The 42110-nt window shown below is 47.1% G+C and carries 36 protein-coding genes and 1 riboswitch; of the genes, 25 read left to right on the forward strand and 11 right to left on the reverse strand.

Annotation, left to right across the window (positions count from 1 at the left end; genetic code table 11):
* Positions 1-63: 63 nt before the first annotated feature.
* From ABNS04_RS06455 to ABNS04_RS06475, 5 genes are read right to left on the reverse strand one after another with little or no spacing between them, the layout of a single operon-like run.
* Complete coding sequence (locus tag ABNS04_RS06455) at positions 64-216, reverse strand: DUF2897 family protein (protein ID WP_272978436.1); 153 nt, start codon at positions 214-216, stop codon at positions 64-66.
* The gene (locus ABNS04_RS06460) at positions 216-908 is read right to left on the reverse strand and encodes a M15 family metallopeptidase (RefSeq protein ID WP_006955479.1); all 693 of its coding nucleotides are present in this window, start codon (positions 906-908) and stop codon (positions 216-218) included. Before ABNS04_RS06460 ends, ABNS04_RS06455 begins: the two co-directional genes overlap by 1 nt.
* 2 nt (positions 909-910) lie before the next feature.
* A complete protein-coding gene (dapE, locus tag ABNS04_RS06465) occupies positions 911-2044 on the reverse strand; it encodes a succinyl-diaminopimelate desuccinylase (protein WP_272978435.1) in 1134 nt (377 codons plus the stop codon).
* The gene (locus ABNS04_RS06470) at positions 2044-2388 is read right to left on the reverse strand and encodes a Spx/MgsR family RNA polymerase-binding regulatory protein (protein ID WP_272978434.1); all 345 of its coding nucleotides are present in this window, start codon (positions 2386-2388) and stop codon (positions 2044-2046) included. Before ABNS04_RS06470 ends, dapE begins: the two co-directional genes overlap by 1 nt.
* Positions 2388-2855: a PTS glucose transporter subunit IIA gene (locus ABNS04_RS06475; protein WP_006955476.1), complete on the reverse strand. Its 468-nt coding sequence runs from the start codon at positions 2853-2855 to the stop codon at positions 2388-2390. The genes ABNS04_RS06470 and ABNS04_RS06475 overlap by 1 nt, the downstream gene beginning before the upstream one ends.
* Positions 2856-3068: 213 nt before the next feature.
* On the opposite strand from ABNS04_RS06475, the gene yfbV reads away from it, so the two are divergent.
* The gene (gene yfbV / locus ABNS04_RS06480) at positions 3069-3500 is read left to right on the forward strand and encodes a terminus macrodomain insulation protein YfbV (protein WP_040487869.1); all 432 of its coding nucleotides are present in this window, start codon (positions 3069-3071) and stop codon (positions 3498-3500) included.
* Here the strand turns inward: yfbV and ABNS04_RS06485 are convergent.
* Positions 3497-4132, reverse strand: a complete 636-nt coding sequence (locus ABNS04_RS06485; protein ID WP_006955474.1) for an energy-coupling factor ABC transporter permease — start codon at positions 4130-4132, stop codon at positions 3497-3499. The genes yfbV and ABNS04_RS06485 overlap by 4 nt on opposite strands.
* Positions 4133-4156: 24 nt before the next feature.
* Positions 4157-4966: an exodeoxyribonuclease III gene (gene xthA / locus ABNS04_RS06490; protein WP_006955473.1), complete on the reverse strand. Its 810-nt coding sequence runs from the start codon at positions 4964-4966 to the stop codon at positions 4157-4159.
* Positions 4967-5114: 148 nt separating this feature from the next.
* On the opposite strand from xthA, the gene ABNS04_RS06495 reads away from it, so the two are divergent.
* From ABNS04_RS06495 to ABNS04_RS06525, 7 genes are all read left to right on the forward strand, one after another.
* Positions 5115-5438, forward strand: coding sequence for a DUF3392 family protein (locus tag ABNS04_RS06495; protein ID WP_006955472.1), 324 nt, complete (start codon positions 5115-5117; stop codon positions 5436-5438).
* Between the two features lie 12 nt (positions 5439-5450).
* Positions 5451-6518 (forward strand): alpha/beta hydrolase, encoded by a 1068-nt coding sequence (locus ABNS04_RS06500; protein WP_272978433.1) that lies wholly within the window; start codon positions 5451-5453, stop codon positions 6516-6518.
* Between the two features lie 85 nt (positions 6519-6603).
* The gene (locus tag ABNS04_RS06505) at positions 6604-8571 is read left to right on the forward strand and encodes a PAS domain-containing sensor histidine kinase (protein ID WP_272978432.1); all 1968 of its coding nucleotides are present in this window, start codon (positions 6604-6606) and stop codon (positions 8569-8571) included.
* Positions 8571-9401, forward strand: a complete 831-nt coding sequence (locus ABNS04_RS06510; RefSeq protein ID WP_272978431.1) for a MoxR family ATPase — start codon at positions 8571-8573, stop codon at positions 9399-9401. The genes ABNS04_RS06505 and ABNS04_RS06510 overlap by 1 nt, the downstream gene beginning before the upstream one ends.
* On the forward strand, positions 9391-10560 hold the full coding sequence (locus ABNS04_RS06515; protein ID WP_272978430.1) for a VWA domain-containing protein: 1170 nt from the start codon (positions 9391-9393) through the stop codon (positions 10558-10560). Before ABNS04_RS06510 ends, ABNS04_RS06515 begins: the two co-directional genes overlap by 11 nt.
* Complete coding sequence (locus ABNS04_RS06520; protein WP_272977685.1) at positions 10557-11927, forward strand: phospholipase D family protein; 1371 nt, start codon at positions 10557-10559, stop codon at positions 11925-11927. Before ABNS04_RS06515 ends, ABNS04_RS06520 begins: the two co-directional genes overlap by 4 nt.
* A gap of 1 nt (position 11928) precedes the next feature.
* A complete protein-coding gene (locus ABNS04_RS06525) occupies positions 11929-12096 on the forward strand; it encodes a DUF2256 domain-containing protein (RefSeq protein ID WP_006955466.1) in 168 nt (55 codons plus the stop codon).
* Here the strand turns inward: ABNS04_RS06525 and ABNS04_RS06530 are convergent.
* Complete coding sequence (locus ABNS04_RS06530) at positions 12093-13901, reverse strand: DUF885 domain-containing protein (protein WP_006955465.1); 1809 nt, start codon at positions 13899-13901, stop codon at positions 12093-12095. The two genes, ABNS04_RS06525 and ABNS04_RS06530, sit on opposite strands and share 4 nt — an antisense overlap.
* A gap of 2 nt (positions 13902-13903) precedes the next feature.
* Positions 13904-16903: a diguanylate cyclase gene (locus ABNS04_RS06535; RefSeq protein WP_348671246.1), complete on the reverse strand. Its 3000-nt coding sequence runs from the start codon at positions 16901-16903 to the stop codon at positions 13904-13906.
* A gap of 57 nt (positions 16904-16960) precedes the next feature.
* On the opposite strand from ABNS04_RS06535, the gene ABNS04_RS06540 reads away from it, so the two are divergent.
* The 11 genes from ABNS04_RS06540 (at position 16961) to ABNS04_RS06590 (ending at position 29512) form a co-directional block, all read left to right on the forward strand.
* The gene (locus ABNS04_RS06540) at positions 16961-18013 is read left to right on the forward strand and encodes an NAD(P)-dependent alcohol dehydrogenase (RefSeq protein WP_006955463.1); all 1053 of its coding nucleotides are present in this window, start codon (positions 16961-16963) and stop codon (positions 18011-18013) included.
* A gap of 83 nt (positions 18014-18096) precedes the next feature.
* Positions 18097-19188 carry a GGDEF domain-containing protein gene (locus tag ABNS04_RS06545; protein WP_006955462.1) on the forward strand — a complete coding sequence of 364 codons (1092 nt, stop codon included), beginning with the start codon at positions 18097-18099 and terminating at the stop codon, positions 19186-19188.
* A riboswitch (Lysine riboswitch) is annotated at positions 19182-19351 on the forward strand. Its footprint overlaps the gene before it by 7 nt.
* A 66-nt stretch (positions 19352-19417) precedes the next feature.
* Positions 19418-20800, forward strand: a complete 1383-nt coding sequence (gene lysC, locus ABNS04_RS06550; RefSeq protein ID WP_272977687.1) for a lysine-sensitive aspartokinase 3 — start codon at positions 19418-19420, stop codon at positions 20798-20800.
* 96 nt (positions 20801-20896) lie between these two features.
* A complete protein-coding gene (locus tag ABNS04_RS06555) occupies positions 20897-21697 on the forward strand; it encodes an undecaprenyl-diphosphate phosphatase (RefSeq protein WP_272977688.1) in 801 nt (266 codons plus the stop codon).
* Between the two features lie 32 nt (positions 21698-21729).
* Positions 21730-22575, forward strand: coding sequence for an ion transporter (locus ABNS04_RS06560; protein WP_006955457.1), 846 nt, complete (start codon positions 21730-21732; stop codon positions 22573-22575).
* On the forward strand, positions 22550-23251 hold the full coding sequence (locus tag ABNS04_RS06565) for a SprT family zinc-dependent metalloprotease (RefSeq protein ID WP_272977689.1): 702 nt from the start codon (positions 22550-22552) through the stop codon (positions 23249-23251). The genes ABNS04_RS06560 and ABNS04_RS06565 overlap by 26 nt, the downstream gene beginning before the upstream one ends.
* Positions 23220-24392 (forward strand): alpha-hydroxy acid oxidase, encoded by a 1173-nt coding sequence (locus ABNS04_RS06570; RefSeq protein ID WP_272977690.1) that lies wholly within the window; start codon positions 23220-23222, stop codon positions 24390-24392. The genes ABNS04_RS06565 and ABNS04_RS06570 overlap by 32 nt, the downstream gene beginning before the upstream one ends.
* Before the next feature lie 15 nt (positions 24393-24407).
* A complete protein-coding gene (locus ABNS04_RS06575) occupies positions 24408-26144 on the forward strand; it encodes a thiamine pyrophosphate-binding protein (RefSeq protein ID WP_272977691.1) in 1737 nt (578 codons plus the stop codon).
* 78 nt (positions 26145-26222) lie between these two features.
* A complete protein-coding gene (gene gloA, locus ABNS04_RS06580) occupies positions 26223-26663 on the forward strand; it encodes a lactoylglutathione lyase (RefSeq protein ID WP_040487867.1) in 441 nt (146 codons plus the stop codon).
* Positions 26664-26736: 73 nt separating this feature from the next.
* Entirely contained in the window at positions 26737-28962 is a 2226-nt protein-coding gene (locus ABNS04_RS06585; protein ID WP_272977692.1) for an NADP-dependent isocitrate dehydrogenase, read from the forward strand.
* Between the two features lie 70 nt (positions 28963-29032).
* On the forward strand, positions 29033-29512 hold the full coding sequence (locus ABNS04_RS06590) for a hotdog fold domain-containing protein (RefSeq protein ID WP_272977693.1): 480 nt from the start codon (positions 29033-29035) through the stop codon (positions 29510-29512).
* Positions 29513-29565: 53 nt separating this feature from the next.
* On the opposite strand, the gene ABNS04_RS06595 is transcribed toward ABNS04_RS06590, so the two are convergent.
* Both ABNS04_RS06595 and ABNS04_RS06600 read right to left on the reverse strand, forming a co-directional pair.
* Complete coding sequence (locus ABNS04_RS06595; protein WP_006955446.1) at positions 29566-31128, reverse strand: peptide MFS transporter; 1563 nt, start codon at positions 31126-31128, stop codon at positions 29566-29568.
* 117 nt (positions 31129-31245) lie between these two features.
* Complete coding sequence (locus ABNS04_RS06600) at positions 31246-32016, reverse strand: TerC family protein (RefSeq protein ID WP_006955445.1); 771 nt, start codon at positions 32014-32016, stop codon at positions 31246-31248.
* 158 nt (positions 32017-32174) lie between these two features.
* Between ABNS04_RS06600 and ABNS04_RS06605 the strand changes: the two genes are divergently transcribed.
* The 6 genes from ABNS04_RS06605 to ABNS04_RS06630 form a co-directional block, all read left to right on the forward strand.
* Complete coding sequence (locus ABNS04_RS06605) at positions 32175-32858, forward strand: GntR family transcriptional regulator (RefSeq protein ID WP_006955444.1); 684 nt, start codon at positions 32175-32177, stop codon at positions 32856-32858.
* 2 nt (positions 32859-32860) lie between these two features.
* Entirely contained in the window at positions 32861-33742 is an 882-nt protein-coding gene (gene prpB, locus ABNS04_RS06610; RefSeq protein WP_006955443.1) for a methylisocitrate lyase, read from the forward strand.
* Positions 33743-33835: 93 nt separating this feature from the next.
* Positions 33836-34960 (forward strand): 2-methylcitrate synthase, encoded by a 1125-nt coding sequence (prpC, locus tag ABNS04_RS06615; RefSeq protein WP_006955442.1) that lies wholly within the window; start codon positions 33836-33838, stop codon positions 34958-34960.
* 12 nt (positions 34961-34972) lie between these two features.
* Positions 34973-37570 (forward strand): Fe/S-dependent 2-methylisocitrate dehydratase AcnD, encoded by a 2598-nt coding sequence (gene acnD, locus ABNS04_RS06620; RefSeq protein WP_272978405.1) that lies wholly within the window; start codon positions 34973-34975, stop codon positions 37568-37570.
* A 1-nt stretch (position 37571) separates the two neighbouring features.
* Positions 37572-38753 (forward strand): 2-methylaconitate cis-trans isomerase PrpF, encoded by a 1182-nt coding sequence (gene prpF / locus ABNS04_RS06625; RefSeq protein WP_272978406.1) that lies wholly within the window; start codon positions 37572-37574, stop codon positions 38751-38753.
* Between the two features lie 152 nt (positions 38754-38905).
* A partial coding sequence (locus tag ABNS04_RS06630) for an ATP-binding protein (protein WP_272978407.1) occupies positions 38906-42110 on the forward strand: 3205 nt, incomplete at its 3' end.

Genomic DNA, 42110 nt, shown 5'->3' on the forward strand with positions numbered 1-42110 from the left:
TATAAGGAGGTCGGTCAGCGTTTAGGCGTGCAATTCTCCTAGTCTAGACTGCCGACCTACTTTTTATTGTTTAGATGAGTCGTCCTCAGAGCTTTCTTTGGGCGGCTTATTTTTAGTAGGCCATTTTAACTTGCTACTGTATTTAAGTACCATCAAATTACTCACAACGACGCCCAATACCAACAAAATAATTAACCAAACCCAATGCTCTTGCATTACTCTTCTCCTGTGTTACCACGACAGATATTGTCAAAGTAACGTTCTTTAATGACATGTAAGTGCGCTAGTACGGTCTCTTTACCCGCGATATCAGTGTTGCTTAGCGCGTTTTTGAGCTCGTCGAGCGTCAACGATTGTTGAATATGATCGGCGACTGGCTGATAGCTCAAATGCCAAGGTTCGTGAGACACCCCGCCTTGGTAGACGCGATAAGGAAAGAAAAAGCCGAATTCGTGAGCATGCTGTTGCAGCCAGCACAACAATGGATAACAGGGCGCATTGATGTGTTCGTACTCCTCGGGCACCAGTTGAAGCGTTTGGTTAGAGTTAAAACGAGAGGGGTCCCATACGTCAATATCGGTCCCCCAATGATGGCGGCTGGCGCCTGGCAACGCTGACCAGTGAAGAATCGCGTGTAGCTTTTCTTCATCGCTCAGCTGGGTCGTATCAAGCGGATGCCCTTGTTCGTCATTGACCGAACGTTCACCAGACCATTTTCGGTTCCAAATCAACAACTGCCTGTCAAAACTACGAAAACCCGACGCAATAGCAAGGGTAATACCATCACGCGACGCCGCCTCTTTCATTTCCTCAAAAGCTCGTGCTGCCAGAGGGTGAAGCATGTGGCCGTCGATTAATGTCAGTAAATGATCCTGGGCCTTACCCAAACGCTGCGCTGAAGTTATCATCGTTAAACACTCATTTCTTCCAGTATGGCTTGGTAAACGTCTGTGAGCGTATCAAGATCAGTTATCTTCACACATTCGTCGACTTTGTGAATAGTGGCATTTACCGGTCCAAGTTCGATTAACTCAGCGCCTGTTGGCGCAATAAAACGTCCATCCGATGTTCCTCCAGCGGTCGAGAGCTTTGTTGGATAGCCGCAAACTCGCTCGATTGCGCACTGAACTTTATTGATGAGAAGACCCTGTGCAGTTAAAAAGGCGGGACCGTTGAGTTTCCAGTTAAGCTGATAATTAAGGTTGTGGGCGTCTAAGATAGCCTCTACGCGCTGTTGCAACTGAGTTGATGTTGACTCTGTCGAAAACCGAAAGTTAAATTCGATATCTAAGCGCCCTGGGATCACATTGCCAGCCCCCGTACCTGCATGAATATTAGACACTTGAAAGGTGGTCGGTGGAAAAAATTCATTACCGTCATCCCAGCGTGTTTGGGTCAGTTCAGCAAGCGCATTAGCTGCACTATGAACGGGGTTCTCGGCGAGATGAGGGTAGGCGACATGCCCTTGTACTCCAATCACACTAAGCGAGCCAGAAAGGCTTCCACGACGACCATTTTTGACGACGTCGCCGAGCTGTTCTGTGCTAGAGGGCTCTCCCACGATACACCAAGTGATTTTTTCGTTACGAGACTCCAAGGTCTCCATCACGCGTTTGGTTCCATTGATAAACGGACCTTCTTCGTCGCTGGTGATCAAAAAAGCGATATCGAAAGGAGGTTCGTCGACCTGTTTGAGATAGCGTTCAACCGCAACGATCATCGCTGCGAGGCTCCCTTTCATATCGGCAGCCCCTCGACCATAAAGATAGCCTTCATGCTCGGTGGGTTGAAAAGGAGGGAACGACCAATCACTGGGGTCGCCAGGAGGAACGACATCCGTGTGACCGGCAAAACACAATACTGGCTTGCCTTGCCCCAGACGCGCCCAAAGATTAGTCGTATCCTCAAATATCATCGACTCCAATTCGAAGCCAAGCGATTTCAGCCGATCGCCGAGTACTTGCTGACAGCCTTCATCAGCAGGCGTGATCGATGGCCTCTCTAATAGCGTTTTAGCCAGTTGCAATGTTTCACTATTTGACATCAGCCTAACCATGCCTCCCACTGTTGGGCATTAAAGCCAACGCGTGCCTCTCCTTTGGCTTGAACTAGCGGCCGTTTAAACAATGTTGGTTGCTCGACTATAAGCTGGCACACCAACGCCTGATTACTCAGATCACGTTGTGATTCGTCCAACTGTCGCCAACTGGTACTGCGCTTATTTACCAGTTGGTCAGCGGGTATATCGGCGAGCCATTGCTCGACCTCAGCTGTGGATAGCGGAATTTCGCGCACATCACGGAATTCGTACTTAAGTTGATGTTGTTCTAGCCATTTTATGGATTTTTTTACGGTGTCACAGTTTTTGATGCCATGCACTTTGATCATTATATGTCCTTTTGAATAACTAATTCAGATTCTAAAGCGGTGACGGCGCCGCTTTCTCTCAATGTCAGTTTATCGAACGAGTAATTAGGTTGCAGTATAACGGCCATTAGATTGTAAGCATTCGCTTGTCGTCTTATTAACGCTTGATTCAGCGACAATAGCGGCGTGCCGCGAGTTACCTCATCACCGCTACCGACATGGCGGTGTAGCGCTGTCAATTTATTGGCTGGCTCATGTGCGCCGAGACACAGTAGGATGCGACCCAACGCGTCAGTGTTGAGGTGAATAAAGTTGCCTGCCGGTGATATATAGCTGATGACGGCATCGGCAGGCGCGAACACTTGGTTGCCAGAGACATCAATACATGTGGTGTGGCCAAGCCACTGTGACTGAATCAGCGGGCTAGGGTGATGACTTGACGTGAGCAAGCGACCCGAGCATGGCGCTAATAAAGAAGGGGCTGGCATGACATCTCCTACGAACTATCTTAACCATAGCTTATCTGAATTAGCCATAAAGGTGCAAAACAAACATGTAGTTGATTATAATACGTCCAGTAAGCAAAAGCGTATATAGTTCGCGAGGTGTGCGCTAATGAGTACACCCTATCAACAAAGTTATCCACAGAAAACGTTGATAACTTGAATAACTGAAGCTCAGTCAATGAGAAGGAATACGATTTGAAACTCAGTATATTCCGACTATTTAAAGACGGACATGTGTACGCGAGAAGGTGGCCTCGTCATGCGGTCGTTGCAGCATTCCGAGAGACCCGATTAGTACCTTTGTTGCGGATGATGGAGCGTTGGGTACCCGCGATTGCTGTCGTCAATGCCATGTTACATTGGCAATTTTTACATGCCTATTGGCAGCAGGGCTTACTCACGTCGTTGGTGATTCTAAGTATGCCGTTGCAATTAATTGCTTGGTTTGGCTGGCGCGCGAATCAACCCCTTCCGAGGAGGTTACGAGGTTGGTATTGGGAACTACGAGATAAGCTGAAACAAAGCCGTGCGGTTTTAAAAAAGCCTACTGACGGAGGGCCGACCTATATGGACTTAGCCTATGTGTTGGAGCAAGCGCTATCTGTACTGCCTCCTGATCAACATTAGTTCGGGTCAATATATTGCTTATCGTTAAATGTGACTAACCAATTCGGTCGATAAACAACCATTAATGTCACCGCCATGCCATTCAAAAGTGCCTCGGGAAACATCACCAGAGGTGTAATCATTAAATAGTTTTCCCATATTTGTTTGGGCGTCAAACGGTCACTCATTAAGGCCCAAGCCGCATGTGCTAATTGGGTCATAGCGATGGCGACGGCCGCGGCAAGAAATGCATTCAAAAATATATAAACGAAGGGATGTCGCGGGAGTCTGTGATATATAACGGCATAAGCCACATAAGTTACCGCAGCCGGTATTACAATGTGGCTAATGTAGAGCGCGCCAATCGCATTCAATGGATAGCTATTGGCAAAACTATTGACAGCTATAATAGCGACCCCTGCCAGCAATGCATAGCGGAACCCAAGCATGAGGGTGAGTGTGGTAATCAATAAGAAATGAATACTCAGGCCTTGTTCGAGCTTGGCTGAAAATAGCCAAATAAAGCTGATGACGGCAGCGGAACCGAATAATAAGTGCTGTAATAGGCGGCTGCTTCTCAATATGCGCCAACTGTCATTCACCCAAGTAGCGATGAGGATGCAAAGTGCAACAATATTAAGTAGCAGCGCCATTACCGCGATCCTTTTACTAATAAGTTAGATAGAGAACTGACTCCAAATTGGAGCATGATCCGAGGGTTTCTCTATGCCTCGTAGCTCATAGTCTATGCCACTTTCTTCGCAACGATCGGCGAGCGTTTGCGTGGCAAGAATTAAATCGATACGAAGACCACGATTATCGTCGAATCCACGAGAACGGTAATCAAACCAACTAAACTCGTTATCTTGCTCGGGGTTTAACGTACGATAAGTGTCGATCAGTCCCCAATCAAGTACTTCATTTAACCAGTCACGTTCTTCGGGTAAAAAGCTACATTTACCTGTTCTTAACCAGCGCTTAGCATTCGTTTCGCCGATACCGATATCACGATCTTGGTGAGAGATGTTCATATCGCCCATCACAATAACGGGTTGTTCTGGGGATAAGTCATCATTGAGGTAGTTAATGAGGTCACGATAAAACTGCGCTTTCATTGGAAACTTTGTGGGATGGTCGCGGCTTTCACCCTGTGGAAAATAACCATTTAAAACGCGTACGGTAGCACCATCATCGAGCGGGTAATCCCCCATGATCATTCTGCGTTGAGCATCCTCGGGCTCATTTGGAAAGCCTTTTTGCACGTTTGTGAGTGGTTTCTTACTCAGTAAAGCAACGCCATAATGACCTTTTTGCCCAAAAAAGTTCACGTGATAACCCATATCTTCCACGGCCTGTTGCGGGAACTGGTCATCATGAACTTTGGTTTCTTGAAGTCCGATAACATCAGGTTGATGTTTATCGATCATCGCTTGCAATTGGTGAAGTCGAGCCCTGATTCCATTGATATTAAATGAGATAAATTTCATGCGTTGTCATGTGTATTTTTGATTAATGATAAGTATGAGGATACCAAAGTTGACGCGGCGCTGCGAGTAGCAAAGAGGGGACGGGGGATGTTCGAATAAGTAAAAATCGGTATACTTCGAAGCTTAGGTAAGCTTAAGGAGAATTCGATTGCTGCAATTGATGAACCAGCTAGGCATGATGCTTCGGCAACACACCCATGAAATCGCTATGATGATATTGGCTACATTATTAGTGATTTATGGTGATGAGGTGAACCGTTTAGTTAAAAAATCAGTTTCGAACTACCCGTTCATTGTGCGAGCACTAATTTTTGTGGCTTTGTGTGCCTTTGGCTATGGCTATTTGTTAATTGGCTTCACGCCGATACTAGCGAGTTGGATTTATACCATTCCATTGCATTTGCTCGGACCCGCTGTCCTTGGCTTATTGCTGGTGTTGGGTGTATTGGCAGAACGAAAAAAACAACTATAAGGACGTGGCGCCATGACGCAATCATTTGTTTCCATTCGTGCAGGAGCGAGCGCTTTAGCTCATATTCAACAGAACGGTTTGACCGCTGATGATATTGGGCTTTTAATGGGCGCTTCCGGGGGGCCGAAGTGGTTTGTATTACAAGGTATTGATGAATGGCTATTCGGGGAATTCTTCGCCGGTAAAAAGCAGCCTCTTAATACCCTTGGCACTTCAGCCGGCGCTTGGCGTTTTGCATCGTTAGGTCAAGAGGATCCGGTCGCTGCCAGTCGTCTATTCGCTGAGCTCTACAGTCATCAAACTTACAGTGCGAGACCTGATCAACGGGAGATTACTGCCGAAGCCGAGAATCTACTGCATCGATATGTTCCAGAATCAGCCGTATCCTCGATTTTGTCACAGACGCGTGTGCATCATCACTTTATTGCCGTACGTTGTTTGCGGTCTACCGCTAAAGAGGGACGTCGACAAGCTTTGGGACTGCTGTCCTCTGCTCTTGCAAATAGCATTAACCGTAGCTGGCTGGGGCGTTATTATGAACGTGTCGTGTTTCACCATCCAGCGTCAAATTTAGCGCTCTCAAAAGGTTGGAACGACTTACCCACACAGCATGTTGCTTTAACTGAGCGCAATTTCCAGCCAGCGTTGTTGGCTACCGGCTCCATTCCGATGGTGTTGGAAGGGGTACGCGATATCCCGGGCGCTCCGCGTGGAGTCTATCGCGACGGTGGGATTACTGACTATCATTTTGATATTGATTTGTCGGGTGTCGATGGCTTGACCCTTTATCCGCATTTTCATCATGAAGCGATTCCTGGGTGGTTTGATAAACGTCTGAAATGGCGGCGCAGTACAGGACGAAATTGGCCCAATACCATTTTTATTAGTCCAACTGAGGCTTTTCTAAATAAGTTGCCCTATCAAAAAATTCCCGATCGAAATGACTTCGCGCAATTAGATGCGGCACAACGAATTCAATACTGGAGCAAGGCGATCGATGCCGGCCGTTGGATGGCGGATGAACTTCAAACCACTTTAGCCAATGGTCGTTTAGCTGACCGGGTTTCACTATGGGACTAGTTGTTTTAAGTCGTCCAAGGGTGCTGTCAGTTTATGTACGTTATGGTTAGAATGCATTGAGTTGTGATATGCGACGCGTGAGTAAATGAAAGAAACATTGAGTGTACCTAACCCCGAGCAGATCGGTAATCAAAACTTTGCAGAGTTACTTGCTGCGGGCAACAGTGTGTGCTTGTTTGTCTGGCAAGACTCGGAACTGTGGCCGGTGCGTTATGTGTCGGATAATGTTGAGTCCATCTTTGGTTACAATAAACAGCAGTTTATCGACCGTGAAGTTCATTTTAAGTTTCTTATACATGAGGATGACTTACCTCGTGTCAATGAGGAAGTTAAACGCTTAAAAAGCGGCGAAACGGGTTTTCGTATCACACACAATGATTATCGCATTAAGCATAAAAATGGACGTCATGTATGGGTATCCGATACCACGATTATAAAAATGGATACTGATGACGGCGTGCCATTATTATTTGGCTATTTAATCGACATTACGGAGCGCAAAGAGTTAGAGATAAAATTAGAAACTGAGCGTAATCGGTTACAATTGCTACTCGACGCGACTCGACTCGGCACCTGGGAATGGAATCCTCAATCTAACTTAACTTCTTTCAACGACCGATGGGCGCAGATTTTCGGCTGGTCACGAGAGGAAATAGAGCAAAGTCCATATAGTTGGTCAAGCCGACTTCACCCAGATGACTATGACCGCGTATGGCGAGCGGTTAAAGATCATCTGGATGGAATTACACCGTTTTATGAGAGCCAACATCGCATTCGCCACCGTGACGGACATTACGTTTATGTTCTTGACAGAGGTCGTGTCATTGAGCGGGATGAACACGGAAAAGCAACGCGCTACGCCGGAACGGTAACGGACGTCACTGAACAAAAGCAGGCAGAAATTAATGCGCGTCGTGCGGCCAGTGCTAAGAATGTATTTTTAGCCAATATGTCCCATGAAGTGAGAACACCGTTACATGGTATTTTGGGCTTAGTCAGTGTGCTCGAGAATACTGCTTTGGATACTCATCAACATCAATTACTCATGACCGTTAAAGAGAGCGGTGATCATTTGCTACAGATGCTCAATGATTTATTGGATCTAACACGCTCAGAAGAAGGCCAGCTGAAGCTTAATAAAGACGTGTTAGAGCTAGCGCGGATTCTGCAACACATTGAGTCGATGTATCGTGCGCCAATCGAAGAAAAGGGTGTGAAGTTTATTATTCACCACAGCAAAGCGTTGCCTGAACGCATTTTTAGTGATCGCGCCCGACTGATACAAATATTGACAAATCTGCTGAACAACGCCGTTAAGTTCACTGAACAAGGCACTATTATGCTGTCGATTGACTGGTCTGTCGATCCAGTCACGACGACTCAAGCGCAAGCGCAGGGCGAATTGCTGATTAAGGTACGTGACACAGGTGCAGGCATTCGTGACACACAACGTATTTGGCAACTCTTTGAACAAGAGCATCAAGGATTAAGTAAAAAGCAAAGCGGCAGCGGGCTTGGCTTAGCCATCGTACGAAACTTAGTACAGCTATTAGATGGTGAAATTGAAGTCGATAGCGAGCCGAATCGAGGGACATGTTTTAGTCTACGTCTACCCATGTATGCGGTTTATAGTGATGATGTTAATCACGAAGCGCTTGATAAGCCGAAACTACCTACGCTTGTGTCTCGCCGTATATTGATTGTGGATGACAATCCTATCAATCAGCTGATCGTGAGCGAGATGCTAACATCGCTCGATCAACATGTGACAAAAGTATCGAGTGGTCATGAGGCTGTTGAGATGCTAAAACAGAACACTGTCGATGTTGTGTTTATGGATCTTCATATGCCGACCATGGATGGGATTGAGACCACGTTAAAAATTCGTGACCTACCGATATATCAACCACATATTGTTGCATTGACCGCTAATGCATACCCTGAAACTCGCACTCACGCTCTGCGTTCAGGGATGGATGATTATTTGACAAAACCCTTTGTGAAAGCGGATTTAGCCAGAATTTTGAATCGACTTGATAAGGTTAAAAATTAATGAGTTTTAAAAGCACAGAGCATTACATCGTTTCTGATGACTTGTCACAGGCCGTAAACGCGGCTGTGACACTCGAGAAGCCCTTACTACTAAAAGGAGAACCGGGTACGGGCAAGACTCGTTTAGCAATCGAACTTGCGGAGTCACTTGATGCGCCATTTTTGCAGTGGAACATCAAGTCGACGACAAAAGCACAACAAGGCCTTTACGAGTACGATGCGGTCTCGCGCTTACGTGATAGTCAACTGGGTAGCGACAAAGTACATGACATTTCAAACTACATTAAGCCGGGCAAGTTGTGGCAAGCCTTTAGCGCCGAAAAACGTCCTGTATTATTGATAGATGAAATTGATAAGGCCGATATTGAGTTTCCTAACGATCTATTACAAGAACTCGATCAAATGGCTTTTCACGTCTATGAGACCGGGGAGCAGGTCGAGGCAAAACAGCGACCTATCGTTATTATCACGTCTAATAATGAAAAAACATTACCCGACGCTTTCTTACGTCGCTGCTTTTTTCATTATATCCAATTTCCGGATGAAGTAACGTTGGCTGAGATCGTGAAAGTTCATTTTCCAAACCTGCAGGCTCGATTACTTGATGAGGCACTCGCGGTATTTTTTGGTGTGCGCTCGATATCAGGTTTAAAGAAGAAACCGTCAACGTCGGAGTTACTGGATTGGTTGCGTTTATTGCTAACCGAAGATATTTCACCCGAGCAACTTGCTGAGTATCGCGAGCGGCCATCTATGTTGCCGTTAGCCGGTGCACTGTTGAAACATGAGCAAGATATCGAATTGATCGAGCGGGCGTCTCGTGCTTATTGAGTTTTACTTTACGCTTCGAAAACACGGCTTAAAAACCTCTATCACTGAGTATCTCACGTTGCTCGAAGCGTTAGAAAAAAAAGTGATTTGGGGGAGTATCGATGACTTTTATCGATTATCGAGAGTTATATTGGTCAAAGATGAACGTTTTTTTGATCGATTTGACCGCGCCTTTTCCGAGTATATCGATAAAGTCGTCGATGTGGATGTGGCCGAACGTATCCCTGAGGACTGGCTGAATAACCCGCTGATGCGAAATCTATCCGAAGAGGATAAACAGAAGCTAAACCAGTTAGGTGGCCTAGACGAGCTAATGAAGGCCTTTAAGGAGCGGTTAAAGGAGCAGCAGTCTCGGCATCAAGGTGGCAACAAATGGATAGGTACTGGAGGTACTTCGCCGTTTGGCGCCTACGGTTATCATCCAAACGGTATTCGTATTGGGCAAGAGGGGAACCGAAATCGAAGTGCAGCCAAAGTATGGGATAAACGAGAATTCCGTGATTTAGACGAGCATGCTGCATTAGAGCAACGCTCATATCAACTGGCTTTGCGGTCCTTGCGTCAGTTCGCAAGAACGGGAGCTCAGACCGAGTTGGATCTTGAAGCAACAATCCGAGCGACAAGTAAAAAAGGTGGGCTGCTGGATCTGCAATGGCAAGCTGAACGACACAATGCCGTAAATGTGTTGTTACTGTTGGATATTGGTGGCTCGATGGATGATCACATCTACGAGGTCGAGCAACTTTTTACAGCACTGAAGGGCGAGTTTCATAACCTCGAACGCTTCTATTTTCATAATTGTGTTTATGAAGGCGTCTGGCATGACAACGCGCGTCGGCGTTCAAGCTTTGTTAGCACCGAATCTCTGATTAAACGGTTCGGTGAGGATTACCGACTTATCATTGTTGGGGATGCAACCATGGGGCCCTATGAAATTGCATTCTCCGGTGGGAGTGTTGAGCACTGGAACGAGGAGCCCGGAAAGGTCTGGTTAGAGCGTCTGTTGGCTCGATTTGAGCGCGCAGTATGGCTCAACCCTCAGCCTGAAAGTCATTGGAAGTACTACCCCTCTATTCAGATGATCGATGAGATCATGTCCGGACGGATGGAAGCACTGACACTGGCGGGAATCCAGCAGGCAATCGAGCACCTGCGATGAAACAGCACAACCGGTTTGCTTTGCTTGATGATGCCCGAGAAAGTCTACGCCAACGCGTTGCGCTTATCCGCATGGCTTCGCACTCAATCAAGCTGCAATATTACATGTGGCGCGATGATGCCAGTGGCTTAACGCTGTTGAATGAGTGCAAACTGGCATCTGAGCGTGGCGTGAAGGTTTATTTGCTGTTGGATGATTTTACGAGTAAGCCAACCGAACAGTTGTTACGTGATCTCAGTCAGCATCCGAACTTTCGAGTTAAGTTGTTTAACCCCTTAGTTCATCGCAAACTGCGCTGGCTTAATTACTTTACTGACTTTCGACGCGTTAATCGACGCATGCACAATAAGGCGTTCATTGTCGATGACTGCTATGCCATCGTGGGTGGTCGCAATATTGGTGACGAGTACTTTGGAACCCATGCAGGGCAGCTATTTTCAGATTTAGATGTACTCGTCAAGGGTGATTGCGTGAGCGCTATTGCTGAGGACTGGTCGAACTATTGGCAGTGTGATCTCGCTGTGTCGATTGACAATATATCGGGTCGCAGTCGGACCGAGGCGTTTATTGCGCGTTGGCAGCAATTCAGTAAACAAGCCCATGCAGAGCAACTGAATGAGTATGTATTCGGTGGTCTCGCTGACGAGGATCTCGATTTAAGTCGATTAACCTGGCATTCGGCAGAAGCCCAATGGATTAGTGATGATCCGTACAAAGCATCAATGTCACGCAAGCCATCGCGTTTAGTAGTTCAACAAATGGTTAAGGTGTTGAGTCGTGCAAAACACCAGGTTCGTATGGTTTCGCCTTACTTTGTGCCAACGCAAAATGGTGTTCAACAGATTGAAGCGATGCTCGAGCAGGGTGTTCAGTTTCAAGTACTAACGAACTCGTTAGCAGCAACAGATGTACCCGCAGTACACGCGGGTTATCAACGGCGTCGGCGACGCCTGCTAACCGCGGGTGTAAAACTATACGAAATACGGCGCACTGAAGAATCTCCCCAAAATCGGGTGTTGCCCTATTTTCGTCGCTCAGCGACAAGTTTGCATGCTAAGACGGTGACTGTTGATGAGCGTTCGGTCTTCGTTGGTTCGTTCAATTTTGACCCACGGTCAGCACAAATTAATACCGAAGCGGGCCTCATTATCGAATCGCCAAGTCTGGCAAAACGCATCATCGAGATTTTTGATCATGAATTACCGCTGCGGGCGTATCAAGTTAGGTTAAACCGTTTTTATAAACTTTATTGGGTGGATCGCAGTCATGTTCCGGTCAAACGTATTTATCGCGAACCTGATGTCGGCTGGCGACGTCGGTTTGTTGTATGGCTTACCGCTCGACTCCCCGTTGATCATTTACTTTAACATGGCACATAAAAAATCTAATTTACCCACCAAATGCTGTGCCCATTGTCATCGACCCTTTACGTGGAGAAAGAAATGGGAGCGCGATTGGGAACAGGTTAAGTACTGCTCGAAACGCTGTGCTGGGCTGGCACGCCGCGCGGCGCGCCAGCAGTCGGATGAGGATTAAAGTTGCTGCGCTATCCATAGGCGAACTTTCTTCTCGAGTAAAAATAGAGGCAGTGCGCCATCTTCTAGCACGATGCGATGAAAACGCTTGATATCGAATTTAGGACCGAGCTTTTGTTCTGCCATGCGTCGTAACTCTGCGATTTTCAACTGACCTATTTTATAAGCGAGGGCTTGCCCCGGTAACGCCATGAAGCGCTCTGCCTCTGAAACAGCCCGTGCTTTTGCTACTGGAGCATTATCGTACATGTAGTCGAGCACTTGCTGGCGGGTCCAACCTTTATCATGAATGCCGGTGTCAGTAACTAAACGAATAGACCGCCAGAGCTCAGCCGCTAACGCACCAAATCGCTGATAAGGATCTTGGTACAATCCCAGCTCATCGCCTAACGATTCAGCATAGAGACCCCAGCCTTCGGTATATGCTGTTTGTCGACCGTACTTACGGAATAGCGGTAAGTCCTCCAATTCTTGCTGAATACTAATTTGGAAATGATGTCCCGGTGCTGCCTCGTGCAAAAATAGAGCGGTTTTTGCCCACGTGGGGCGAGAGGGAAGATCGTACGTATTTAGGTAAAATATAGCAGGGCGCGTGTTCCCCCTCGGTGCAGATTGATAACTACCGGAACTGGCTGACTGCTCGCGGAAGCGTTCAACGGGTCTCACTTCGTAGTCCGCTTGCGGGAAAATATTAAATAGTTTCGGCACACGCGCGTCCACTTTTGCGCGGAGAGCACGGTAGTCTTCCAGCATGGCTTGACGACTTGGGTAAATAAATTGTTCGTCGTTGGTCATGAAGTTAAAGAATGCTTTTAAATCACCCTGAAAGTCGATTTCAGTCATTATTTGACGCATTTCATCATGAATACGCGCGACTTCTTGCTTACCGAGTTGGTGAACCTTGTCGGCACTGATATCGATTGATGTATTGACTTTGATTTGGTGCTGATACCATGCTTTTCCGTTTGGAAGCTGACCAATTCCGAAACTCTTGGTGCGTGTGTGAGGTAAGTATTCTTGCTCTAAATAGTCTGCTAAGCGTTGATAGGCGGGAATAACTTCGTTATTCAATATGTTGGCGTATTGAGTGCGGAACGCTTCCTGTTGTTGCTCCGATAACGTATCTGGAAACTGGTCAATGGGGCGCCAGAAAATACTTTCTTTAACATCATTAACTTGCTGAGCTCGGATTTGTGTTATTGATTTTTTGATGAGTACCTGAGGTTGAACAATACCTGTTTCTACGCCTTCTTTCATATTTGCGATAGCTTGATCAAATATGACAGGGATTTGATGCATCCGCTTTGCCCAATTGGCATAGTCTTCAGCATCATTAAATGGTTGAGCCGAGTCACCTGAACCAAGCATCGCATATTGATTTGCCAGATTATAAAACTGGTTAATCGGGATCAGGTGCGAAGGAAACGCAAACCCTGCGATGGCGTTAATGCGGTCCTGACGAAATATTTGATAGCTAATTTTCTGCTTTTCAGTTAATGAGTCGATATCAATAGAATCGATTTTATCTAGGTATGTCTGCTCTAACTGGCGTTGTTTTTTACGGTGGGCTGGTGACAAAAAATTAGGCAGTTTGTCGTTATAGCCTTCGCGCCCGATATACGTCGCCGTGAGAGGATTTAAATCGAGATTTTCGGTAAAATACCCTTGATAAATTTCATTGAGCTTCTCTGACATTGAGACGCTTTTGACCGACACTTTGGTGTTAGCGTTTTGCTCATGAGTGGTGGCGTCGCCGCAACCAGCGAGCAGCCCGACCACCGTCAACGCGATAAGTGACTTTTTCATATTTAGGCTAACTCCGTTCTATTTCTACCACTTTGCTTGGCTTTATATAACGCTTTATCAGCAGCTACTAACAGCGCACTGTGATTAGGGTAATGTTCGCTCGAGGCCACGCCAATACTCACTGTCACAGCTAGCTCATCGGCAAGATGTTGATAAGATGTGTCCTCTATCCGCTGACGAATTCGTTCGGCTGCTTGTAGCGCTTCTTTAGCGGTTGTCTCGGGCATTAACAATGCAAACTCTTCGCCGCCCCAGCGCGCAATGTAGTCTATATCTCTTAACATGTTGCTTAATAGCGCCGAGAGCTCTATCAGTACTTGGTCACCGATCACATGTAAAAAACGGTCATTAATAGATTTGAAGTGATCGACGTCGATAATAGCAAGCGATAGAGGCTGTTCCGATCGCTCACAACGTTTAAATTCATACTGAAGCTGCTCATCAAATGCTCGCCGATTACCTAACTGAGTCAGTGAGTCTTGACGTGCAAGCCCTTTAAGCTCTTTGGTTTTTTCGGCAACCATCAGCTCGAGTTGAGCCCGTTGGTTGTTCAAAAAGCGAATTCGTGCTCGCACTAATATAGTTGCCGCCAATCCCAAGGCAAAGATGATAGATAGCCAAAACCATGATTGTTGCCAGGGATGTTCAGAGCGAGTGAAGGCGAAGCTGACGGGTTCACTCCAAGCACCTCCTGGATACGCAGCGCGGACCTGAAATACGTAATCATTGGCGGGTAAGGACGTATATTCAGATGTGGTCATTGAACCGCGAGCAAGCCAATTATCATCGAAACCCACAAGGCGAACTTGATATTCGATGTGGTCGGCCATGAGGTATCCTAATCCGGCGTAATTGACTACAAGGCGTTGCGTATCCGCCGGTATATGGCCTCCATAAGTCACTCGCTCGCCGTCGGCTGTCACGGATGAAATAACCGCGGGTGGGGCGACCTGTACCATCGATTTCAAATCGGAGGGTGCAATCGACGATACGCCACGCGCAGTGCTCATCCATACTCGTCCCGTACTACTGCGTATCATTGCAGGGCTGCCACTGTTAATTTGTGAACTCCCCATACCATCGACTTCGGTAAAGCGTTGATAGGTCAGTTTATCGATCGTGCCATTGAGAAAGTCATCAAATACATCATGGGCAATAAACAGGGCGCCACGGTTAGAACCTAACCAAATGTTTGCATCCCCATCAAAGGCCATGGACATATAGTTATCCAATGGTAATCCTTGATCTCGGTTAATGATGCCCCAGGTATCATTCTTTTGATGGTGATATATTAGACCTCGATCGGTAGCGAGAAAAACGTAAGGACCTTTCAGACTAATTTGAAAGGTTAACTGGGCGTCATTCAAGCCACTGAAATCAAGCTTATTAATCTTAAACGAATGATCTGATGACGCGGCTAAGTCAATGACAGAAACACCACTGACTGAGGCAACCCAAAGTTCATCGCCAATGACCCGGAGCGTGGTGATGTAATTATTTTGCAGTCCATCTCGGGTCGTTATTAATTTTGACTGCCAGCCGTTGGCTGTCTTCACTAGTTGGGTAACCCCAATCGGCGTACCGAGGAATACACCATATTGTTCTGACGTTGCGATGGCACGCACTTCTTCTGATTTAAGAACATTATCGGTAGTTAAGTGGTCGGTAACGCGTTCACCATCCCAGATGAATAAGCCATTGGTATAGGTACCAATGGCCAGTTGCCCTTGATAATCAGCAAACGAAAGAACAGATTGATTTGCCAAAGGGTGAGGGGGGTTAAAGGTTGCGAGACGTGACTCGTTGACGGTACTTATGCCGTTGCTTGTTCCAACGTATAGTTGGTTTTTATATTCATAAACCGACCTTACAAAGTCGCCAGCAAGACCGTTATGAGATTGCATCGTGGTGAACAATGAACGCCGAAACTGCATGAGACCACCGTGGGTCGATACCCAAACACTCCCTTCTTGGTCCTCAAGAATATCTAAGACGTGGTTATTGGGGAGTCCATTAGCCGTAGTAACTTGCTGCAATTCGCCATTGTACAGACGCAATACGCCATTACGGTAGGTCCCTAACCACAGAGCTCCGTCTCTTGTACGATTGATCGCGCTAATGGTGTAATTGATATTTGGCAACAACTGTTTAAATTCAAATGTATTAGGTTGTTGTTGGTAAACCCCGTTGCCGGTGCCAATCAAGAGCTGACCATCCGTATCGAGAAAAAGTTTCCGAATACGGTCAGCGGGAATTCCTTCGATGACTTTAAACCGTGTTGAACCCGCAGGCTTGACCGCCAGCCCGGCAGACGTTGCCGCCCATAAATTGCTTTTGTCATCAATACGTGCTTGATAGACGTTATTTGAGGGTAAGCCATTTTCGGTAGTAAATTGCGATACACGTTCATTATTTTCGTACGTGAGCAAGCCTTGTTCGCTACTTGAGACCCAAATCGTGCAGTGCGCGTCGATTTCTACTTCGTTGACAAATGGAGGTGCAGGCTCAAGTGGAAGCCAGCGGTTGTCATGAAAGCGGCTAAGTCCTCCGCGCGCACCCGCAACGTAGATACTATCGTCGCACGGATTGAGCGCAATTGAGAAAATACCGATGTCGGGTAATCCAGTAATGCGTATATCATCGTAGATCTCAAAGTCTTTGCCGTTGAAGCGGACCGGGCCTTGCCAAGTTCCAAACCAGAGAAAGCCTTGCTTATCTTGTGCAATGGCATTTATCGAGTTGTGGGGCAAGCCATCGCGGGTTGTCCAAGTCTGACGAGTCATATAGTGAATTGACTGATCGACCGGCAGATCGAACTGCGTCGTATTGATGGAAGGATCAGTCGGTGCGCTATGCGCGAAGCTGCCTATGCTAAGAATTGAAACAGCGGTAACGAGTGAAATGATTTTAAGCTTACTGAGCATCACGTGTTTGAGCATTTTGTCACGACTTTGAAGGTTGCTGACTTCCAAATGGTACGTGAATTGTAAATTGATTACCATTACTTACAACATTCGTAATAGCTGAATCTAAATTTATATCAACTTTGGAGATAAAGCATGACTAAATCTTATGCGGCTCAATCTGAAAACTCAGGTATGGCTCCCCATACTATTGAACGGCGTGAGCCTCGAGCAGATGACGTAGCCATCGATATTCTGTATTGCGGTGTTTGTCACACGGATATTCACTACGTACAGAATGACTGGGGTGGAACGATTTACCCAGTGGTTCCCGGTCATGAAATAATTGGTCGCGTAACGGCTGTCGGTAAGGATGTTAAAGACTATAAAGAAGGCGACATTGTTGGTGTTGGCTGTATGGTTGACTCTTGTCGTAGCTGTGAGGCATGTGATCAAGGGTTAGAGCAATATTGCTTGAGTGGCATGGTGCCGACTTACAACGGTGAGGACAAGCATGATGGCTCAATTACCTACGGCGGCTACTCAGAAAATGTTGTTGTCAGTGACCGTTTTGTTGTTCGCGTTCCCGACAGCCTCGATCCTGCCAAGAGTGCTCCTTTGTTATGCGCAGGGATAACCACCTATTCTCCACTGCGTCACTATGGTGTTAAGCAGGGTGACAAAGTCGGCGTGATTGGAATGGGTGGCTTAGGTCACATGGGTGTAAAGTTCGCTAAAGCGATGGGCGCAGAAGTGACCCTCTTCACGCGCTCGGAAAGTAAAGTCAAAGAAGCTAAAAAGCAAGGCGCTGATCACGTTGTTATTTCGACTGATCCGGAACAAATGGAAGCGGTGGCAGAAACCTTTGACTTTATGCTTGATACCGTGCCTGTTCAGCATGATTTAAATCCGTATTTGAATTGTCTGAAATTTGATGGAACGCATATTTTGGTCGGCTTGCTTGAGCCAGTAGATCCCGCATTACAGGCAGGGCAACTGGTAATGAAGCGTCGTGTACTTGCAGGATCGCTGATTGGTGGAATGCCAGAAACCCAAGAAATGTTGGACTTCTGTGGTGAACATGGCATTCACTGTGATGTAGAAATGCTTGATATCAAGAATATTAACGAAGCCTTCGAAAGAATGAAAAAAGGTGATGTTAAATATCGTTTTGTTATTGACATGGATACGTTAAAACAATCCGCTTGATTGAGTTAATCGATTCCAAAAAAGATTGACGGGTGTTTATTTTTCCGTCAATCTTTTTTTATTTGGGCGGTTAATCAATCTGAGTGAAAAAATTACTTCGTCCTACATATATCATCGATAAGCTTGATCCTAATTATCGCCGCAGCCAACTGTTACAAGCGTGCTTGATGATGGGGGTCGGCGCACTGTGTCTACTGGCGGTAATAAATTTAGCTGTATTCGGTGACCCGGTACTCGCTCTGCTTGATGCGTTGGGTGCGGTTATTGCGGCGAGCCTGCTGTACCTTGTTAAACGGAAGCGATTACTAGAGCTGGTAAGTTGGCTTTTTGTTCTCACTCTGGGATTATTGATCACTGCGTTTTTATCATTGGCGGCTGGAAGCAATAATGGCTACTTATGGACCGCTGTTTTTCCTCCTTTTGCGTTTTTTCTTTTAGGTAAGACACGGGGTTTTTGGTTAACCGTTGTCTTTTTTACTATCTTCCTGATTCAGCTCTACATCAGCATTTTCGTTAAACAAGTGCCTTACTTATCACTCGGCGGCTTTTTAAATACGCTCGAGGTATTTGTTATTAGTCTTCTTTTGTACCGTTTTTATGAAAAGACGCGAACCGAGGCCAATGAGTTATTACAAGAACAAAGTATTCGCTTAGAAAAAATGGCGAAGACGGATAAACTGACACAGTTGTATAACCGACAGTATCTCGACGTAACGCTATTCAGTTTATATAAAGAGCGTCGGACATTACCTATTTCTGTCCTATTACTCGATGTTGATCTATTTAAAAGAATTAACGATGAACACGGCCACCTATTTGGTGACGAAGTGCTCGTCAAAATGGCTCAACGTCTCACTGAGGTCGTTCGTGATGACGATGTTGTCGGCCGTTGGGGAGGTGAAGAATTTCTAATCATCGCTCCGAACACCTCAAAAAGTGATGCTTTAGGACTCGCGGAACGCGTTCGCCGTAGTCTGAATATGTCAATTACTGAATCGGTAACGACCAGTGTGAGCATCGGTGTATCGAGTGCTGACAGAGTTAAGAGCCCAGAAGAGTTAATCTCACAAGCCGATCGAGCGTTGTATCAAGCAAAGTCAAATGGTCGTAACCAGGTTTGTAGTTTCATTTCGGCAGTTGAATCTCATCAACGAACGATTAATAATAAGGCTTAGGAAGAGGCGCGATAGCTAGGTAGCATTTCTTGATAAGTTCCAACACTTAAGAAATGTGAGGGAGTTTTTCGCCGAGGTAACTGAGCGGTTGGATGCTTAGTTATCGGCTGTTGGGTTTGAACACCTGCAGTTGTCACCAAACGGGTGGAGAGCTTCTGGCTGCAGTATTGAGAATCCTCATCATGTACCAAGCTCTCTGAACATTGTTGTAAGTTGTTCAGAGGATCAAATGACTAATCCCCAACATACATTTCGAGTTGCAAAATTTGGTGGAACCAGTGTCGCTAATTATTCGGCAATATGCGCCGCGGTTGCCAACGTAAAATCACAAAACCAACCTATCTTAGTGGTCGTAAGTGCATGTGCTGGCGTTACCGACCGGCTAGTGATGCTCGCTAACGAGTCTGACAATGTGGAGTCTATATTGTCTGAGATAGTGCATCGACATACAGAGATCGCCGATGAATTATCCCGTTTAAACAGAGCCGGAGCGGTGGAGAAGCAATTAGCGCTTGATGACTTGCATGACCGACTGAGACAACATGTGGCGCGCAGACCTACTCCCCATGATGCTTCGTTTGTCGCGTGGCGCGATCAGCTTTTGAGTTTTGGTGAGTGTTGTTCAAGCCTACTATTTAGCTGGGCTTGGGAAGCGAAAACAGAACAACCGAGTGCAGTACTTGAGGCGAAAACTTGGCTCTTTACCGACAGTCGATACGGTCGAGCGAGACCGCAGCTTAAAGCCATGATAGAAAAAGCACCACAATGGCTTAAAACCTTAGAGCCTGGTCGGCTCTATGTAACCCAAGGCTTTATCGGAAAAAATGAGAGGGGTCAAACAACAACCCTGGGACGCGGCGGAAGTGACTATTCAGCAGCGTTGCTCGCGGTTGTCGTCCAAGCTCAAGAGTTACAAATTTGGACCGATGTGGCGGGCGTGTATTCGACGGATCCAAGACTATGTTCAGATGCTTTTGCAATCGCTGAAATGAGCTTTGATGAAGCGGCTGAAATGGCGACTTTTGGCGCTAAAGTTTTACATCCTGCGAGCTTATTGCCTGCTATTGAGTATCAGATACCGGTATTTGTCGGGCATGCGGCGTATCCTGCTCGTGGCGGAACTCGTTTGGTAAAGAACAGTACTCATAAACCCGATGTTAGGGCAGTCGCAGTCCGTAAACAGCAGACTTTGATGACCGTACATAGCATTGATATGTTTCATGCTTCGGGTTTTCTCGCGCAGTTGTTTTCGATTTTCGCTAAGTACGATATTAGTGTTGACCTGATCACGACTTCAGAAGTAAGTATTGCGCTCACGTTAGATGAGGGAGGTAGTCAAGCTAATCACGCGGTATCTGTGCCAGCCGCAGCCATCGCAGAGATTGAACTGTTTGCTAAAGTTGAACTTGAGTACAACTTAACGCTCATAGCACTTATAGGTAATCAAATTGGTCGTCAGTCCCAGCTCAGCCAATGGGTGTTTGATGCCGTCGCACCAACACCCGTGCGGCTTATTTGCCAGGGTGCCAGTGAATTTAACCTGTGTTTTCTTATTCCAGAGAGGGATACGATTGACGTGGTCACGCGATTACATGCGCGCATTAAGCGATAAGAGACCGAAAATTTATTCTTTCGCTTATTAAATTAAAAGCGGTTGTGCGTATAATGCCTGCGAAAATGATAAAAACATCAGTTAGTAGGCATTAATATGGATCTTTTACACGCTATTTGGTTGGGGATATTACAAGGGATTACTGAGTTTTTACCCATCTCTAGTTCTGCTCACCTAATTTTGTTGCCCGTGCTTACAGGCTGGCAAGATCAAGGGGTTGCTTTTGATTTAGCGGTTCACGTGGGAACGTTGTTAGCCGTTATTGGCTATTTCCGCAAAGAGGTGGGGACTTTGCTTTTTGATGGCTTGCGTTCCATACCGAGAGGAAAACATGTTGGTGAGAGCAAACTTGCATGGATGGTCGTGATCGCGACCATTCCAGCGTGTGTAGCCGGCTATTTCCTGATTGATTACGTTGATTCGGTATTACGCGCCGTCGCAGTCATCATTACGACAACGGTCGTGTTTGCCGTATTGCTCGCGGTGGCGGATAAGTTTTGTCGCGGAACGCGAACACTCGATCAAATTGGTTTAAAAGACGCCATCATTGTCGGCTTATTTCAAGCCGTTGCTCTGATTCCTGGTACGTCTCGATCAGGGTCGACGATTACGGCAGGGCTATTTTTGGGAATGACGCGAGAAACCGCCTCAAAATTCTCGTTTTTCATGGCGATTCCTATCACTTTAGCAGCGGCAACCCTAAAATTAATGGATGTGGTCAGCGAGGATATATTGATCAATTGGACTGCATTCATGATAGGTACCTTGGCCTCATTTATAACGGCTATCACTGCAATTCACCTGTTTTTGAAATGGTTAAATCAAGTTGGTATGTGGCCTTACGTGATTTACCGTTTTCTACTGGCAGGCTATTTAGTTTGGGTTTTCTATCTGTAAACGTGTTTCGATATTTAAGGTAAAACAATCGTATGTATGAAGCACTAAAAGGGCGCTTAGCCGCGTTAAAGAACAACCGTTTATTTGAGTTTGCGGTGATTACCGTAATCATCATCTCGGCGTTGGAAATTGGTGCCAAAACTTACGAACTACCGAACTTGGTAAATACGATGCTGGTGGGCTTGGACTGGTTCATCACAGTTTTTTTTGTGGTTGAAATTACCATTCGTTTCATCGCCGATAGCGATAAAAAGCACTTCTTTAAAAATGGCTGGAACGTGTTCGATACGCTGGTAGTTGTGGTCAGCCTCATTCCAGTAAACGACTCGGAACTTGCTTTGTTGGCTCGCCTTGTGCGTGTCTTCCGAGTGCTTCGAATGATATCGATCATTCCCGAATTGCGAACGCTCATTACATCCTTGCTAAAAGCACTGCCGCAGATGGGTTACGTCGTATTGTTGATGTTCATTATCTTCTACATCTACGCTGCGCTGGGGAGTTATCTATTTAAAGATATTAATCCGTTCCTCTGGGAAAACATCGCACGTTCGATGCTTACTCTGTTCCGCGTGATGACGTTTGAAGACTGGACGGATATCCAATATGAGACGATGGAAGTCTATCCATGGAGTTGGCTGTTCTATATGACGTTCATTTTTTTGACCGCTTTTGCTTTTCTGAACATGGTGATCGGTATTGTTGTCAATGTAATGGATAAAGAAAGCCGACTTGAACTGCAAGCGTGTGAGCAAGAGCTTGAACAAAGTCGCGAGCAGCAGTTAAACGAGCAAATCGCTGGTTTACGGTCAGAGATCACCGAGTTAAAGCAGCTTATCGTCAAACAAGGTGGGCATGGAACAAATAACGACGCCTCTTAAAGTTAACATTCTGCGTAAGCCGATAAAGCATATTTATTTGCGCTTACGCTCGGCTGATGAGCTAGAGGTGAGTGCACCTAAACGCTGTCCTCAAAAGTACATTGATGAACTCATTGCAGAGCGGCATGACTGGATTACACAACGTCGTGCACAGTTGCGTGATACGGCGCGCTCGCCCAACGTGCCGTTACTCAGTACGGAGCGCGTGTTACTCGCGGGTCGCTGGTATCTATGCCAGGCTTGCCGGAACGCCAAGGCGGCTGGCCCTGAGGCTGATTCGGCACTGTTCAACGTGACTGTACGGGGCGATAAGGGACTGACTGAACAACACGTCGAACGACAACTGCGCCGCTACTTAAGTGAGAGGATCACGGCGCTCCTTACTTATTGGGAACCCTTGATGGGTGTCAAAGCAAGTTGTTTCGGCATCCGCAAAATGCATACACGATGGGGCACTTGTAACACAAGAACCGAGAAGATTTGGCTGAGCTTCCAATTAGTGCACTTTCCCTTGGAGTTGCTTGAGTACGTTGTTGTTCATGAGCTTACGCACTTATTTGAGCGCTACCATAACAGGCGTTTTTATGCGTTAATGGACTCATTTCTGCCGAATTGGCGTTCATTAAAACAACGTTTGAACCATTATGAGATACCCGATTACCCCAGCGGGCAGTGAGGATTTTAGGCAAGCTGCTAAGCGGCGTTTGCCACGTGCACTATTTGATTATATTGATGGCGGTGCATTCGCTGAACAAACCGCACACGCTAATGTCCATTCGTTTTCACGCTGGCGCTTACAACAACGTGTGCTGCGTGATGTTGAACATATAAACCTTGCGGTGAATCGACTGGGTCAATCTTATGCAGCGCCGCTTGCGCTAGGACCTGTCGGCTTAGCAGGCATGATGGCGCGTCGTGGCGAAACACAGGCATACCGAGCTGCTCAACACGAACACATTCCTTTCTGCGCATCCACCGTGTCACTGTGTGGTATTAATGAAATTCATCAGCACCGTGATACTCAACCAGCATGGTTTCAATTATACATGATGCGCGATCGCGAGTTTGTTGCACAGCTACTTGATCGCGTGCAAGCACAAGGTGTTGAAGTGCTCGTTGTGACGGTCGATTTGGCGGTGTTGGGTGTGCGCTATCGAGATGTCAGAAATGGCTTCGAATCAAGCACGGGGCTCGCTAAGTTAAAGCGATTCTATGACTTTGTATCACATCCCCAATGGTTATGGGACGTAGGCTTAAAAGGTGGCCCCCACGTTTTTGGTAATCTCACCGACGCGGTGCCCAACGCACGACAATTGACAGACTTCAAAAGCTGGGTCGACGCACAGTTTGATCCTCGTGTCACGTGGGATGATATTGCGTGGATTCGCTCCCGTTGGCCCGGCAAGTTAGTAATCAAAGGTATCTTGCATTCTGATGATGCACTGCAGGCTGTAAAAGTCGGTGCCGACGGTTTGATCATTTCTAATCATGGGGGGCGTCAACTGGATGGCGCGCCATGTCCAATTGATATATTACCCGAAATTCACCAACACTTATTGAATCAGGGATGTCGCGAACGCATTGAACTTTGGCTCGATGGCGGGCTGCGTAACCCACAGGATTTGTTAATTGCACTAGCGCTGGGTGCCGATGGTGGGCTATTAGGGCGTGCATGGATATACGCACTGGCTGGCTATGGCGAGTTTGGCGTGACACAACTACTTAAACAGTGGCGGAAAGCGCTCTCCGTTAGCTTGGCGTTAATGGGGTGCAACGACATTAATCAACTCAATGAATCGCACTTAATAAGAAGCTAATAATAAGGAGCGGGTGTGAGAAAAAATGCAGCACAGTTAGCCGTAGCAGCGCTCGAAAAACTCGGGGTGACGCATACGTTTGGTATTCCCGGTGTGCACAACACAGAGTTTTATGATGCGCTGCACGCCAGTGAGCAGATTACCCCTATCTTAGTCACTCATGAGGGGGGCGCCGCGTTTATGGCCGATGGCATGAGTCGCGTTCGGCAAATGCACGAGGGCATTGGTGTACTCGCTATTGTTCCCGCAGCGGGTTTCACTCATGCAGCGAGTGGTATTGGTGAGGCGTATCTTGATGGTGTTCCGATGCTTGTGATTTCGGGTGGGGTGCGCACTGATACCGAGTTTGATTTTGTCTTGCATGGTGTTGACCAGTTGGAACTGGCAAAAGGGATCACCAAAGGCGCGTTTCGTGTTAATCATCAAAATGATGTAACCGATGTGCTGTATCAAGCTTACCAACTGGCGACTGAAGGAAAGCCAGGTCCTGTGTTAGTCGAAATCCCTGTCAATTTGCAGCTATTTGATGCAACCGTTGCTCAACCTCAACAGCCGCCTCAGCCCACTACACCGGCTATCGATGAGCAAGCCATTCAACGGGCTGTTGAACTCATATCAGCGGGTAAGAGACCCGGACTGTTTGTCGGTTGGGGTGCTCGACACGCGCAACAGCAACTAATTGATTTAGCAGAATATCTGCAAGCACCGGTGGCGACCACCTTGCAGGGACTGTCGGTTTTTCCTCATGATCATCCACTGCATGTGGGCTTTGGTTTTTCAGCTTCGGCGGTACCCGCAGCGCAAGCAAGCTTTAAAGACTGCGATTTAATGATCGCGATTGGTACACGTTTTGCCGAAATCCCAACAGGTAGTTTCAGTGCAAAAGTGCCCGAAAACCTCATTCATATTGATATCGATGAGTCGGTATTCAATCGAAATTATCCGAGCAAAGTGAGTATCAGAGGAGACGCGACCGAGGTACTGAGATTGTTAAATGATGCGCTACACGGGCAGCCTCCACGTCCCGAAAATGCATCGCTCAAGGCTACAATTAAGCAATTAAAACAGGATTATTTTGACGAATGGCAAGCGCATGATAGTCACGAGCGCATTAATCCATACGTGTTTTTTACGTCAATTGCCGCACAAATGATGGATGACGCGATCATTGTTTTAGATGATGGAAATCATACGTACTTAGCGGCGGAATTATTGCCCCTAAAAGCCGGCATGACATTATTGACTCCCACTGACTATAACGCGATGGGCTATGCTGTTCCTGCCGCAATCGGCGCAAAGCTGGCACAGCCCGAGCGACAAACCATTGCCATTGTGGGAGATGGCTGTTTTGTTATGACGGGAATGGAGTTGCTGACAGCGCAACAGCAGGAGATTGGCGTTGTTTGTTTTGTATTCAACGACGGCGAACTATCTCAAATCGCGCAAGCGCAGCAAACGCCTTATGCGCGAAAACCCTGTACGGCATTGGTGGGTGCGAAATTTGAAGGCATGGCATTAGCGACCGGAGCGCATTATATTCGTATTGAAACCGAAGCTGAGCTCGATGCGTATATAGCCCAAGCATTCGACGTCGCAGCTAAAGGACAGAGTGTATTGGTTGATGTTAATATTGATTACAGTAAACCCACGCGCTTTACTCAAGGTACGGTAAAGTCAACTTTTAAGCGCTTTCCGACCCGTCAGAAGCTGCGCATTGCTGGTCGAGCGGTGAAGAGAAAACTGTTTGGCTGAAACATTCGCCAAAGGTCGAATCGTGTTGTATTAACGATATGATTAAACTGAAGTAAATACTGTTGTAGGGAGTTAACGTTGAGATATTTACACACCATGGTTCGGGTCGAGGATCTCGACGCGTCATTGCGTTTTTATTGTGACTTGTTGGGCCTTAAAGAAATGTACCGGAAAGAAGTTGAAGCCGGGCGTTTTACATTGGTGTTTCTAGCTGCACCCGAAGACGAAGATGCGGCCAACGAAAACAAAGCGCCGATGGTGGAGCTGACATATAACTGGGATCCAGAGTCGTATGACGGCGGGCGTAATTTTGGCCATTTAGCCTATGAAGTGGACGATATTTATGCACTGTGCAAAAAGTTACAAGATAACGGCGTGACGATTAACCGTCCGCCACGTGATGGACGCATGGCATTTGTCCGCTCTCCGGATGGCATTTCGATCGAACTACTGCAAAAAGGTGGCGCGCGTGAACCAGAGGCACCTTGGGACACGATGGAAAATACGGGTGAATGGTAATTAGAGGGTAGATCCCGTATAATTCGCCCACAGTTCAACCTATTACGAAGTCTGATAAACGATAGGAATCATTATGTCGAACGACAAATCGAAGATTATTTATACTGAAACGGATGAAGCACCACGTTTAGCTACTTACTCGTTGCTACCTATCATCCAAAGCTTTACTAAAGCGGCAGGCGTTAAAGTTGAAACGCGTGATATTTCACTTGCAGGTCGTATCATTTCGCAATTCTCTGAGTATCTTACTGAGGAACAGCGCCAGTCAGACGCATTAGCTGAGTTAGGCGAATTAGCGAAGACACCAGAAGCTAACATTATTAAATTGCCGAACATCAGTGCATCTATTCCACAGATGACTGCGTGCATTAAAGAGCTGCAAGCACAAGGCTACAAATTACCTGACTTCCCGTTTGATCCACAGACTGACGAAGAAAAAGATATTCGTGCACGTTATGACCGCGTTAAAGGCAGTGCGGTGAACCCTGTGTTACGTGAAGGTAACTCAGATCGCCGTGCACCGATGGCGGTTAAAAACTTCGCTAAGAAGCACCCCCATCGCATGGGCGCTTGGAGTAAAGATAACCAAGCCCACGTTGCACACATGGAAGAAGGCGATTTTTACGGATCCGAAAAATCAATGACTTCAAGCCAAGACGATAGCTTTAAAATCGTATTGGAGAGTAACGGTGAGCAAAACGTACTTAAGGACGGTATCAAAGTGCTGGCCGGCGAAGTTGTTGATGCTGCTGTTATGAGCCGCAAGAAGCTACAAGCGTTCTTCGAGAAAGAGACGGTTGCTGCTAAAGAGCAGGGCGTTCTACTGTCATTGCATTTAAAAGCCACCATGATGAAAGTTTCTGACCCGATCATGTTTGGCCACGCGGTGCGTGTTTATTTCAAAGATGTACTTGAAAAACACGCCGATTTAATGAAAGAAATTGAGTTTGATGCCAGCAACGGTATCGGCGATTTGTATTCTAAGCTCGATAAACTGACCGATGAACAGCGTCAGGAAGTCGAGAATGACTTGAATACCGTTTATGCCAAACAGGCTGAGTTAGCAATGGTTAACTCAGACAAAGGTATCACTAACTTACACGTACCAAGCGACGTTATTATTGATGCTTCAATGCCTGCCATGATTCGTGACTCGGGCCAAATGTGGGACCGAGAAGGTGGACAGAAAGAAGCTAAGGCGATGATTCCCGATCGTTGCTATGCGGGTGTTTACCAAGAGACGATTAGCTTCTGCCGTGAAAACGGTGCGTTTGATCCTGCAACCATGGGTACAGTGCCTAATGTTGGTTTGATGGCGCAAAAAGCGGAAGAATACGGTTCGCACGATAAAACCTTCGAAATCCCGGCGGATGGTACGGTAAAAGTATTGAATCAAGCGGGTGATGTAGTATTTGAACACGCGGTTGAAGAAGGCGACATCTGGCGTATGTGTCAGGTTAAAGACGAGCCTATCCGTGATTGGGTTAAGCTTGCCGTTAATCGCTCACGTTTAAGTGGCATGCCTGCCGTATTCTGGCTCGATAAAAACCGTGCCCATGATGCTCAATTGATCAGCAAAGTTGAGACTTACTTAAAAGAGCACGACACCGATGGTTTGGATATTCAAATCATGTCGCCTGAAGAAGCAACACGCCACACGTTGAAGCGCGTGAAAGAAGGCAAGGACACGATCTCAGTCACGGGCAACGTATTACGTGACTACTTGACTGACTTGTTCCCGATCCTTGAGTTGGGCACTTCTGCGAAAATGCTCTCGATTGTCCCATTGATGAACGGTGGCGGCTTATTCGAAACCGGCGCGGGTGGCTCAGCACCTAAACACGTACAACAGTTTGTGGAAGAGAACCACTTACGTTGGGATTCACTGGGCGAATTCCTTGCGTTGGCGGCTTCACTTGAGCATCTCAGCCGTGCGACCGACAACCGTCGTGCACAGATTTTGGCTGATGCGCTTGATAATGCGACCGCGAAGTTCTTGGAAGAGAACAAATCGCCTTCGCGTAAAGTGGGTGAGATTGATAACCGCGGCTCGCACTTCTACTTGGCGATGTATTGGGCTGAGTCTCTGGCTAAGCAAACTGAAGACAAAGAGCTTCAAGAGCGCTTTGAGAAACTCGCTGCAGCTATGCAGAAGAACGAGCAAGCCATCATGGACGAATTGAACGGTGTTCAAGGTAAGCAAGTCGATATCGGTGGTTACTATCAGCCAGACACTGATAAAGTATCTGCTGCTATGCGCCCATGTTCAGTATTGAACGAGACGCTCGCAAGCTTATAATGAACATAAGGTTGTGATAGAAAGCAGGCTGCGGCCTGCTTTTTTTATGTCTAACTGTTGAGGAACACACGTGAGTGAACAAAATTATCTACTAAAACTAAGAGCACAGTGTTTAAAGCTGCCGTTGGGGGCGCGTATCTTCTCCATGATGTTCGCTCGCAAAGCGCCTTACTTTGCTTCGATAAAGCCGCTAGTCACTGAGCTTGAGCCTAACTTTTGTCAACTGACGTTTAAAAAACGCAAAGCGGTTGAAAATCATATTGGTACCGTACACGCGATTGCTGTATGTAATGGCATGGAAATGGCGATGGGGGCATTAGCTGAGGCGTCCATTCCTAAGCACTTACGTTGGCTGCCTAAGGGGATGCAGGTTAATTACTTGGCCAAGACCAATAGTGATGTGCGCATTGAAGCGAAAGCGACAGAGCAAACATGGCAAGTTGGCGATCAGCCTATCGAAGTCACTGCCTATCGAGACGATGGTACTGTGGTGGCCGCAGGGCATATTACGATTTATGTTTCGGAAAAGCCGGCAAAGTCTAAGTCATAAACCATTAAAAAAGGGGCCGAAGCCCCTTGTTTAATGATGCGATACATTTCACTTTACGGTTTATTGACTGGCTCATTAGCGTCAATAACCGCACCTGGATGATCATCGTTGTCAGCTTCACCGTCGTCTGGTGGCAGCTTTTCCCACTTACGAGTGAAGAAGGCGAGAACGAATACTACCGCACCCACGCTAACACCGAATAGGAATATCGTCCAGTAGAGCTCTGGCATGGCTTGAGGGTTTTCAGGATCAAGACCACCTGCTAACAAGCCAGCAATTAAGTTACCCATCGCATAGGTCAATACGAATACGCCCATTAACTGACCCGCCATGCGTTTTGGCGACAATTTACTTACGGCACTTAATGCGACAGGGCTCAAGCATAGTTCACCCACGGTGTGAATGAAGTAAACAGCAACTAGCCAGTAAGGCGCGACCTTAAGGCCACTTGCAGCGGCTTGAGAGGCGAAGAACATGACGATAAAGCCGGTTGCCATGATCATCAGACCGATTGCACTCTTAAAACCGTAAGAAGGGTTAATCATGCGTTTACTGAGGTTAATCCAAAGCGCCGCGAAGAATGGTGACAACGTGACCAGGAAAATTGAATTTAACGATTGGAACCAAGTCGTTGGAATTTCAAAGTCGCCAATCATACGATCGGTTAAGTCACGTGCAAACAAATTAAATGAAGAACCGGCTTGCTCGAAGCCTGCCCAGAACATGGTTGATGCGATACACACGAGGAACAAGGCGCCGAGGCGTTTCATTTCATTGCGTGTCAGTTTACCAAACAGGAAAATACTCAGGTAATACACGAAGAAAATGATAGTAAAGATAACGGCCACGTTGCCAGCTAATACCACTGGATCAATAACAATAATATTGTTTAGCGCTAGATAGGTGACAGTTGCCAGACCCGCCAATAGCAAATAAATTACTGCCCAGCTACGCTTGGCAGCACCTGCGCTCATCGGTTTAGCTGGCTTCTCGCCAACACCCTTTAACTTGGGCTGTGTCAATTTGTATTGAATTAGGCCAAAAGCCATACCTACGGCTGCAGCACCAAAGCCCCAGTGATAACCGGCATTTTCTTGCAAGTAACCGGTAACGAAGTAACCGATAATAGAACCAATGTTAATACCCATGTAGTAAAGGGTATAGCCACCATCACGACGGTCATCATTTGAACTATACAGTTGACCCACCATTGCCGTGATATTCGGTTTGAGAAGACCAGTTCCAAGAACAACGAGGATCATACCGATAAAGAAGCTGGCTTCGCTTGGGATTGCCAGTACGATATGGCCCAGCATGATGATAATGCCACCATACCAGGTTGCGCGTTGGCCACCCAGGAGGCGGTCAGCAATCCAACCACCGGGAAGGCCCATGAAATAAACAGCACCGGTATAAAGACCGTAAATTGCTGTAGCGGAGGCGACGGTAATGGCAAGTCCACCTTCTTGCATTGAGGCGGTCATAAACAGCACGAGCAACGCGCGCATGCCGTAGTAACTCATGCGCTCCCACATTTCGGTAAAGAACAGGGTTTGAAGTCCCCCTGGCTGTCCGAAAAAACTAGCGTCTTTGTCGACAATATTTTTTGGATCCATTTTAATTATCCGTTTGTTATAAAAATTAATGTTGACCCATTCGACTTTGGTCGAAGTCGAAAAAAGTGGTCATACTTTACTAGCCAATGCCCATGATTAAAACCTTTAGCGATGAATTTATTGGTTTTTGGGTTGGCTGTCCCCCGGGATAGACTTTCTCAGCTGTACAGGTTCTGAGGCCCGTTTTTTGGCACGCACGCGGATGTTTAAAAATTCCACCGCAAGTGAGAACGCCATGGCAAAATAGACATACCCTTTAGGCACATGAAAGCCCATTCCCTCGCCAACTAACGTCATGCCAATCAAAATGAGGAAACTTAACGCTAACATCTTAATAGTCGGGTGTTTGTCGACAAAATCTGAAACCGACTTAGCCGCAATCAGCATGACGCCAACGGATAGGATAACCGCAATCACCATGACCGACAGATGATCCGCTAAACCGACCGCAGTAATGACTGAATCAAGTGAGAATACGATATCGAGCACTGCAATTTGCACCAGTATAGCGACAAAATTGGCTTGTACAGCACTGTGTCCCTCGCTCGACTCGCCTTCAAGCGCATGGTGTATCTCTAAGGTACTTTTGCCAAGTAAGAATAAGCCACCCAGCAGTAAGATGAGATCACGCCCCGAGATTGATTTACCAAGGACGTCGAATAAGGGAGTTGTTAATGACATGACCCAAGTGAGGGAGAATAAAAGCGATAGTCGCGTGCCCATTGCTAATATTAGGCCCAGCGTTCTAGCTCGGTTCCGCTGGTGTTCAGGCAAACGACCAACTAAAATAGAAATGAAAATAATGTTATCAATGCCCAGTACAATTTCTAATGCGGTCAGTGTAGCCAATGCAATCCACGCCTCGGGCATGGCGATCCACTCAAACATAATCTTCTCCGAAATTTGACGTCGTAAATTATAGTGAAGGTCTTCAACTGAAAAGCAATCTTTCCAGTATTGTCGACAATACTTTATAAATATGCTTGTAATATACCTAAATGATCGGGCAGAATAGTAACAACACTTAATTATGTCGACAATTTGATATGGAAGTGCTTTCACCTATTGCCAAACCAGCTGTAACCTCCGCTGACCGGGTTCTTGTTCAGATTCAAAGAGCCGTGGTCGAGGGCGAAATTGCCGCTGGGAGCAAAATTAGCGAGCCTGAGCTTGCTCGTAAATTTAACATCAGCCGTGCACCTCTGCGCGAGGCACTTGCTCGGTTGGAGCGCTGCCATCTCATTGAACGAACGCCAAATGCCGGAGCCCGTGTCGTTCAGCTATCTTATCAAGGACTCATCCATTTATATCAAATTCGGGAAGAATTAGAAGGGTTAGCGTGTCGGTTGGCTGCCGAGTACATGGCAACCGAGGAAATCGAGCAACTTCAGAGTTTGCTTGACCAACACTTATCGCATCAGCGCGTGCGCGAAGGTGAAAGTTACTATCAAGAAGCGGGCGATTTGGACTTTCATTATCGTGTCATCTTAGGGAGCAAGAATCCCTATCTGATAAATATGCTCTGTGATGAACTTTACTATTTGGTCAGGATGTATCGCGTCCAAATGGGGATGAATGGACCTCGTGTTTCACGCGCCTTTGATGAGCATAAAGCGATTTTGACCGCCATTGGCAATCGTGACGGTGAACTCGCGGACTTATTGATGCGGCGTCATATTAGCGCGTCGCGTAAAAACATCGAAATTAAACTAGCACAACAGGAGAAGTGATAATGAGTAACGGAATCCAAAGTGCGGGCGCAAAACTGCGTCGTGCAATTGAACAAGAAAATCCTTTGCAGATCGTCGGTACGATTAACGCTTACACAGCCATGATGGCTGAAAAAGTGGGCCACAAAGCGCTTTATTTGTCGGGCGCAGGTGTTGCTAATGCCTCTTTTGGTTTACCTGACTTGGGTATGACTTCACTGAATGACGTGTGCGAAGATATTCGCCGTATTACCGGCGCTTCAGACTTGCCATTATTAGTTGATGCCGACACAGGCTGGGGTGGTGCATTCAATATCGCACGCACTGTTAAAGAAATGACGCGTGCAGGTGCAGCGGGTATTCATATTGAAGACCAAGTTGCGCAAAAGCGTTGTGGTCATCGCCCAAATAAAGAGATCGTTACTCAAGCTGAGATGGTTGACCGCGTTAAGGCGGCCGTTGATGCCCGTATTGACGACCAGTTTTTAATAATGGCGCGTACTGACGCGTTGCAGCAACAAGGCTTAGATGCTGCCATTGAGCGCGCGCAAGCGTGTGTCGATGTGGGTGCGGATGCGATTTTTGCAGAAGCGGTACACACACTGGAGCAATATCAAGCCTTTACTGAAGCGCTTGATGTGCCAGTATTGGCTAACATTACCGAATTCGGAGCAACGCCATTGTTCAATAAGCAAGAGCTGGCTGACGTCGGTGTCGATATTGTATTGTATCCGTTGAGCGCATTCCGTGCGATGAACAAAGCAGCGTTAAATGTCTACAATAGTATTCTTGAGAACGGCGATCAGAAAGCGGTTGTTGATGATATGCAAACGCGTGCAGAACTCTATGAGTTCTTGAACTACCATGAGTTCGAAGAAAAACTAGACAACCTATTTAAAAAATAAGCTCGGTAGCTTGCGCCTTGGGCGCAAGAATTGATTTTGTAGTTTGCGCCTTAGGCGCAAGTCAATCACAACAAATTAAGAAGGAATAAAACCATGGCAGAGAAAAAACTAGGTGGTGCAGGATTACGCGGCCAATCAGCGGGTGAAACCGCACTATGTACGGTGGGTAAATCAGGTTCTGGCCTTACTTATCGTGGCTATGACATTAAAGAGTTAGCGGAGAAGGTGAGCTTTGAAGAAGTCGCGTATTTGCTAGCGAAGGGTGAATTACCCAATCAAGCTGAATTAGATGCATACCGTAAGCGTCTAAAATCCATGCGCATCCTACCGCAGGAAGTCAAAGACGTACTGGAGCGTATTCCAAAAGAAGCGCATCCGATGGACGTGCTACGTACAGGTTGCTCAATGTTAGGCAACCTTGAGACTGAAGAAAGCTTCGATGAAGCGGACGATAAAATCGAACGTATGATTGCAACTTTCCCAGGTATGGTGCTGTATTGGTACCGTTTTACACACGATGGCGTGCGTATCGATACTGATTCTGAAGAACAGTCCACAGGTGCCCATTTCCTACGCTTATTGCATGATGAGTCGCCGTCTAAATTACATGCTGACGTGATGAATACGTCGTTAATCTTGTATGCAGAGCACGAGTTTAATGCATCAACCTTCACAGCGCGTGTATGTGCTTCGACACTGTCTGACATCCACTCGTGTGTAACCGGTGCGATCGGTTCATTGCGTGGTCCATTGCACGGCGGAGCCAACGAAGCCGCAATGGAGCTTATCGAGGACATGAAAGATCCAGAAGATGCTGAGAAAACACTCATGGGTATGCTCGAGCGTAAAGAGAAGATCATGGGCTTTGGCCATGCAATTTATCGCGAGTTTGACCCACGCAATGACATCATCAAAGCATGGTCTAAGAAGCTTGCCGAAGAGAATGGCGATTCTCGTTTGTATGATGTTTCTGTGCGCTGTGAAGAAGTCATGTGGCGTGAGAAGAAGCTGTTCCCGAACGCGGACTTTTTCCACGCGTCTGCATACAACTATATGAACATTCCGACAAAACTGTTCACACCTATCTTTGTGATGTCACGTGTGACGGGTTGGACGGCACACGTGAAAGAGCAACGCGCGAACAACCGTATCATTCGTCCTTCGGCGGATTACACCGGCCCAGAAGCGCGTCCAGTACCCGCTATCAGCGAACGATAAGTAGGTGGTGGGATGAGTTCGAATTACCGTAAATCGTTAAAAGGCACCACGCTCGAGTACTTTGATGCTCGAGCGGCGGTGGAAGATATTGAAGCGGGCGCCTACGACAAGCTACCTTACTCGAGCCGAGTCTTTGCCGAGAACTTGGTGCGCCGCTGCGAACCCGAGCTTCTTAAACAGTCACTTGAGCAATTAATTTACCGCAAACGTGAGCATGATTTTCCGTGGTTTCCAGCCCGTGTCGTTTGCCATGATATCTTAGGTCAGACCGCGTTGGTCGACTTGGCGGGATTGCGTGATGCTATCGCTGAGAAAGGGGGTGATCCGGCAAAAGTGAACCCGGTGGTTCCCACTCAGTTGATTGTTGACCACTCGCTCGCGGTGGAGCATGCAGGCTTTGAAAAGGACGCGTTCGAGAAGAACCGTGCGATTGAAGACCGTCGCAATGATGATCGCTTTCACTTTATTAACTGGACTAAAACTGCGTTTAAAAACGTGGATGTTATCCCTCCGGGGAACGGCATCATGCACCAGATCAATTTGGAGAAGATGTCACCGGTTGTGCAAGTGCGTGACAACGTCGCCTTTGTAGATACCTGCGTAGGCACGGACAGCCACACGCCGATGGTTGATGCCTTGGGTGTCATCTCGGTAGGTGTGGGCGGTCTTGAGGCTGAGAGTGTCATGCTTGGGCGCGCATCTTATCTACGCTTGCCCGATATCGTGGGCGTTGAATTGACTGGTAAGTTACAGCCAGGCATTACCAGCACCGATTTGGTACTCGCATTGACTCAGTTCCTGCGTAAAGAACGTGTGGTCGGTGCTTACCTCGAATTTTATGGTGAAGGTGCTAAAGCCCTGACTGTCGGCGATCGGGCGACCATTTCTAATATGACGCCAGAATACGGTGCCACGGCAGCGATGTTCTACATCGATGAGCAGACCATTGATTATCTTAAATTAACCGGACGTGATGACGATCAGGTTGAGTTGGTGGAACAATACGCCAAAGAGACTGGGTTATGGGGCGATAGTCTTGAAACCGCTGAATATGAGCGTGTTCTAACGTTTGACTTAAGCCAAGTAAAACGTAACCTAGCAGGGCCGTCAAACCCTCATTCATTGTTGCCCGCTGGCGAGTTGACTGAACGGGGAGTGGCGAAGCATATTGAGTCACCTGAAGATGGAAAAATGCCTGATGGCGCGGTAATTATCGCAGCTATTACGAGCTGTACAAACACCAGTAACCCACGCAATATGATTGCGGCGGGCTTGATAGCGCGTAACGCCAATAAATTGGGTTTAACGCGTAAGCCATGGGTAAAAAGCTCACTCGCACCGGGCTCTAAGACGGTTAAGATGTACTTAGAAGAAGCGCAATTGTTGCCAGAGCTGGAAACACTCGGTTTTGGTGTCGTGGCGTTTGCATGCACGACCTGTAACGGTATGAGTGGTGCACTTGATCCTAAGATCCAACAAGAAATTATCGACCGTGATTTATTCTCGACAGCAGTGCTATCGGGTAACCGTAACTTTGATGGTCGGATTCACCCTTATGCAAAACAAGCGTTCTTAGCATCACCGCCATTGGTTGTTGCTTATGCGATTGCGGGCACTATGCGCTTTGATATCGAGAAAGACGTGTTGGGCTATGACACTGACGGCAACGCAGTCACGTTAAAAGACATCTGGCCAAGTGACGAAGAAATTGACGCTATCGTTAAATCGAGCGTTAAGCCTGAGCAGTTCCGGAAAGTGTACGATCCGATGTTTAACCTCTCGGTTGACTACGGCGATCACATTAATCCGCTTTATGATTGGCGCGAAATGTCGACTTATATTCGTCGCCCACCTTATTGGGAAGGGGCTTTAGCGGCCAAGCCGAGTTTAACTGGAATGCGTCCTTTGGCGGTGCTAGGCGACAACATCACTACGGATCATTTGTCACCTTCGAATGCGATTCTTGCTGACAGCGCAGCCGGTGAATACCTCGCTAAAATGGGCTTGCCAGAAGAAGACTTTAACTCTTATGCGACCCACCGTGGCGATCATTTAACGGCTCAACGTGCAACGTTTGCCAACCCGAAATTGTTTAACGAAATGGTGCGGGATGATGCTGGCAATGTGATTCAAGGTTCGTTGGCACGGATTGAACCTGAGGGTAAAACCGTACGTATGTGGGAAGCGATTGAGCACTATATGACTCAAAAGCAACCATTGATCATCGTGGCAGGTGCTGACTATGGTCAAGGTTCATCGCGCGACTGGGCTGCTAAAGGTGTCCGCTTAGCTGGGGTTGAAGCTATCGTCGCAGAAGGTTTCGAGCGTATTCATCGTACCAACTTAATTGGTATGGGCGTCTTGCCGCTGCAGTTTGAAGAGGGCACAACCCGCAAGACATTAGCACTTAATGGTTCTGAAACCTATGATGTTAAGGGCGAACCGACTCCTGGTGCGCGACTGAGTTTAATGATTCACCGAGCCAATGGTGAAGATATTGAAGTGCCCGTGATCTGCCGCTTGGATACCAAAGAAGAAGTATCCATTTATTCGGCGGGTGGTGTGCTGCAACGGTTTGCACAAGACTTTCTTGAGGCTGAGGCAAGTTGATATGAAATTTAGGCCACAGTTGAAAATTCCCGCCACCTATATGCGTGGCGGGACTTCAAAAGGTGTATTCTTTAACCTAGCGGACTTACCTGAGGCCGCGCAGCAGCCAGGTAACGTGCGCGATGCACTTCTGATGCGCGTGATTGGCAGCCCCGATCCTTACGCTAAGCATACTGATGGTATGGGCGGCGCGACATCAAGCACCAGTAAAACGGTCATCGTGTCGAAAAGCACGCAACCCAACCATGATGTTGATTACCTATTTGGTCAGGTATCGATTGATACCCCCTTTGTTGACTGGAGCGGTAACTGCGGTAATTTGTCGTCTGCGGTGGGGGCTTTTGCAATAACTCAAGGCCTCGTTGACGCCGATCGCGTGCCGGAAAACGGTATCGCTGAAGTCCGTATTTGGCAGGCAAACATTGGCAAAACTATTGTCAATAAGGTACCGATGCAAGACGGACAAGTACAAGAAATGGGTGACTTTGAGCTTGATGGTGTGACGTTTCCAGCGGCTGAAGTCGCGATCGAGTTTATGGATCCCTCCGCCGATGGTGAGCAGATGTTTCCCACCGGAAATCTTGTCGATACATTTGAGGTGCCTGGCGTCGGAACCTTAGAGGCTACCTTTATCAATGCGGGTATTCCTACCGTATTTCTGCGCGCCGAGGCATTAGGCTACGAGGGAACTGAGTTGCAAGAAGCGATTAATGGTGACGCAGCAGCCTTGACGCGACTCGAGACGATTCGGGCTCATGCCGCGGTTCGCATGGGATTGATCGATCAGGTAGAAGAAGCTGTGCAGCGTCAACATACGCCGAAATTAGCCTTTGTAGCACCCGGTAAGACCTACACCGCCTCGAGCGGTAAAGTGATTGAGGCCGGTGATGTTGACTTGCTTGTCCGTGCTATGTCGATGGGTAAACTACATCACGCGATGATGGGAACGGCTGCGGTGGCAATTGGCACAGCCGCTTCTATTCCAGGTACATTAGTAAACCAAGCGGCCGGTGGCGGTGAGCGCACGATGGTCAACTTTGGTCATCCGTCGGGTACGTTGCAAGTCGGTGCTGAAACGCTCCTAAAAGATGGTGAATGGCGTGCTGTCAAAGCCATTATGAGTCGAAGTGCACGTGTGCTTATGGAAGGCTGGGTGAGAGTACCTGCAGAGGTGTTGGATTAATGACCCACTAATTCATAACGACTGCTGAAAGCGTCCTTTGGGGCGCTTTTTTTATGGTTTTAACGGATGTAAATTGTCCGTTAGTGCATCGCTCACGATGCAGAATGCATGCTATCATTAACGGCTTTGGTGAAGGTGTTACGAGGAACAATATGGCAGGTAATGCGGCTCGTCTTAAAAAAATAATTATGATTAACGGTCACCTCCCGGGTATCGTGGAACTGGATTTAGAAGGGCACACCAATATTTGTGGTAGTAACGCGTCGGGGAAAACCACGTTACAACGTATGATCCCCGTGTTTTATGGCGAGCAACCCAATAAAGTGGTGCCTAAAACCCGCGACAACTTTGACAAGTTCTATCTGCCGTATAGTAATAGCTACATTATTTATTCATATCAGTCTGCGGCGCAACGCGACGTCCAAGTGGTGTTGACCAAACGCAACGATGGCATTGATTACCGTTTTATCGATGCTGAATATTGCCCACAAGATTACCTCGACGAGCAAGGTGATAAAGTGATTGCGGTTGACTACCAGGAGTGGTTGAAGCGATTGCGCGCGAAAGGGCATCTTTTTAGTCATAAAATTAGTGCAACAAGCGAGTTTCGTACGCTGATTCAAAATGATGTACAAGCGTTGCAACATACCCAAAAAGATAGCGTAAAACTGCGTCAATTGGCGGCACGCTTTGCATTGGTGAAAGCGCCTCATAAATTACGTCATATCGAAAAACTGGTCAGTGCTGTGCATGCTAAAGAAGGCAAAATGGATACTTTACGTAGCATGTTAGCAGCGATTCTAGAAGAAGACGGACACGCTGTCCCCCACAGTTCGATTCGTGGTGAAAAGATCCGCAGATGGATTGAGCAAATGCGGCAAACGATGCGCTTGGATGATCTACAGGCCGCTTTCACCAAACTCTCAAGCGGTGCTCATCGCTATGGCGATGAGTTAGCAGAGCTTTGGGCTATTCAACCTTTATTGCTTGAGCATAGAGAGCAGTTAGCTGATCAAGAGCGTGATTTAAAGGAAACGTTAAAGACAATTGAACAACGTATTAGTCAACGCACCGCCGATTATGAGCAGCAACGCGATCAAATCAATGAGACACTGAGCGAGTACAAGGCCGAGCTTAAACAAGTTGAGCGACAACTGGATGAAGCACAGAACAGGGCCGATGAATTTCGTGAAGCTAATATTGAGGAGTGGGAACATACAATTGATCGTTTGCCCGAGCTACAGGAACAAGCGGAGGAAGTTAAACAGCAGCGCATTGTTTTGCTTGAGGCCCATCAGGCTGAACGTCAACAACTCGATAGCGAGAAATTAAAACTAACGGAGCGGCAGCAACGGCGTGATGTGAAGCATCAAGCTAAACTCGACGCACTCGCGCAAGAACTGTCTGAGCTGCATGCACGCCACAGCGAGGCATTAAGTGAGTTCCGTGAACAACATCAACGCCACCGTAATGAGCAAACTGACCGTTGGCGTGATGAGAGAGAAGCCGTCAAGCTGAAACTGGCCGCGTTGAATTCGGAGAGTCATCACGCAAATGCAGAGGAGCAACAGCAATTAGATGCATTGTCCGAGCGCGTTGTTGATGCGCAAGAGCAGCTCACCCTGCAACGCGATCAACTCGAACAAGCGCGTGAACAGCTCAACCAGTCACAGCGTAGTCGTCTACGTGTCAGTGAGGAATTAAACCGTACGCGTGAGCAGTTAGCCTCAGTAAAAATCACCGTTAAGCAAAAAGCGATCGAGCTTGAGCCCAATCCTGATAGCCTTCGAGGCTTTCTGCATAGCCATTTACCTACGTGGCATGACACGATTGGTAAGGTCATTTGTCCGTCACTATTAGAGCGCACCGACCTGAATCCTGTTTTTGAAGAAGCCAACGACAGTGTTTATGGTTTACAGATTGATTTGACGGCGATCGAGTTGACACCACACGATAATGAGCAGGACAGACGTGAACTCGAGCAACTACAGAGCCAACAACAGTCGCTGATTAAACGGGTCGAAGAAATTGAACAGCAGCTAGGCCGCGAAAGCGAGTGTGTATCCGAGGCTGAAGCTCAGGTTCATCAGGTGCAGCATCAGCTTCAAAAACAACAGCGTGAAGTCGAATATGCGCTTGATGCTCAAGCTCGATTAAAAGCGGATATAAAGCGACAAGTCTCGGAGCGAGCTCAACAACTTCGAGCACAACAAGAGGCTTATGAAGAGCGGCTAGAAAGTCTTAATGAACACATTGAAAGTAGTACGCAAGCGTTAATCGAACAGCAACGTAGTGCAGAAATTGAGTTGAAAGCTGAACAGCAAGATGTGATCGCACAACTTGAGGAGTCGCAAGAGCTAGAACGTCAACAGCAGGCACAGGAACGTGCACAGGTTAAGGACGATATTAAGGCATTGGAGCGAGCATTTAGCGACAAACTTGCTCAGCAAGGTGTCAATGAACAGGATATTGAACAGTTAAAACAACGAGAAGAACAGTTAAATGACGCGATACATCAAGCGACTCAATGGAAAGAGCGCGTGCGCGAGTATCGATATTTTAAACAGTCCGTTTGGCAGTCAGCACGTCCGCAATGGCAAGCGCAAGAAAGACGGTTGCAGTCAGAGATTTTAACGCGAGAAGATCAAAAACGTTTAGCTAAAAATGTGTTTGAACAGAGTAAATCGCAAGATCTCGAGTTGCGTCAGCAGACTCAGTTGAAACTGGAACAGATAAGTGCGTTGTTACAGCGATTACGAGACAGCCTCAGTAAACTCGATCACTTGCCAGGACTTACGCCTGAGTTGCAGCAAAGACAACAGGCAAGCGCCTTAAAGGAAAGAGACAGTAGCGAACTTTTAGGTCGATGCGATGATGTGTACGAACGTTTCATGCATAGCGATAGAGTCCTTAGTGAGGAGCTTCGTCAGTTCGATAATCAACTACGTCGTGATGCGCAAGTAGACTTTCTTAACTTCATGGAAGAAAGCCGACAACGCATGAATGTGGGAGAAGACATTGCATCGAAATTGGCACTCTTCCAAGTGATGTTGGACTATCTCGAAGAGCACCAACAGGCAATATTGGCGACCGGTCACAATATTAGTAAAGATTTAGTAGACTTCTTTACTGTCTTTAATGATATCCATAAGCGTGTGGCTCAGTACAGCCGGCGTTTAACTGATGCCGTAGGCGATGAGCTGTCTTTATCAGGCATCGACCGCGCCGAAGTTAAAATCAGCTCAACTATCGATGCGTTGGGATTTTGGGAACCGCTCACACAGTTTGTAGCAAGTTATGAGCAATGGCAGCAGTCCGGCGATAGACTTCCAAACGAAGACTACTTGATGCAGTTGG

This window comes from uncultured Idiomarina sp. (genome assembly GCF_964010655.1).
GTDB classification, from domain to species: Bacteria; Pseudomonadota; Gammaproteobacteria; order Enterobacterales; family Alteromonadaceae; genus Idiomarina; species Idiomarina baltica.

What these genes read in the sequence shown, in the direction of transcription:
- ABNS04_RS06455 (WP_272978436.1), bottom strand. Translation starts at nt 216, where the DNA reads ATGCAAGAGCATTGGGTTTGGTTAATTATTTTGTTGGTATTGGGCGTC.
- ABNS04_RS06460 (WP_006955479.1), bottom strand. Translation starts at nt 908, where the DNA reads ATGATAACTTCAGCGCAGCGTTTGGGTAAGGCCCAGGATCATTTACTG.
- dapE (WP_272978435.1), bottom strand. Translation starts at nt 2,044, where the DNA reads ATGTCAAATAGTGAAACATTGCAACTGGCTAAAACGCTATTAGAGAGG.
- ABNS04_RS06470 (WP_272978434.1), bottom strand. Translation starts at nt 2,388, where the DNA reads ATGATCAAAGTGCATGGCATCAAAAACTGTGACACCGTAAAAAAATCC.
- ABNS04_RS06475 (WP_006955476.1), bottom strand. Translation starts at nt 2,855, where the DNA reads ATGCCAGCCCCTTCTTTATTAGCGCCATGCTCGGGTCGCTTGCTCACG.
- ABNS04_RS06485 (WP_006955474.1), bottom strand. Translation starts at nt 4,132, where the DNA reads ATGGCGCTGCTACTTAATATTGTTGCACTTTGCATCCTCATCGCTACT.
- xthA (WP_006955473.1), bottom strand. Translation starts at nt 4,966, where the DNA reads ATGAAATTTATCTCATTTAATATCAATGGAATCAGGGCTCGACTTCAC.
- ABNS04_RS06500 (WP_272978433.1), top strand. Translation starts at nt 5,451, where the DNA reads ATGACGCAATCATTTGTTTCCATTCGTGCAGGAGCGAGCGCTTTAGCT.
- ABNS04_RS06505 (WP_272978432.1), top strand. Translation starts at nt 6,604, where the DNA reads ATGAAAGAAACATTGAGTGTACCTAACCCCGAGCAGATCGGTAATCAA.
- ABNS04_RS06510 (WP_272978431.1), top strand. Translation starts at nt 8,571, where the DNA reads ATGAGTTTTAAAAGCACAGAGCATTACATCGTTTCTGATGACTTGTCA.
- ABNS04_RS06520 (WP_272977685.1), top strand. Translation starts at nt 10,557, where the DNA reads ATGAAACAGCACAACCGGTTTGCTTTGCTTGATGATGCCCGAGAAAGT.
- ABNS04_RS06525 (WP_006955466.1), top strand. Translation starts at nt 11,929, where the DNA reads ATGGCACATAAAAAATCTAATTTACCCACCAAATGCTGTGCCCATTGT.
- ABNS04_RS06530 (WP_006955465.1), bottom strand. Translation starts at nt 13,901, where the DNA reads ATGAAAAAGTCACTTATCGCGTTGACGGTGGTCGGGCTGCTCGCTGGT.
- ABNS04_RS06535 (WP_348671246.1), bottom strand. Translation starts at nt 16,903, where the DNA reads ATGGTAATCAATTTACAATTCACGTACCATTTGGAAGTCAGCAACCTT.
- ABNS04_RS06540 (WP_006955463.1), top strand. Translation starts at nt 16,961, where the DNA reads ATGACTAAATCTTATGCGGCTCAATCTGAAAACTCAGGTATGGCTCCC.
- lysC (WP_272977687.1), top strand. Translation starts at nt 19,418, where the DNA reads ATGACTAATCCCCAACATACATTTCGAGTTGCAAAATTTGGTGGAACC.
- ABNS04_RS06555 (WP_272977688.1), top strand. Translation starts at nt 20,897, where the DNA reads ATGGATCTTTTACACGCTATTTGGTTGGGGATATTACAAGGGATTACT.
- ABNS04_RS06560 (WP_006955457.1), top strand. Translation starts at nt 21,730, where the DNA reads ATGTATGAAGCACTAAAAGGGCGCTTAGCCGCGTTAAAGAACAACCGT.
- ABNS04_RS06565 (WP_272977689.1), top strand. Translation starts at nt 22,550, where the DNA reads ATGGAACAAATAACGACGCCTCTTAAAGTTAACATTCTGCGTAAGCCG.
- ABNS04_RS06570 (WP_272977690.1), top strand. Translation starts at nt 23,220, where the DNA reads ATGAGATACCCGATTACCCCAGCGGGCAGTGAGGATTTTAGGCAAGCT.
- ABNS04_RS06585 (WP_272977692.1), top strand. Translation starts at nt 26,737, where the DNA reads ATGTCGAACGACAAATCGAAGATTATTTATACTGAAACGGATGAAGCA.
- ABNS04_RS06595 (WP_006955446.1), bottom strand. Translation starts at nt 31,128, where the DNA reads ATGGATCCAAAAAATATTGTCGACAAAGACGCTAGTTTTTTCGGACAG.
- ABNS04_RS06600 (WP_006955445.1), bottom strand. Translation starts at nt 32,016, where the DNA reads ATGTTTGAGTGGATCGCCATGCCCGAGGCGTGGATTGCATTGGCTACA.
- ABNS04_RS06605 (WP_006955444.1), top strand. Translation starts at nt 32,175, where the DNA reads ATGGAAGTGCTTTCACCTATTGCCAAACCAGCTGTAACCTCCGCTGAC.
- prpB (WP_006955443.1), top strand. Translation starts at nt 32,861, where the DNA reads ATGAGTAACGGAATCCAAAGTGCGGGCGCAAAACTGCGTCGTGCAATT.
- prpC (WP_006955442.1), top strand. Translation starts at nt 33,836, where the DNA reads ATGGCAGAGAAAAAACTAGGTGGTGCAGGATTACGCGGCCAATCAGCG.
- acnD (WP_272978405.1), top strand. Translation starts at nt 34,973, where the DNA reads ATGAGTTCGAATTACCGTAAATCGTTAAAAGGCACCACGCTCGAGTAC.
- prpF (WP_272978406.1), top strand. Translation starts at nt 37,572, where the DNA reads ATGAAATTTAGGCCACAGTTGAAAATTCCCGCCACCTATATGCGTGGC.